The sequence below is a fragment of the Streptomyces sp. WMMC1477 genome, assembly GCF_027460245.1.
Lineage (GTDB): Bacteria > Actinomycetota > Actinomycetes > Streptomycetales > Streptomycetaceae > Streptomyces.
On record NZ_JAPZBD010000003.1, the window covers coordinates 3,076,573 to 3,134,243 of the forward strand.

General features: G+C 73.9%; 35 protein-coding genes and 3 pseudogenes (2 of these 38 only partly in view). 18 read left to right on the forward strand and 20 right to left on the reverse strand.

Annotated features, from left to right (window positions below):
- The 3 genes in view from O7609_RS14190 to O7609_RS14200 are tightly spaced (at most 8 nt apart) and all read right to left on the reverse strand, a layout consistent with a single transcriptional unit that may run on beyond the window.
- Positions 1-297, reverse strand: the beginning of a protein-coding gene (locus O7609_RS14190; protein ID WP_269743656.1) for an ABC transporter permease. 558 nt of this gene lie to the left of the window's left edge; the window shows 297 of its 855 coding nt (coding positions 1-297); the start codon lies at positions 295-297; its stop codon lies off the left edge, out of view.
- Positions 285-1,325, reverse strand: a complete 1,041-nt coding sequence (locus tag O7609_RS14195; RefSeq protein WP_443072124.1) for an ABC transporter permease — start codon at positions 1,323-1,325, stop codon at positions 285-287. Before O7609_RS14195 ends, O7609_RS14190 begins: the two co-directional genes overlap by 13 nt.
- 8 nt (positions 1,326-1,333) lie before the next feature.
- A complete protein-coding gene (locus tag O7609_RS14200) occupies positions 1,334-2,488 on the reverse strand; it encodes an ABC transporter substrate-binding protein (RefSeq protein ID WP_269743657.1) in 1,155 nt (384 codons plus the stop codon).
- 333 nt (positions 2,489-2,821) lie between these two features.
- Here O7609_RS14200 and O7609_RS14205 point away from each other — a divergent pair, with 333 nt between their 5' ends.
- The 7 genes and pseudogenes from O7609_RS14205 to O7609_RS14235 all read left to right on the forward strand — a co-directional run bounded on the left by O7609_RS14205 (position 2,822) and on the right by O7609_RS14235 (position 9,849).
- Positions 2,822-3,577: a GntR family transcriptional regulator gene (locus tag O7609_RS14205; protein WP_269743658.1), complete on the forward strand. Its 756-nt coding sequence runs from the start codon at positions 2,822-2,824 to the stop codon at positions 3,575-3,577.
- 213 nt (positions 3,578-3,790) lie between these two features.
- On the forward strand, positions 3,791-4,075 hold the full coding sequence (locus O7609_RS14210) for a DUF1540 domain-containing protein (protein WP_269736580.1): 285 nt from the start codon (positions 3,791-3,793) through the stop codon (positions 4,073-4,075).
- 182 nt (positions 4,076-4,257) lie between these two features.
- On the forward strand, positions 4,258-6,207 hold the full coding sequence (locus tag O7609_RS14215; protein WP_269736579.1) for an AMP-dependent synthetase/ligase: 1,950 nt from the start codon (positions 4,258-4,260) through the stop codon (positions 6,205-6,207).
- Positions 6,208-6,290: 83 nt separating this feature from the next.
- On the forward strand, positions 6,291-6,590 hold the full coding sequence (locus tag O7609_RS14220; protein WP_269736578.1) for a hypothetical protein: 300 nt from the start codon (positions 6,291-6,293) through the stop codon (positions 6,588-6,590).
- 147 nt (positions 6,591-6,737) lie between these two features.
- A pseudogene (locus O7609_RS14225) lies at positions 6,738-7,517 on the forward strand (cation diffusion facilitator family transporter); the annotation flags it as partial.
- A gap of 1,243 nt (positions 7,518-8,760) precedes the next feature.
- Entirely contained in the window at positions 8,761-9,279 is a 519-nt protein-coding gene (locus O7609_RS14230; protein WP_269736577.1) for a DinB family protein, read from the forward strand.
- A 3-nt stretch (positions 9,280-9,282) separates the two neighbouring features.
- Positions 9,283-9,849 (forward strand): DUF2087 domain-containing protein, encoded by a 567-nt coding sequence (locus O7609_RS14235; protein WP_269736576.1) that lies wholly within the window; start codon positions 9,283-9,285, stop codon positions 9,847-9,849.
- A 180-nt stretch (positions 9,850-10,029) separates the two neighbouring features.
- On the opposite strand, the gene O7609_RS14240 is transcribed toward O7609_RS14235, so the two are convergent.
- Positions 10,030-10,887 carry an alpha/beta fold hydrolase gene (locus O7609_RS14240; RefSeq protein WP_269743659.1) on the reverse strand — a complete coding sequence of 286 codons (858 nt, stop codon included), beginning with the start codon at positions 10,885-10,887 and terminating at the stop codon, positions 10,030-10,032.
- A gap of 85 nt (positions 10,888-10,972) precedes the next feature.
- Here O7609_RS14240 and O7609_RS14245 point away from each other — a divergent pair, with 85 nt between their 5' ends.
- On the forward strand, positions 10,973-11,560 hold the full coding sequence (locus O7609_RS14245; protein ID WP_269736574.1) for a chloramphenicol phosphotransferase CPT family protein: 588 nt from the start codon (positions 10,973-10,975) through the stop codon (positions 11,558-11,560).
- Between the two features lie 91 nt (positions 11,561-11,651).
- Here O7609_RS14245 and O7609_RS14250 read toward each other — a convergent pair whose 3' ends face one another.
- The 4 genes from O7609_RS14250 to O7609_RS14265 form a co-directional block, all read right to left on the reverse strand.
- Entirely contained in the window at positions 11,652-12,167 is a 516-nt protein-coding gene (locus O7609_RS14250; RefSeq protein WP_269736573.1) for an SRPBCC family protein, read from the reverse strand.
- A 304-nt stretch (positions 12,168-12,471) separates the two neighbouring features.
- Positions 12,472-12,858 (reverse strand): GNAT family N-acetyltransferase, encoded by a 387-nt coding sequence (locus O7609_RS14255; RefSeq protein WP_269743660.1) that lies wholly within the window; start codon positions 12,856-12,858, stop codon positions 12,472-12,474.
- 185 nt (positions 12,859-13,043) lie between these two features.
- Positions 13,044-13,256 (reverse strand): DUF397 domain-containing protein, encoded by a 213-nt coding sequence (locus tag O7609_RS14260; protein WP_269743661.1) that lies wholly within the window; start codon positions 13,254-13,256, stop codon positions 13,044-13,046.
- Positions 13,253-14,107 (reverse strand): helix-turn-helix domain-containing protein, encoded by an 855-nt coding sequence (locus O7609_RS14265; protein ID WP_269743662.1) that lies wholly within the window; start codon positions 14,105-14,107, stop codon positions 13,253-13,255. The genes O7609_RS14260 and O7609_RS14265 overlap by 4 nt, the downstream gene beginning before the upstream one ends.
- Before the next feature lie 368 nt (positions 14,108-14,475).
- Between O7609_RS14265 and O7609_RS14270 the strand changes: the two genes are divergently transcribed.
- Entirely contained in the window at positions 14,476-14,808 is a 333-nt protein-coding gene (locus O7609_RS14270) for an ATP-binding protein (protein ID WP_269743663.1), read from the forward strand.
- 49 nt (positions 14,809-14,857) lie between these two features.
- Here the strand turns inward: O7609_RS14270 and O7609_RS14275 are convergent, their stop codons facing one another.
- Positions 14,858-15,412 (reverse strand): peptidase inhibitor family I36 protein, encoded by a 555-nt coding sequence (locus tag O7609_RS14275; protein ID WP_269736568.1) that lies wholly within the window; start codon positions 15,410-15,412, stop codon positions 14,858-14,860.
- 310 nt (positions 15,413-15,722) lie between these two features.
- Here O7609_RS14275 and O7609_RS14280 point away from each other — a divergent pair, with 310 nt between their 5' ends.
- The gene (locus tag O7609_RS14280; protein ID WP_269736567.1) at positions 15,723-16,214 is read left to right on the forward strand and encodes a general stress protein; all 492 of its coding nucleotides are present in this window, start codon (positions 15,723-15,725) and stop codon (positions 16,212-16,214) included.
- Positions 16,215-16,578: 364 nt separating this feature from the next.
- Here O7609_RS14280 and O7609_RS14285 read toward each other — a convergent pair whose 3' ends face one another.
- Entirely contained in the window at positions 16,579-16,782 is a 204-nt protein-coding gene (locus O7609_RS14285) for a cold-shock protein (RefSeq protein WP_219090706.1), read from the reverse strand.
- Between the two features lie 332 nt (positions 16,783-17,114).
- Between O7609_RS14285 and O7609_RS14290 the strand changes: the two genes are divergently transcribed.
- From O7609_RS14290 to O7609_RS14315, 6 genes are all read left to right on the forward strand, one after another.
- Positions 17,115-17,993, forward strand: a complete 879-nt coding sequence (locus O7609_RS14290) for a menaquinone biosynthetic enzyme MqnA/MqnD family protein (RefSeq protein WP_269736566.1) — start codon at positions 17,115-17,117, stop codon at positions 17,991-17,993.
- Between the two features lie 77 nt (positions 17,994-18,070).
- A complete protein-coding gene (locus O7609_RS14295; protein WP_269743664.1) occupies positions 18,071-19,873 on the forward strand; it encodes a serine/threonine-protein kinase in 1,803 nt (600 codons plus the stop codon).
- 117 nt (positions 19,874-19,990) lie between these two features.
- A complete protein-coding gene (gene mqnC / locus O7609_RS14300) occupies positions 19,991-21,187 on the forward strand; it encodes a cyclic dehypoxanthinyl futalosine synthase (RefSeq protein ID WP_269736564.1) in 1,197 nt (398 codons plus the stop codon).
- Positions 21,188-21,210: 23 nt separating this feature from the next.
- Positions 21,211-21,714 carry an imidazolonepropionase-like domain-containing protein gene (locus O7609_RS14305; RefSeq protein WP_269736563.1) on the forward strand — a complete coding sequence of 168 codons (504 nt, stop codon included), beginning with the start codon at positions 21,211-21,213 and terminating at the stop codon, positions 21,712-21,714.
- A gap of 77 nt (positions 21,715-21,791) precedes the next feature.
- A complete protein-coding gene (locus O7609_RS14310; protein WP_269743665.1) occupies positions 21,792-22,484 on the forward strand; it encodes a demethylmenaquinone methyltransferase in 693 nt (230 codons plus the stop codon).
- Between the two features lie 66 nt (positions 22,485-22,550).
- Complete coding sequence (locus O7609_RS14315) at positions 22,551-23,843, forward strand: geranylgeranyl reductase family protein (RefSeq protein ID WP_269736561.1); 1,293 nt, start codon at positions 22,551-22,553, stop codon at positions 23,841-23,843.
- Positions 23,844-24,071: 228 nt separating this feature from the next.
- Here O7609_RS14315 and O7609_RS14320 read toward each other — a convergent pair whose 3' ends face one another.
- Positions 24,072-24,905: a C40 family peptidase gene (locus O7609_RS14320; protein ID WP_269743666.1), complete on the reverse strand. Its 834-nt coding sequence runs from the start codon at positions 24,903-24,905 to the stop codon at positions 24,072-24,074.
- A gap of 390 nt (positions 24,906-25,295) precedes the next feature.
- A pseudogene (locus O7609_RS24755) lies at positions 25,296-25,448 on the reverse strand (LuxR C-terminal-related transcriptional regulator); the annotation flags it as partial.
- A 273-nt stretch (positions 25,449-25,721) separates the two neighbouring features.
- Between O7609_RS24755 and O7609_RS14330 the strand changes: the two are divergent.
- Positions 25,722-26,444, forward strand: coding sequence for a hypothetical protein (locus O7609_RS14330; protein WP_269743667.1), 723 nt, complete (start codon positions 25,722-25,724; stop codon positions 26,442-26,444).
- A gap of 172 nt (positions 26,445-26,616) precedes the next feature.
- Here the strand turns inward: O7609_RS14330 and O7609_RS14335 are convergent, their stop codons facing one another.
- Both O7609_RS14335 and O7609_RS14340 read right to left on the reverse strand, forming a co-directional pair.
- Complete coding sequence (locus O7609_RS14335) at positions 26,617-27,060, reverse strand: PIN domain-containing protein (RefSeq protein ID WP_269744359.1); 444 nt, start codon at positions 27,058-27,060, stop codon at positions 26,617-26,619.
- A complete protein-coding gene (locus O7609_RS14340) occupies positions 27,057-27,317 on the reverse strand; it encodes a CopG family transcriptional regulator (protein ID WP_269736558.1) in 261 nt (86 codons plus the stop codon). The genes O7609_RS14335 and O7609_RS14340 overlap by 4 nt, the downstream gene beginning before the upstream one ends.
- 365 nt (positions 27,318-27,682) lie before the next feature.
- Here O7609_RS14340 and O7609_RS14345 point away from each other — a divergent pair, with 365 nt between their 5' ends.
- Positions 27,683-29,011, forward strand: coding sequence for an NADH-quinone oxidoreductase subunit D (locus O7609_RS14345; protein ID WP_269736557.1), 1,329 nt, complete (start codon positions 27,683-27,685; stop codon positions 29,009-29,011).
- Positions 29,012-29,117: 106 nt separating this feature from the next.
- On the opposite strand, the gene O7609_RS14350 is transcribed toward O7609_RS14345, so the two are convergent.
- From O7609_RS14350 to O7609_RS14380, 6 genes and pseudogenes are all read right to left on the reverse strand, one after another.
- Positions 29,118-30,707, reverse strand: a complete 1,590-nt coding sequence (locus tag O7609_RS14350) for an FAD-dependent oxidoreductase (RefSeq protein ID WP_269743668.1) — start codon at positions 30,705-30,707, stop codon at positions 29,118-29,120.
- Position 30,708: 1 nt separating this feature from the next.
- Positions 30,709-36,342 carry a type I polyketide synthase gene (locus tag O7609_RS14355; protein ID WP_269743669.1) on the reverse strand — a complete coding sequence of 1,878 codons (5,634 nt, stop codon included), beginning with the start codon at positions 36,340-36,342 and terminating at the stop codon, positions 30,709-30,711.
- Positions 36,342-42,791 (reverse strand): type I polyketide synthase, encoded by a 6,450-nt coding sequence (locus O7609_RS14360; RefSeq protein ID WP_269743670.1) that lies wholly within the window; start codon positions 42,789-42,791, stop codon positions 36,342-36,344. Before O7609_RS14360 ends, O7609_RS14355 begins: the two co-directional genes overlap by 1 nt.
- A gap of 135 nt (positions 42,792-42,926) precedes the next feature.
- Positions 42,927-46,494, reverse strand: a pseudogene (locus O7609_RS14370) (type I polyketide synthase); the annotation flags it as partial.
- 57 nt (positions 46,495-46,551) lie between these two features.
- Positions 46,552-53,145, reverse strand: coding sequence for an SDR family NAD(P)-dependent oxidoreductase (locus tag O7609_RS14375; RefSeq protein ID WP_443072251.1), 6,594 nt, complete (start codon positions 53,143-53,145; stop codon positions 46,552-46,554).
- Positions 53,146-53,194: 49 nt separating this feature from the next.
- Positions 53,195-57,671 carry the end of a type I polyketide synthase gene (locus tag O7609_RS14380; protein WP_269736552.1) on the reverse strand. Its footprint extends 6,317 nt past the window's final position, so the window shows 4,477 of its 10,794 coding nt (coding positions 6,318-10,794); its start codon lies off the right edge, out of view; its stop codon occupies positions 53,195-53,197.

Consider the following 57,671-nt stretch of genomic DNA (forward strand, 5'->3'; position numbering starts at 1 on the left):
CAGCCGGGGTGCGCCCAGCCGCAGGGTGACCATGGCGGGCACCATGAGCAGCAGGACGACGGCGATGGTGGCGGCGGCCAGCCGCAGCGAGAGCAGCAGGCTGCCGACGAAGCCGTCGGTGGTGAGGATACGCCCGTAGGCCTCCAGGGTGAGGCCCTGGCCCGGCACGTCGACGGTGAAGAGCACCGACGAGGCCATGGGCAGCAGGAAGTACGCGCCCGCGCAGGCGAGGACGAGTCCTCTCCAGAGGCCGGCCCGGCGGGGTGCCGGGCGGGTGGTCGTCGTCAGTCCAGCCATCGGGCACTCCGTCGTTGCAGCGGGATGTAGACGGCCATCACCAGGCCCGCGATCACCACCATGTCCAGGCTGAGGGCCAGGGCGACGTTCTCCTGGCCGACGAGGACGTTGCCGGAGATGGCGTCGGCGATCTGGAGCGTGACGAGGGGCACGGAGCTGCCCACGATGGCGGCCGCCGTGGCGTGCGCGGCGAAGGAGCTGCCGAACAGCAGGATCAGGCCGCCGAGCAGGGAGGGCGTGAGCACGGGAAGGGCGACGTGCCGCCAGTACTGGGGGCCGGTCGCCCCGTTGTTCTGGGCGGCCTCGCGCCACTGGGTGCGCAGTCCGTCCAGGGCGGGGGTGATGGTGAGCACCATGAGCGGGATGAGGAAGTACAGGTAGGTCAGGGTGAGCCCCCAGAAGCTGTAGAGGCTCCAGCCGTGCTGGTCGAGGCCGAGGTGGCGGGTGAGGACACCGGCGTTGCCGAGGGTGGCGACGAACGCGAACGCGAGGGGGACGCCGCCGAAGTTGGCGAGGACGCCGGAGACGGTGAACACGGCGCTGCGCAGGGCCCGCAGGCGGCTGGACACCACGGCCTGGGCGAGGACGAGCCCGACGACGGCGCCGATGACGGCGGCCGTGGCGGACAGCTTGACGCTGCCGAGCAGGGCGTTGAGGTAGGCGCCCTTGAGCGAGGCGGTGAGGTTGTCGGTGGTGTAGGCGGTGGCTCCGGTGGCCGGGTCCTCGACGGTGAACGCACCGTCGAGCATGGCCAGCGCGGGGACGCCGAAGCTGACGGCGACGAAGAGGAGCAGCGGTGCGACGGCGAGGCCCCCGCCGCCCGTCCGGCGCCGCCGCCGGGTGGCGGATACGCGGGCGGACGCGGTGCGCTCGCCGCGGGCCGCGCCGGCCCCGGCGCCGGGCACCTGCGGGCCCCCGGCGGGCTCGGGGGCCCGGTCCCCGGTGGGCCCGGGCCCGGCCGCGCCCGTGGGGGCGGGGCGGGCCGGGCCGTCACCGGCCGCGGCGGTGGTGGTGGCGATATCGCTCATGGGCGTCGTCACCCGGCGACCGCCGCGGCCCATCCGCCCGCGAGGACCTTCTTCGCCTCGGCCTGCTGGGCCTCGGTCGGGAAGGAGGGGGTGCCCGAGACCTTCGGCAGCTTCGCGGCGGCCCGCTGGTCCACGGTGCCGTCCCGCTCCATGGCGGGGAGCAGGGCGGGGCGGGCGTAGCCGACGAGCCAGAGGTTCTGGCCCTCGGGGCTGTAGAGGTACTCCTGCCAGAGGCGGGCGGCGGCCGGGTGCGGTGCGTCCTTGTTGATGGCCTGGGAGTAGTACTGGGAGAACTTGCCGTCCTCGGGGATCGCCACCTTCCAGTCGACGCCCTTGCTCCTGAACTCCTCGGCGTAGCCGGCGTTGAGGTAGTCCCAGTCGATGGTGATCGGGGTCTCGCCCTTCTCGACGGTGGCCGGGGTGGCCTCCACGGGCGTGTAGTTGCCGTTCTTCCGCAGCTTCTCGAAGAAGTCGAGGCCGGGCTGGATGTCGTCGAAGGAGCCGCCGTTGGCGAGGGACGCCGCGAACACGCCGGCGAAGGCGGAACCGGACTTGGTCGGGTTGCCGTTGAGCGAGACCTGTCCCTCGTAGACGGGCTTGAGCAGGTCCTCGAAGGTCTCGGGGCAGGTCGTGACGCGGTTGGCGTCGCAGCCGATGGAGACGTAGCCGCCGTAGTCGTTGTACCAGCGGGCCTCGGCGTCCTTCTGGGTGTCGGGGATCTCGTCGTAGGCCGCGACCCGGTACGGGGCGAGCAGGCCCTGCTCGGCGGCGCTGATGGCGAACGAGCTGCCGAGGTCGAGGACGTCGGGAGCGCGGTCCTGGCCCTTGCGGGAGGTGACGGCGTTGATCTCGTCCTGGCTGCTGCCGTCCGGGTTCTCGACCTTGACCTCGATGCCGTACTTCTCGGTGAACCCGTCGATGACGGCGCCGTAGTTGGCCCAGTCGCGGGGGAGGGCGATGGCGTTGAGCGTGCCCTCCTTGCGGGCGGCCTCGACGAGAGCCTCCATGCCGCCGAAGTCCTCGGCGGAGGTGGCGATGGCGGCGCTCCTGCCGTCGGCGGTGGTCGTCTGCGCGCTGGGGGCGGAGCCGCAGGCGGTGAGGACGAGTGCCGTGGCGGCGAGGCCGCTGAGCAGCGCGGCGGCTCTGGGGACGGACGAGGTCACGATCTCTCCTGAGGTGGGGCGATCCGGGGCGGGCCGGACTGTGGGACGGGGGAACCCGGGGACGGGGGTGGGGAGGCCGGCGGCGGTGATCCGTGTTCCGACGGCAACTTGTTTGAACAAGTCGGCCTCAGTACGCCCGGTCCAGCTGTCCGGGAGGTGAACGCGGGCCGAACCCCGGCGCCTTGTCGGTGAACACTCGGAACGCTTGCGAACAGCGACGACATCGTGATGCGCGGTCTTCGGAAGGGTGGCTCCGGTGCGGGGGCCGGTTCGTCTAGGCTGGTTGGGCAGAGGCGCTCGTGCGCACAGCAGATACCCGAGTGGAGGGCCGGCGTGGCGGCACGGCACGAACAGATAGCCGACGAGCTGCGCCGGGCGATCGACGCCCAGGAGTACACGATCGGCGCGCGGCTGCCCTCCGAGGCCGAACTCGCCGCGCGCTACGGCGTGTCGCGGGGAACGGTGCGGCAGGCGGTCGCGAGTCTGACGGCCGAGGGGCTGATCGGCTCCCGGCAGGGCGCCCGCCGCGTGGTCCTGGCCAGCCGGCGGAGCCAGAGCTTCGCCGAGCTGCGCAGCTTCGCCCAGTGGGCACGGGCGATGGGCCGCACCGCGACCGGCCGGGTCGTGGCCACCGAGTACCGCCCGGCGACGGACCAGGAGGCCGCCCGGCTCCATCTGCGGACCGGTACACGGGTGTTGCACGTGCTCCGGGTGCGCGGGCTGGACGGCGAGCGGGTCCTCGTCGAACGCACGGTGTACGCGGACTGGATCGCCGAGGCCGTCGAGCGCGTCGAGCCGGACTGCCCCTCCGTCACCCAGCGGCTGTACGAGGACACGGGCCTCGTCTTCGCCTACGGCGAGCACACCATCGACGCGACGGCGGCGGGGGTCCGGGACGCCGAACTGCTCGGCGTGCGCCGCGGCAGCCCGCTGCTGCGGGTCCGCCGGGTGACGACCACCCACGAGGGGCGTCCCGTCGAGTGGTCCGAGGACCGCTACCGCGCGGACGCGGTGAGCTTCGCGATCCACAACTCCATCGGCTCCAACCCCCTCGCCCGCCGCACGACGGACACCGCCCCCGAGGGCTGACGTCCCGTCGCGCGCCCGCCTCGGCGCGGTGCGGGCATCCGCTCCGGCGGGCGCCCGAGCGGCGCAGCCGCGTTGGCCCGTTCGCGGGACACCGGCCCCCGAACGCCCTCGTCCGCCGCGCCGCTCGCCGACCGCGGACCTACGGTGCCGTCGAGGAGGGCCGCGTGTGGTCCTCCTCGACCACTCCGCCGCCCCACGAGGAGGACCCCACCCATGGACATGCCGGTCATCAACGAGTGCGCCGTCGAGGACTGCGCCTACAACCGGGAGCGTGCCTGCCACGCCCTCGCCATCACCGTCGGCGACATGCGGCACCCGCACTGCGACACCTACCTGGGCGCCCCCACCAAGGGCGGCGACCCCAACACCACCGGACGGGTGGGCGCCTGCAAGGTCGCGGCCTGCCAGCACAACACCAACTTCGAGTGCCGTGCCCCCGGCATCACCGTCGGCTACCAGCAGAGCGAGATCGACTGCCTCACCTTCGCCCCGAACTGAGCCCGCCCGGCTCCCGCCGAGCCCTCCCGCTCCCCGGTCGCGTCGTGCCGCGGGCGTGAAGGAGTGGGTCACGGTGTGTGGCGGCCGTGTACGACCTCTGGCCGGAAGGCGCCGCCATGCGGCAACCTACGACTGGGTAAGTTCTGTCGAATCCCAGTCAACGGCTGGTGGTGGAGGGCCGCATGTCCGTACAGCACGGTGCCGCCCCGCAGTCTTCCGGGCGGCCGGGGGCGGAGCAGGGGCGGCCCGGACTCGTGCCGCCGCTGCTCCGCCGCTCCCGGGACGGCGTCGTCCGGCAGGCCGAGGTGCCGCCGCTCGTGCCGTTCCCGCGGCGGGGTTCGCTCGCCGACATCCCGTTCACCAACGCCGCCGAGGCGCCCGGGGACGTCGTGCTGGCCCGGCGGCGCCCCGACGGCGAGTGGGACGACGTCACCTGCGCCGCGTTCGCCGAGGAGGTGCAGGCCGTCGCGCGCGGGCTGATCGCGGCCGGCATGCGGCCGGGCGACCGGTTCGCCATCATGGCGCCCACCTGCTACGCGTGGACGCTGCTGGACTTCGCCGCCTGGGCCGTCGGCCTGATCACGGTGCCGGTGTACCCGACGTCGTCCGCCGCCCAGGTGCGCTGGATTCTCCAGGACGCGGGGGTCACCGGCATCGCCGTCTACGACGTCGCCGGGGCGCGGCTCGTCAGCGGCATCCGCGGCTCGGTGCCGTGGCTGCGCCATCTGTGGCAGATCGACAACGGCGCCGTCGAGCAGCTCGGCGCCGCCGGGCGGGCCGTTCCCGACGCGCTCGTGAACGAGCGCCGCGCCGCCCTCGGCCCGGACAACGTCGCCACGCTCATCTACACCTCGGGCACGACCGGCACCCCCAAGGGCTGCGTGATCACACACGGCAACTTCCTGTGCGAGGTGGACAACGCCGTCGACCTGCTGCGCCCCGTCTTCCAGGACGTCAGCGACCTGCAGGCCGCCACGCTGCTCTTCCTGCCGCTCGCGCACGTCTTCGGGCGGATGATCGCCATCGGCTGTCTGCGGGCCCGCACCCGGCTCGGGCACGCGCCCAGCACCGAGACGGACGCCCTGATCTCCGACCTCCGGTCGTTCCGGCCGACGTTCCTCCTGGCCGTCCCCTACGTGCTGGAGAAGATCTTCAACCGGTCCCGGGCGACGGCCGAGGAAATGCGCCGCGCCTCCTCGTTCGACAGGGCGGAGCGGGTCGCCGTCCGGTACGGGGAGACGTCCACCGCCGCCGTGTCCGGGGGCGGGCGCGGCCCCGGCCTCGGCCTGCGGGCGGCCCGCGGTCTGTACGACGCGCTGGTCTACCGGCGGATCAGGGCCGCGCTCGGCGGGCAGGTCCGGTACGTCATCTCCGGGGGCTCGCCGCTCGGCCGCCGGCTGTCCGCCTTCTTCGCCGGCGCGGGCATCGAGGTCTACGAGGGCTACGGGCTGACGGAGACGACGGCCGCCGCCACCTGCACGCCCCCGCTGAAGCCCAGGTTCGGCACGGTGGGCTGGCCGATGCCGGGCACGGCCGTCCGTATCGCGCGGGACGGGGAGGTGCTGATCAGGGGCGGCAGCGTCTTCGGCGGGTACTGGGAGGCCGAGCAGCAGGCCGTGGTGCCCGCGACCGACGCGCAGGGCTGGTTCGCCACCGGCGACCTCGGCGCCCTCGACGACGAGGGCTATCTGACGATCACCGGCCGCAAGAAGGACCTCATCATCACCTCGGGCGGCAAGAACATCGCCCCCGCGCCGCTGGAGGAGTGGCTGACCGGGCACCCCCTCATCGGCCACTGCCTGGTCATCGGCGACAACCGCGAGTACCTCACCGCGATCGTCACCCTCGAACCCGAGGGCATCGCGCACTGGCGCCGCATGCACCGCAAGGAGCACCTGTCGGCGCGGGAGCTCGCGGTGGACCCGGACCTGCGGCACAACATCCAGCAGGCCGTGGACGAGGCCAACCGCCTGGTGTCCCGGGCCGAGGCCATCCGCCGGTTCACGGTGCTGCCCGTCGACTTCACCGAGCAGGCCGGGCACGTCACGCCGTCGCTCAAGCTGCGCCGGACGCAGATCGTCCGCGACTTCCACCGGGAGATCGCGGCGATGTACGCCCCCGGGGACGACTGAGGCGGGACGAAACCGGCGAACAGCAAGCAATGCGACATGAGGGTCCGTATCGCTAGCCTGGGAGGAGACCCAGGGAGCGACTCATGACGACAGCCACGCACCGCCCGCACGAGGCCCACTCCCACGAGCACGGCGCCACCTGCGGCCACCAGAGCGTCGAGCACGGCGACCACGTCGACTACGTGCACGACGGCCATCTGCACCGCGCCCACGGCGGCCACTGGGACGAGTGTGAACCCGGCCGCCACGTCGAGCACACCGGGCACGAGCACCGGCACGGCGAGATGTGCGGCCACGAGGCCGTGCCGCACGGGGACCACGTGGACTACCTGCACGACGGTCACCGGCACGCCGCGCACGGCGACCACTGGGACGACCACTGAGCGGGGGCCTCAGCCCCTCGGCGTCCGCGTCGCCACGGCGCCGAGGACGCCGCCGAGCCCGAGCCGGACGTGCACGACGTCGTTGGCCAGGATTCGGCCCGCCTCCGCTCAGACGGCCACGGCGGTGATCCCGGCGCCGGAGAGGGTGCCGCCGACGCGCTGACCGCCGTCCCGCTCGGCATCGCGTTCGTGCTCGGGCGGCGGGCGGCCAACCGCCGCTACACCTACGGGTACGGGCGGGCCGAGGACCTGGCCGGGGTGCTGATCGTCGCCACCATCGCGGCCTCGGCCGCCCTGGCCGCGTGGGCCGCGGTGGACCGGTTGCTGGACCCGCGGGACGTCAGCCACCTGTGGGCCGTCTCGGCGGCGGCGCTGACCGGGTTCGCGGGCAACGAGTGGGTGGCCCGCTACCGCATCCGCACCGGCCGGAAGATCGGCTCGGCCGCGCTCGTCGCCGACGGCCTGCACGCCCGCACCGACGGCTTCACCTCGCTCGCCGTCCTGCTCGGGGCCGCGGGCGCGGGGGTCGACTGGCGCTGGGCGGACCCGATCGTGGGCCTGCTGAACACCGCAGCGATCCTGGTGGTCCTGAAGGACGCCGCGCGCGAGGTGCTCCGGCGGCTGATGGACTCGGTCGACCCGGAGCTGGTCGACCTCGCCGAGCGGGCGCTGCACGGGGTGGACGGCGTGCGCGACGTCGGCCGGGTGCGCATGCGCTGGATCGGCCACGCTCTGCGGGCCGAGGCCGACATCGTGGTCGACGCGCGGCTGACGGTCGTCGGGGCCCACGAGCTGGCGGTCGCCGCCGAGCACGCCCTGATCCACGCCGTGCCGCGGCTGACCGCGGCGACGGTGCACACCGACCACGCCCCCACCGGCCCGACCGACCCCCACGCCCCCCTGGCCCACCACGGCCACCCGCGGTAGGGCGCCGGCGGGCGGTCCACCACGCGCTCCCGCCGCACAGCCAGCCCCTGCTGGGCCTGCTCGCGGCCGACCCGGAGCAGTCATCCGAGGAACTCGGCGCCACCCTGGGCCTGCCCCGCCGACCGTGGGTTCGGCGCGCACCCCCTGCCTGGGCGACCTGCGCCGCACCCTGGAGCCCCACGCCCCGGCCGGTCCCCGGCCCAACCGTCCGCACGCCCGCTGACGCGGCGACGCGGGGCGCCGCGACCCCGGTACCGCCGAGGACGAGCGCGGCCGAGACGTACAGCGCCAGCGCACGCGGCCGGGAGAGCCCGGGGATCGCGTACGTGAGCCGGTCGCTCAGGTGGTGCGGGGCGACCGGCCTGCCCCGGCTCCGGTAGTAGAGGCGCCTCAGCCGTGCGTGATACTCCTCCTCCGGGTTCGCCGGGCGCGGCACCGGTGCAGCGAACCCCGGCGCCCCACGCCCGGCGGGCCCGGGAAACGCGGCGCCGGGCGCCCAGCCCGGGCCAGTGGCGCCGGGTGCCCGGCCCGGGGAAGCCTCGACGGTGCCGGGGAGGTACCCGCCCGCGCCGTACCCGTGGGCGTATCCCGGCGCACCCCGGAACGTGCGCAGCGCCTTGACCGCCCTGACCGTGCCCGTCGACAGCAACAGCGCCCCCCACGCCAGCAGCGCCCCGTACACGGCATCCTCCGGCGCGCCGGAGGATGCCCCCGCGGCCCCGGTCAGCCCGGCCCCCAGCGTCAGCAGTCCGCCGAGCAGCGCCAGCCCCGAGACGACGCCCCACGCGGCGCGCAGCCCGCCCACGCCGGTCGGCGCCGGCTGGCTGCGCAGCATCGCCAGCAGCAGCCGCCGCCGTAGGAGACTGACGCGGGCCAGCGCCGTCAACGCGACCAGCGCCCCGGCCACCAGGGCCAGCCCGACGCCGGTGAGCCCGCCCCCGGAGCCGTCGGACCGGTCAGCGCCCGCCCCGACGAGGCCCACCCCGGCACCGGCCCCCGACACCAGCAGAACCCGCAGTGAGAGCTGGCCGAAACCGAGATCGCGCCGCAGCAGCGTCTCCGGCAGGGGCGCCCCGCCCCTGGCGGGCGATCCGGCCCCGGCGTAGCCGCTTGGTGTGGTCTGACGCATGCTCTACCCCCCGTGCCGTCCGACCGGCGGCCCCGACCGTAGCACCGCGCCACGGCCCCGCCGGTGGCCGAAAACCGTTCGACGCCCGGACGGTACTTGGCCAGGATGTCGCCCATGACGAACACCACCCCGTCCCGCACGGACCGCCCCACGACCTGGGACGAACGCGCCACGCTGACGACCATGCTGGACTACGCTCGCGCCACGGCCATCGCCAAGTGCGCGGACGCCTCCCAGGCCACCGTGTCGGCGGCCCCGCTGCCCGGCTCGCCGCTGATGTCCCTCGGCGGCATCCTGAGCCATCTGCGCTGGGTCGAGTACTGGTGGCTCCAGGTCGTCTTCCTCGGCGAGCCCGACGAGGCACCGTGGACGGAGGAGGACCCGGACCGGGAGATGCGTATCGGCGCCGGGATTCCGCTGGCCGAGCTCATCGCCGACTACGAGCAGCAGGCCGCCCGCTACCGCGACCTCGTCGACGCGCACGACCTGGACGCCACCGCCCGCCGCACCGGTCGTGACGGAAACGCCGTCACCCTGCGCTGGATTCTGCTCCACCTCATCGAGGAGACGGCCCGCCACAACGGCCATCTCGACATCCTGCGCGAACTCGCCGACGGCACCACCGGAGTCTGACCCGTGACCGTGACCGCGACCCCGGACCCGGCACCCCCCGCCGCCCTCGTCGGCCTCCTCGCCGAACCGGTACGCCTGCGCGTGTTCTCCGCCGTCGTCCTCGGCGCCGACTCCGTCCCCGAGGCCGCCCGGGCCGCCGACGTCACCCCTCAGGCCGCCTCCGCCGCCCTCCAACGCCTCAACCGCGGCGGGCTCGTCGAGGCCACCGGCGGCCGGCTCCGGGCCACCGCCGACCCCTTCAAGGCCGCCGCCCGCCGCGCCGCGCCACCCGGCCCCGCCCAGGACCACGGCACCGGCGACACAGAGCTGGACACCCTCCTGCGCACCTTCACCCGAGGCGAGCGCCTGCTCAAGCTCCCCGCCCAGTTCAGCCGCCGCGCCACGCTCCTGCGCCACCTGGCTGCCCGCACTTTCGAGCCCGGCGAACGGTACGCCGAGCGCGAGGTCAACGCCCGGTTGCGCGCCTGGTGCGAGGGTTCGACGACGGACCACGTCACCGTCCGCCGCCACCTCGTCGACCACTGCGTCCTCACCCGCGCCGAGGGCCACTACTGGCTCACCGGCTCCTGACGGCGCCCATGTGTCGAACCCCGGCCGTGTGTCACGGGTCAGCAGCGCTGGCGGCCGAACGGAAGACGGACAGCGAGGAGTCTCCGGTCCAGCACCACACCCCCGTTGCCGCAGGGCGGGGAAGCAGCACCGCCCCGGTGACCTCCCACTCTTACGGCGCCGGAGGCCGACGCGCGCGGGCTAGGGCCGCTCCAGGATGTCCACCACGTCCGCCGGGCGCAGGAGGAAGCCGGTGTGGCTGGTGTCCAGGCTGTGCACGGCGTAGGGGTTCTGGGGGGTCAGCGCGTCGGCCTCGGCGATCAGGCGGTCCTGCATCGCCACGGGAAGCGTGCGGTCCTCGGTGAGCCGGACGTACGTGCGCGCGATCGTTCCCCAGGTGTCGGCCTGCCCGCGGGCGTCGGCCGTCATCACGGCGAGGGACTCGTCGGGCTGCAGGATGTTGAGGAAGGCGCGGAACTGCTCCTCGGTGCCGTCCGCCATGACGGCCGCTCGGAGGGCGGCGAGCAGGTCGGGGTCGGACGTGCGGTAGTTGGCCCGCCCCACGCCGAGTGCGGCCGGATCGCCCACGTTCAACGCCGCCAGCGGGGCCAGCAGGTTGTCGGCGAACTCGGGCTCCTGCATGTACGCGACCGGGCTGGGCCGCTGGACGCACGACCACGCGGATATGTAGACGAGCCTGTCCACGTGTTCGGGGATCGCGTTGCCGACCTGCGTGATGGTGGTCCCGCCGAGGCTGGCGCCCACCAGGATCACGGGCCCGTGCCGGGCCACCCGGCGGACGACGTCGACCACCATGTCCACGTTGTCCTGGAGGGTGACCTCGGCCAGCGTCGAGGGTTCGGCCGCCCAGGCGTCGAGGTCCTGCGGGGCCTGGTAGGCCACCGGGTACTGGGCGTCGAAGCCGTGGCCCGGCAGGTCGACGGCGAAGCTGCGGTGGCCGCGCAGTGCCAGCTCCCGCTGGACGGGCGCCCACATGAACGAGCTGGACCCGGATCCGTGGACCAGGACGAACGTGGGGCCGGCGTCGTGAGTACTCATGGTCGGGATCGTAGTGATCACGAAGCGTCCCGGCCTCCGGTTTTCGGCCGGGCGCCTGCCGGAAGGCCGCGGCTATCGTGCGGTGGTGAGCGATACCTCCGTGGCCCCCGCCGGCCGGATCATCCTGCTCAACGGCGCGTCGAGCTCCGGGAAGTCGAGCATCGCGGCCGAGCTCGTGCTCCTGCTCGACGAGCCGCACCTGCTGATGAGCGTCGACCGCTTCTACGCCATGCTGCCGAGCGCCGGGGCGGCACTGTCCGGCCCGGTGCCGGAGGAGGAGGCCGTGCGCAGGACGCAGGCCGGGTTCCACCGGGCGGTCGCGGGCATGGCGGCGGCGGGCAACCACCTCGTCGTCGACCAGGTCCTCAGCAGTCCGTGGCGGCTGCCCGACCTGCTCGCCGTCCTGGACGGCTTCGACGTGACGTTCGTCGGCGTGCACTGCCCGCCGGACGAGCTCGCCCGCAGGGAGCGGGCCAGGGGCGACCGTGCGATCGGGCAGGCCGCCGCCCAGCTGCCCGTCGTCCACGCGCACGGTGTCTACGACGTCGAGTGCGACACGTCCCGGCTGACTCCGCGTGCGTGCGCGGAACACGTCAGGCGGCGGCTGGACGTCCACCCCGCGGGCCGCGCCTTCGCCGCGCTGCGCGCGCGGTCCGGGCCCGGCGCGGACTGAGCGGAGCGCGGCCGGACACGGAGGCGGCCGGCGTCGCGAGCAGCGGTCCACGGACTGCCCGGCCGTGTCCGCGGAGAACCGGGGCCGGGCGTCACGTCGCGGTGGAGGACTCCATGGCGTCTTTGAGACGACGCAGCGTCGTGCGGATGTTGCGGACGTGGAAGACGTCGAAGGTCTTCCCTCCGGTGACCGCCTTGTCGAAGACGGTGGCGATCGCGTCCGGCCACCTGCGGTCGTCGGTCCAGGTCTCCGTGACCTTGGTGCCGTCGGCGACGGTTTCCAGACGGTACCGCCAGGTTGCGATGGCCGCGGGAACGACGGGACGGCGCAGGCCGATCGCCGTCACCCGGAAGGCGAACCGTTCCCCCGGGGTGGCCTCGGTCACCGTGCAGCGCGTCGTCCAGCGGAAGGGGCCGCGCTTGTTGTGGCCGTCGAAGACGGTTCCGACGGCGACGGGACCGGCACCGTCGGTACCGGGGCGCAGGGTGGCGCCGGTGTTCTCCGGGCTCCAGCGGCCCATCTGTGTGGGGTCGCTGAGCCGGTCGTAGACGGCGCGGGCGTCAGCGTGGACGACGACGCTCTCCGAAACGGTGAACCTGCGGGCCACGGGGTGCTCCTCGGCTGGGTCCTGCTCGTACCTGGCGAGGCACCGTCTCGCGGCGGGCCCGCGGGCTGCAAGGGCGCAGGCCACGTTCGCGTCGGCGGTCGACGGCGGAGGGACGTGGACGAGAGCGGACGGGCTGGGACAGACGGGCGGCCGGAGAGGGGCACCGCTACGGCCCCGGCGTCCAGGGCGCGGTGCGGAAGAGGTGGTGCAGGGTCGCGCGGAGCCGCTCCTCGTGCGTCGCCGTGGCGAGCCGGCGCCCGTCGCGGCCGGGCGCCGCCGTATCGGGTGCGAACGGTGAGCGCGTTCACCGAACCACCGCCCGGGTCCGGGCACGGCCGGAGGTGCGGGGCGGTGCCCGCCGCCCTCGCGAGGCCCGTCCCCGCGCGTTCCGGGAGGTGCCAGGTGAACGGTGTGAAGGGAGCAGGGACGCGACCCCGCTCCGCTTGCGGGCCGGTGCCGTGCGCATCGACTTCAGCTCCGCGTGCCCCGTGTCCAGCCGCTTGATCGCGCCGCAGCCGGCGAGGGTTCCTCCGTCCCGCACCGACCAGAACGTGATCTCCGGCTCGCGCAGGGCGTCGAGGTCGAGCGCGTGCTTGCTCTCCAGGGGCGTGATGGCCAGCATCTGCCCGACGTGCTCCGCCAGGAACCCGGCGATCTCCGGCCCGGAGAGGTCGTCCACCTCGATCTTCACGCTGCCGCTCCTCCGTCGTCCGGCCGGGGGAGCCCGGCGGCCCCCACCGATCATGCCCGCCGCTCACGGAGTCGTGGGGGCCGCCTCGGGAGAACGTCTCCACCCCGGCCCCCGCCCGTCCCGCCGCGACGGTGCTCAGCGGCTCGTCGACGGGCTTGGGCGGAACCGGGGCCTCCGCGGTGCGGCTACCGGGCGGCCTGATCCAACCGTCCCGCCTTGACGGCGGCGAGGAGCACGCCCAAGCGCCCGGGTGGCGTGGCCACCGTGACGGCGGGGGCGTCGCTTTCACCGAGGTGGACGAATCCGTCGGACTCCAGGCGCAGTTCGACACAGGCGCTGCCTTCCCCGCAGAAGGAGGACTTCTGCCAGCCGACGGTGGTCGTAGCGTCTCGCCTCATAGCGTCTCCTTGATGATGCCGTGTACCAGCTCGCGCGAGCGGTCAGGGAGCAGGGATACCGCACCCATACGCTCAATGATGGTCCGATACTTGACCAGTTGGGACTCAGATCCGACCAGTTCCGAGCCGTGAGCGGTGTCGAGCTGGACAGTGTCCAGTGCTGGTACCTGGCCCATGGCGAAGCCGATGGACTGCCCTGCGCCGGGATAGGCGCCCGCGGAGAAGGGCACGATCCGGACCGTTATATGAGGCCGCTCGCTCATGTCGATCAGGTGGTGCAGTTGGCGTCGCATCGTTGCCCGGCCCCCGAAGAGCATCCGCAGTGCGGCCTCGTGGATGAACGCCGTGTAGGTCACCGGATCCGAACGGAAGATGACGTCCTGTCGCTTGAGCCGATGAGAGACGCGGTGTTCGAGCTGTGGAGGCGTGAGCGGGGGCACGACCTGGTCGAACACCGCATGGGCGTACTCGCGGGTCTGGAGTAGCCCCGGGATGTGCATGGCATGGGCGACGCGGAGTTCGGTTGCGTGGTGTTCCAGCTCCGCCAGGTCGAGAAAGCCCGCGGGGAGGATGCCGCGGTACTCCTCCCACCAGTTCCGGGAGCGCTCGCCGGTCATCGCGGCCAGCGCGTTGACCAGGGCGGAGTCGGAGCACTCGTAGACGCAGGCCATGGCGCGCAGCCGCTCCGCGCTGATGCCTGCCCTGCCCGTCTCGATGTTACTGACCTTGGTGCGCTCGATCCCCAGGAGCTCGCTGGCTTCGGTGGCCGAAACCCCGATCTTCTCCCGGAGCTTGCGTAGTTCGGCCCCAAGTCGCCGTTGCCGTGCGGTTGGTGCGCTCCTCAGCGGCATCTGCCTCCCCTTCGGTTCAAGGTCAGTCTGCCGTTGCGCGCGTTCCTGATTCCAATCACACAGAAATCCCGCCGATTGGGCTACTAGTAACCCAAGAATCCCCTACGCTGAGACGCGGGTCGCTTACCGCCTGTGGCGGGGAGCGGGAAGTGCACCGCCCTGCCCGCGTGCGGGACGGGCGGCAGAGCCACCGACTCGGCGGTCCGAACCGACCGTGAGCAGAGGGGAATTGCTGTGGTGGATACGCGTGTCCTCGGTGAACCGTGGACGTACAGCGTGAACTTGCCGGGGGAGCGGCGGGCGCCGCGTGTGGCGCGGTGCATGGTGCGGACCGTGCTGGCGCTGTACGGGCCTGTCCAACTCGGGACGTGGCCGAGCTGGTCGTCTCGGAGCTGGTGACCAACGCGGTCGTGCACACCGAGGGGCCTTCGCGGCTTCAGGTGGAGGGCGGGGAGGGGCGGGTCAGGATCGCGGTGTGGGACACGAGCCCGAGGATTCCGCCGCCGTTGGGCGGGCCGCCCGCCGCGTCCGTGCGGCCCGTTCCGGACGAGCAGCCCGGTGGGCGGGGCCTGGGGCTGGTCGGGGTGTGGGCGCGGGACTGGGGCGCGTACACCGTGGGGGAGGACGGGTTCGGGGCCGTCGGCAAGGTGGTGTGGGTCGAGCTGGCCTGGGGGCGGGGGGACTTCGCCGTCGCGGCGTAGGGGCAGGTGTGGGTGGGCCGCGCTGGGGCGCGGCCCACCCGGGCCCGGGTCAGCCGTGGACCATGTAGGCGCGGTCGTTGTAGTTGCCCAGGTAGGCCACGTAGCCGGGGGCGTCGAGCCAGATCTGCCGGTTGTTGCCGGACATCCGCAGGCCGCCGGAGTCGCCGTCGCCCTGGTTGTTGCGCCAGGAGCTGGTCTCGTTCTGGAAGCCGTAGTCGTAGAGGTTGTGCCAGCGCTCGTCGTTGAAGATCAGGCGGCGGCCCTTGCCGTTGGCGTGCTGGTAGAGGCACAGCCAGCCGTTGGCGCAGGCGGGGACGGCCGCGCCGCGGAGGGCGGCCGTGTCGGTGGCGCGGTCGTAGCCGAGCGCGCTGTCGGCCTCGGCGCCGTCGCGGTAGCAGTCGACGGCGTCGGGCGTGTGGACGACGCAGGTGTGGGCGTCGCGCCAGCCGTCCTGGGCGAGGTTGATCCGCTGGCCCTCGTAGTTCGCCACCGCCCCCGTGTCGGTGGGTTCGGCCGCCGTGGCGGTGGGGCCGGCAGTGAGGAGGCCGGCGGCGAGGGCGGCGGCGCCGAGGGCGCGGACGGCGCGCTGGTGTGTGGTACGCATCGGTGATCCTTCTGTTGATCCCCTGGCCGGGGACGATGTGGTCGCAGCCATCGTGCCGAATGTGACCCTTTGTGCACAGCGTGTCGCTGGCATATGCACTCGTGTGGGTGTCTCCTCGGCCGGGGAGGGCCTGGCGAGGCAGGGCGTGAGCACGTACGCGCGGTTGAGCGCCCGCCGGGCGTTTCGCGTCCTGCCGGGCGACGTCTGACGTCGGAGGGCTGGGCGGTGCGCGACCACGGCCCGTCGTTCATGTCGCCGGATGCGGGGCACTCGGGGCGGTGACGTCGCCGTCGACGAAAGGTGATCACCCATGTCGGAGACGGACCCGGGCGCTCCGAGCCCGGTGAGCATGGCCTGGAACACCGTGGCGAGCTTCGACACCTACGGGGAGGCGCAGGCGGCCGTGGATCGCCTCTCGGACGCGAAGTTCCCCGTGGAGCACCTGGACATCATCGGCACGGACCTGCGCACGGTCGAGCGGGTCACCGGCCGGTTCACCAAGGGGAGCGCGGCCGCGGCGGGGGCGGCGACCGGCGCCTGGTTCGGCCTGTTCATCGGCCTGCTCGTGGGTCTGTTCACCACGGGCCCGGTCTGGCTCGGCCTGATCCTCGGCGGCGTGCTGATCGGGGCCGTGTGGGGCGCGGTCTTCGGCTTCGCCTCGCACGCCGCGACCGGTGGGCGCCGGGACTTCGCGTCCGAGCAGAGCCTGGTCGCCTCCCGCTACGACCTCGTCGCCCGGGGCGGGCACGCCGAGGAGGCCCGGCGCGCGCTCCAGCGGCTGGAACAGGGCGAGCCGGGATAGGGCACGGGCGGCCCGGGTGCGTGGCCACCGGAGGTGGACGTCAAGCGCGCGGCGCTGGGGTCCCTCTGGCAGGCGGCGGTACTGTCGTTCGCGGGACCACCCGCTCCCGGCCCTACTACCGGCGGGTCGAGCGGGGGACGGACGACCTGCCGGAGGTTCACGCGTACTGGCTGCACCGTGGAATGGGCGCGTACGTGCCGGCGCCGGAGCACCCGGTGCACCGGGGGAAGCTGCTGGCGCAGGTGCCGTTCGGGGTGGAGGTGGACTTGGAGGCGCTCGTCGACCTCTGACCCCGGGAACGGGGGGGGAAAAGGGCAGGAGCCCCCGCCGTGGCGGGGGCTCCTTGGGTGTTACTTCTTGCGAATCAGGCAGGCGAGACGTTCTCCGCCTGCGGGCCCTTCGGGCCCTGCGTGACGTCGAACGTCACGGCCTGGTTCTCCTCAAGCGAGCGGAAGCCGCTCGCGTTGATGGCGGTGTAGTGGACGAAGACGTCGGGGCCGCCGCCCTCCTGGGCGATGAAGCCGAAGCCCTTCTCGGCGTTAAACCACTTGACGGTTCCGGTAGCCATAAGCCCTCCTTGGGCCTACAAGGGTCGCCCTGCTCCAGAACCTGCAAGAAGTCTTGAAGTCTGAATACGACAAAAGCCCGCGGTCACATGCTCCGCAGGCTTTGTACTGCAAGGAAACCAAACTGCAACTCGCTTTGAGCGTAGCACGCTCCGTGCAGGACCGGTAGTGGTTCAAGATCCGTCGTGCCGCGGCCGGGGCGGAGCGCCTGGTCCGGCGCCGACGTGCGTCGATGCCGGTCGCGACGTCGGCCGGGACGCCGGTCGGGAGCCCGCCGCCGGGCCCGTGAGAGGCCCGTGGGAGCGCGCCGGGGCCCAGGCGTACGCTCCGGAGTGTGCGTGCGCAGAAGAGCTTTTCACGGGCCCGGCCCCGGGTCGGTCACATCCAGTTTCTGAACTGCCTGCCCCTCTACTGGGGTCTCGCCCGGACGGGGAGCCTGCTCGACCTCGAGTTGACCAAGGACACACCCGAAAGGCTGAGTGAACAACTCGTGAACGGTGGCTTGGATATCGGCCCCGTCACCTTGGTGGAATTCCTCCGGCACAGCGACCAGCTCACCGCGCTCTCCGATATCGCGGTGGGCTGCGACGGTCCGGTGATGTCCTGCGTGATCGTCTCCCAGGGCGAACTGGAGGCCCTGCACGGCGAGCGGGTGGCCCTGGGCTCGACGTCGCGGACGTCCGTGCGGCTCGCGCAGCTGCTGCTGGCCGAGCGGTACGGCATCCGCCCCGAGTACTACACCTGCCCGCCCGATCTGGGGCTGATGATGCAGGAGGCCCAGGCGGCGGTGCTGATCGGCGACACGGCGCTGCGCGCCTCCCTCCAGGACGCGCCGCGGCTCGGGCTGCGCGTCCACGACCTCGGGCAGCTGTGGAAGGAGTGGACGGGCCTGCCGTTCGTCTTCGCGGTGTGGGCCGCCCGGCGCGACTACCTGGACCGCGAACCGGAGACGGTCCGGGAGGTGCACCGGGCCTTCCTGGCCTCGCGGGACCTGTCGCTGGAGGAGGTCGAGAAGGTCGCCGAGCAAGCCGCCCGCTGGGAGACGTTCGACGCGGAGCTGCTGGCCCGCTACTTCCGGACGCTCGACTTCCGGCTGGGCCCGGAGCAGATGGCCGGAATCGCCGAGTTCGCCCGGCGCACGGGCCCGGACACGGGCTACCCGGCCGACGTCGCCGTGGAGCTGCTGCCCGCACCCGGTGGCCACGCGGACTGACGGCAGCCTGGACTGAGTCGGCGTCCCCCTGTGTCCTACGCTGAGCCGCTCAGCGTAGGACACAGGGGGGACGAGACATGGAGCCGCTCGGCGCGGAGGACCCGCGGGTCATCGGGGGCTACCGGCTGCTGCGCCGCCTCGGCGCCGGCGGCATGGGCCGGGTGTACCTGGGCCGCAGCGGCGGTGGCCGCACGGTGGCGGTCAAGGTGGTGCACGCGCACTTCGCGGCCGACGAGCAGTTCCGGGCCCGGTTCCGCCGGGAGATCGAGGCCGCCCGGCTGGTCGGCGGCGACTGGACGGCGCCCGTGCTGGACGCCGACCCCGACGCCGCCACGCCCTGGGTGGCGACGGGCTACGTGGCCGGGCCGGACCTCCAGCAGGCGGTGGAGCAGCACCATCCGCTGCCCGAGCCCGCGGTCCGCGCCCTCGGCGCCGGGCTGGCGGAGGCGCTGACGACCGTCCACGAGCGGGGCCTCCTCCACCGCGACGTCAAGCCGTCCAACGTGCTGCTGACCCTGGACGGGCCCCGGCTGATCGACTTCGGCATCGCCCGCGCCACCGACGTCACCGCCTCCCTGACCGCGACGGGCGTCTCCGTCGGCTCGCCCGGCTACATGTCCCCGGAGCAGGTGCAGGGGCACGACGTCGGCGGCCCGACGGACGTCTTCTCGCTCGGGGCCGTGCTCGCGTTCGCGGCGACGGGGCGTCCGCCGTTCTCCGGGGACGGGGCCGCCGTGCTGCTCTACAAGGTGGTGCACGAGGAGCCGCGGCTGACCGGGCTGGAGGGCGAGCTGCTCGACGTCGTCGCGGCCTGTCTGGCCAAGGAGCCCGCCGCGCGGCCCCCGGTGGCCGAGGTCGCCCGGCGCCTGGCCGGGGAGGCGGGCGCGGGCGGGGCCGCGGAGCTGATCGCCGGGGGCTGGCTGCCGGGGCCGGTCGTGGAGGGCGTCAGCCGCCGCGCGGTGGCGCTGCTGGGGCTGGAGGCGGAGACGCCCGGGGGGAGCGACCCCGCCGCCGAGCACCCGGGCGGCTCCGGGAACGCCGGGAGTCCGCAGGGCTCTTTCGGCCCGGCGCCCTCGGCCTACGGCCCCACCGCGCCGTCCCGCCCCACCCCGCCGCCGTCCCGACACACTCCCCCGCCGTCGTACGGGCCGCCCACGCCGCCGCCCTCGGCGTACGGGCCCACCCCGGCGGCCGGGCAGGCGCATCTGCCGACGGCCTCGGCGGGCTTCGGGCCCGCGGGGCGGCCCGGCCCGGCCCCCGCCACCGGCGCGTACCACCCGTACGGCCCACACGCCGCGCACGGCGGGACGGGCCCGCACGGCTTCCGCCCACCGCCGCCGCGGCCGACCTGGCGCGACCGGCTGCCGGTCTGGGTCGGCGCGGGCGTGGCCGTGGTGCTCCTCGTGCTCGGCTTCCTCGTGCCCCTGCCCTGGGAAGGCGACGGCGGCGGCGGGACCTCGGGCGGCACGCACGCGGGCACGACGGGGAACCCGGGCGAGGACCGCGGAACGGCGATCCCGAAGGGGTTCGTCGGCACCTGGTCGGGCGAGGTCACCACGGACAGCGGGCTGAGCGGCGGGGTCCTCACCGTGACGGTCGAGGAGGGCGGCGTCGGCGGTGAGGCCCTGGAGCTGAGCACCCTCTTCGCGGGCGAGACGTGCCGCGGCGTCGGCACGGTGAAGAGCGTCACCGACACCGAGCTGACGTTCACCGAGGAGCTCGTGGGCGAGAACCCGACGGTGTTCGGCGTCCCCCTGTGCTCGACGGCGGGTGAGAGCTCCACTCTCAGGCTCGGGGACGGCGGCCGGACGCTGCACTTCTCCGCCCGCGACCAGGCCGCGGGCAACCCGACGGGCGAGCTCACCCGCGCCGGAGGCTGACCGGAGCCGGCCGGCCCGCGGCGCCGCCCCCCTCGACCCCTCCCGCCCGGCCCCCGGGGCGGCGCCGGGCTCGCGTACGCTGGGGCGCGTCGTACAGCCTGCGGAAGGGGCCGCCCGGTGACCGAGAACGCCGACCTGACGTCCGTGCTCGACCGCGCCGCGCAGGGCGGCCGGATCACCGCGGAGGAGGCGCTGGAGCTCTACCGGCACGCGCCGCTGCACGAGCTGGGCCGGGCCGCCGACACCGTCCGCCGGCGCCGCTACGCGGGTACCGAGCACATCGCGACGTACATCATCGAGCGGAACATCAACTACACCAACGCCTGTGTGACGGCGTGCAAGTTCTGCGCCTTCTTCGCCGCGCCGAAGAGCGACGACGTGTGGACGCGGAGCCTGGACGACATCCTGCGCCGCTGCGCCGAGACGGTGGAGCTGGGCGGCACCCAGATCATGTTCCAGGGCGGGCACCACCCGGACTACGGCGTCGAGTACTACGAGGAGCACTTCTCCGCGATCAAGAAGGAGTTCCCGCAGCTCGTCATCCACTCCCTCGGGGCCTCCGAGGTCGAGCACATGGCGCGGATCTCCAAGGTGACGCCCGAGGAGGCCATCCGCCGCATCCACGCGGCCGGTCTGGACTCGTTCGCGGGAGCCGGCGCCGAACTGCTGCCGGAGCGGCCCCGGAAGGCCATCGCCCCGCTGAAGGAGTCCGGCGAGCGCTGGTTGGAGATCATGGAGATCGCCCACAAGCTCGGCGTGGAGTCGACGTCCACGATGCTGATGGGGACGGGCGAGACGAACGCCGAGCGGATCGAGCACCTGCGCATGATCCGGGACGTGCAGGACCGCACGGGCGGCTTCCGCGCGTTCATCCCGTACACCTACCAGCCGCAGAACAACGCGCTGAAGGGCCGCACGCAGGCCACGCTCTTCGAGTACCTGCGCATCATCGCCGTGGCCCGGCTCTTCCTGGACAACGTGGCCCACATCCAGGGCTCGTGGCTGACGGTCGGCAAGGACGTCGGCCAGCTCTCGCTGCACTACGGCGCCGACGACCTGGGCTCGGTCATGCTGGAGGAGAACGTCGTCTCCTCGGCCGGGGCCAAGCACCGCTCCAACCTCACCGAGCTGCTGCACCTGATCCGGGCGGCGGGCCGGGTGCCCGCACAGCGCTCGACGACCTACGAGCACCTGACCGTCAACGACGACCCGGCGAACGACCCGGTGGACGGCCGCGTGGTCTCCCACCTGTCCTCCACGGCGATCGCGGGCGGCACCGCGCACCCGGAGCTGAAGCTCGTCGACGCGGGCTGAGCCGGGCGGGGCGGGGGTTCGTCGTGCTGACGCTGCACGTGCCGTCCGAGGGTGACGCCGTCCTCGTGGCGGACGCCCGGGTCGCCGCGCTCGGCCCGGCCGCCGAGCTGGCCGCCGCGTACCCGGCGGCACGGGAACGCCGCTGGGCCGGCGTCATCGGGCCGGGGCGGTGCCGCGCGGACGCAGCAGCATGGCTGGAGTCCGCCTACCACCCGGACCCCCGGGAGGAACTCGGCTCCGGGCCGCTGGACCCGGCGGTCGTCGGGCCGCTGGACGACGCCCGCTGGGGCGGCAGCGCCCGCCGCGGCCTCCAACGCCTCCTGGCCGACGGGGTGACGGCGCTCGTCGGCCCGTTCACGCGTCCGCCCGTGCGGACCGCGGTACAGCGCTCGGGGCTGCCGGTCCTCGCCGGACCCCGCGACCCGGTGCTCGCCGTGGGCGGCCCCGCGCACTTCACCGTGACCGCACCCGACGGCACCTGCCTCGCCACGGTCGTCTCCGGCCGCATCGTCCACCGCCGCCGTTAGACCTCCCCGCGCCCGCGCCGGGGCGGCTCGCGCACCCCGGCGCGGGTCCGGGGCGGCGGAGGGTGAACAATGGCGGGGTGACGCGCGCCAGCCTGGACAAGCAGCCCCACGACGTCGCCGCGATGTTCGACCAGGTCGCGGCCAAGTACGACCTGACCAACGACGTGATCTCGCTGGGGCAGGCCCGGCTGTGGCGCCGTGCCGTGGCGCAGGCCGTGGCCGTCCGGCCGGGGGAGCGGGTCCTGGACCTCGCCGCCGGCACCGGCACCTCGTCCCTGCCGTTCTCCGACGCGGGCGCCTACACCGTCCCGTGCGACTTCTCCACCGGCATGCTGGGCGAGGGCAAGCAGCGGCGGCCGTTCCTGCCCTTCACGGCCGGGGACGCCACCCGGCTGCCCTTCCGCGACGACGCCTTCGACGCGGTCACGATCTCCTTCGGGCTGCGGAACGTGCAGGACACCCAGGCGGCCCTGGGCGAGATGCTGCGGGTGACGAGGCCGGGCGGCCGGATCGTCGTCTGCGAGTTCAGCCACCCCGTGCTGCCGCCGCTGCGCACCGTCTACACCGAGTACCTGATGAAGGCCCTCCCGCCGATCGCCCGGACGGTCTGCTCCAACCCGGAGGCCTACGTCTACCTCGCCGAGTCCATCCGCTCCTGGCCGGACCAGCCGCGGCTCGCCCGGCGGTTGCAGCGGGCCGGGTGGGACGCGGTGGCGTGGCGCAACCTGACCGGCGGCATCGTCGCCCTCCACCGGGGCACCAAGCCCTGACCCCCGCGCGGGCACGCGCCCCGCATAGACTTCGAGCACCCAACGCCTCACCCCTCGGGAGTCCTCGTGGCGGAATCGCCGTCGAAGCCGGCCTCGGAGCACCAGGCCGACGTGATCGTCGTCGGGGCGGGGCCCGCAGGGTCCACCACGGCGTACCACCTGGCCCGCTCCGGCCTTGACGTCCTCCTGCTGGAGAAGACCGCGTTCCCGCGCGAGAAGGTGTGCGGCGACGGTCTGACGCCGCGCGCGGTCAAGCAGCTCGTCGGCATGGGCATCGACATCTCGGAGGAGGCCGGCTGGCTGCGCAACAAGGGGTTGCGCATCATCGGCGGCGGCCACCGCCTCCAGCTCGACTGGCCGGAGCTGGCCAGCTACCCCGACTACGGACTCGTGCGCAAGCGCGACGACTTCGACGAGCAGCTCGCCCGGCAGGCCGAGAAGGCCGGTGCCCGTCTCCACGAGCGCTGCAACGTGGGCGACCCGATCCTGGACGCCTCCGGGCGCATCGTCGGCGTCGAGGCCAAGCTGGGCGAGGACCGGCAGCCGGCCGTCTTCAAGGCTCCTGTCGTCGTCGCGGCCGACGGCAACTCCACGCGCCTGTCGCTCAAGATGGGCCTGCACCGGCGCGAGGACCGGCCCATGGGCGTCGCGGTCCGCACCTACTTCACCTCGCCCCGCCACGACGACGACTACCTGGAGTCCTGGCTCGAGCTGTGGGACCGGCGCGGCCCGGAGGACCGCCTGCTGCCCGGCTACGGCTGGATCTTCGGCATGGGCGACGGCACCTCCAACGTCGGCCTCGGCATCCTCAACAGCTCCAGCGCCTTCCGCGAGCTGGACTGGCGCGAGGTGCTCAAGGCGTGGTGCGCCTCCATGCCCGAGGAGTGGGGCTACACCCCGGACAACATGACGACGCCGATCCGCGGCGCCGCGCTGCCCATGGCCTTCAACCGCAAGCCGCACTACACGCGCGGCCTGCTGCTCGTCGGCGACGCGGGCGGCATGGTGAACCCCTTCAACGGCGAGGGCATCGCCTACGCCATGGAGTCCGGCGCGATGGCGGCCGACGTCATCGTGCAGGCCCAGTCCCGGCAGACGGCCGCCCAGCGCGAACTGGCGCTGCGCCGCTACCCGAAGGTCCTGTCCGACACCTACGGCGGCTACTACACGATGGGCCGCGCCTTCGTGAAGCTCATCGGCAACCCGAAGGTCATGAAGCTCGCCACCGAGCGCGGCCTGACCCACCCGCTGCTGATGCGTTTCACCCTCAAGATGCTGGCCAACCTCACCGACCCGACGGGCGGCGACGCCATGGACCGCATCATCAACGGCCTCACCCGGGTCAGCCCGCGCGCGTAGCCCCGTCCGGCGGTTCAGCCGGCCGCGCCGGGGAGGTCCGCGCTGCGGCGCGGGTCCGGCCAGCGCGGGCCGGCCTGGCCCGGACGGGGCCGGGACAGGCCCGCCCCGGTCCGCGGACCGGGGCGCTGTGGTCGTTCGCGCGGTTCGCCGTGCCCCTTCGGGACACAGGCGAAGGCGGCCGCCCCCTCCAGGGGACGGCCGCCTTCGTCGCGTTGGGCCGGGGTGGCGTCAGAGCACGCGCACCGCGCCGGTCGGCGGGTCCCAGCTCATGTCGCGCTCGACGACGCCCGTCGAGGAGTTCTGCGCGCCGACGAACTTGCCGTCGCCGACGTAGATCGCGACGTGGTACGCGCTGCCCGCGCTGCCCCAGTACAGGATGTCCCCGGGCTGCACCTGGCTGAGCGGCACCTGCGTGCCCGTCACGGACTGCTGCTGCGAGGTCCGGGGCAGGCCGACGCCCACCTGGCGGAACGCGGCCGTGGTCAGGCCGGAGCAGTCGTAGGCGTTCGGGCCCGTGGAGCCCATGACGTACGCCTTGCCGACCTGCGCCCGGGCGAAGTCCACGACGGCGGCGGCGCTTCCGGTCGCGGTGGACGGCGCCGGGGTGGTGCTCGTCGTCGCGGGGGCCTCGGGGCGCTCGGCGCTCCGGGAGGCCGTCACGCGCTCCCGCTCCTGCTCGGCCCGCTCGGCGGCCCGTGCACGGGCCTCAGCGGCCTCCTCGGCCTTCCTCTCGGCCTCGGCCTCGTCGGCTTTCTTCTTGGCCTCAGCGGCGGCCTTCTTGGCCTTCGCCGCGGCGCTCTCCTTGGCCGCCTCGACGTTGTACTGGATGGCGAGCGTGCGCGTCGCCTCGGCGGCCTCCGTGGTGCTGGCGGTCAGGAGACCGTCCAGCGTCGGCATCTCGACCGTGGCGTCGGTCGCCTCTGCCTGGCCCGCGGCCGAGGACGGGGAGGCCGCACCCGTCACCGCGAGGGTCGTGAAGACGCCACCGGCAACACCCGAGCGGATGAGCGTGTTACCGCGCCGGGGCTTCCGGTGGCTTCGTATGTGAGCTTTCGAGGACATGTGCAAAGGGCTACCAGGCGCCGGACGTTCCACTCAAGCGTCGTGTTCTCCACCACAGGCGCGGACACGGTGTCCGCTTCGGGGCTTTTGAACCCGCGTCACGTCGCTCCGGAGGAGTTGATCAATGTCCGACTACGCGTTCACGACCATGCGGTTGTCCGCTTTGTCGGCGGCTCCGGCGGGCCTAGCATGTCTCGGCCCGATAACGCCAATGTGACGGTTGGTGTCGCGCGGGTTTAGTGACCCAGATCACACACTGTCCCACCCTTCCCGGTGGCCTCAAACGCTTCAACCAGACAACTCGCCCTGATCGTGCCAACATGGGCAAACGCCGCGGAATCCCACGCTCCCTGGCGAACCGTCAGCTCGCCGAGCTCGGGACGTGGACACGGCGTCGTGGACGAGCGGCGCGCTCTGCACCCGGTTGTTCGGATCCAGCTTCGCGAGAAGCCGGGACACATGCGCCTTCACCGTCGGCACGCCCATGAACAGCGCGGCGGCGATCTCCGCGTTCGACGTGTGCCGGCTCCCACGGCCGCAGGCTCGGCCCGGAGGGCAGTCCCGGTCGTTCCCCCATCCGCCGCATGCTTCCCGCGTCCCCGTCCGTCCGCCACCGGGTTCGCGGGAGCTCGGTGAAACCCGGGCGTATGCGGCTGCATCAACCACACCAGAGGGCCGCGTCGCCGGACGCGGCCGTGACCGGAGGAGTGTGGATGCGGGACGTGGGAACAGGGCGGACCGAGGGCCGGGAGCGGGCGACGGGACGCGGCGGTCGGCTGGGACGGTTCGGCCGCCGACGGCTCGACCAGCCCCCTGGTGGTGCACTGGGACGGCACGACGTGGACGGAGATCCCGAGCCCGGCCGAAATCGGCGCGTTCGACGACGTCGTGGTCGACGCGCGGGGCACGGTGTGGGTGACCGGCTGGGCGCGGATCGGCTCCGCCGAACCCGCCGTCGTGTACCAGTACGCCGACGGCGCGTGGACCGAGCACGCCGACGGCCTTGAGGGCGCGATCAACGGCAACAGCCTGACGGTGCTGGCGCCCGACGACGCGTGGTTGGCGCTCAACCCGGGGCTGGCGCACTTCGACGGCACGTCCTGGACCGTGATGGAGGAGTTCCCCGCCGACGGTTCGCAGATCCTGACCGGCCTCGCGGCCGTCGACGCCACCGACGTCTGGGCGGCGGGGATCGAAATCGCCGGCCCCGGCCCGGCCCGGCCGGTCGCCTGGCACTACGACGGCTCCGCGTGGAGCCGGGTGCCGACGCCGAAGGTGTCGGCCCAGGTCTACGACGTGACCATCGTCGACGGGCGCCCCGTCGTCGTCGGAGAGGGGTTCGACGGCGACTGGGCCTCCACTCCGCTGGTGCTCACGACCGAGGCCGGTACCGGGCGCCCGGGCCTGGTCCAGGTGGCGGGCCCGACGACGCAGGCCGTCGTGCTGACGAGCGTCGACGCCGATGCCGGACGACTGTGGGTCGGCGGCGGGGACATCGACGTGTTCACCGGCTTCGCCGCCTACGCGGAGCTTCCGTGACGTGAGCGGGCGTCCCCGCCCCGGCCGTGAGGTCCGCCGGACGGATCTCGCCCCGGCCGGGGCGGGGGCGCTCGGTGTCGCCCGGATCGCGACCGGCAGACACCGAGTGCGGTACCGACGAGTGGCACGCCCACGGTGGCGCCCGTGGGGACCCCGGAGTTCGGCTCCCGCTTCAGAGCGGCAGATCGTCCGGCAGCACGCGGAACGCCTTGTGGCGGCCGAGTGGGCGCACCGTGCGGAAGTCACGGCGGTCGAGCGTCAGTACGGCGTCGGTGTCGTATTCGGCGGCGATGGCCACGTTCACAGCATCGGCGAGGTCCAGATCGAGGCCGCGGTAGCGGGCGCGTACGGACTGGGCGGTGCCCAGGTGCTCTTCGGTGACGGACGGCATGACGACGCGGCCGCGACGCAGCCAGTGTCGAATATCGTCGACGGCGCTCGCCGCCGCATCACGCCCGAGGCGACGTGTGGCCACGTGGTCGAGCTCCGCCAGCAGCAGGGGTGACATGACGAGCAGCCCGGCGCTCATGATCGCCTCGCCCGCGGCGGCGTTCTCCGGATGCCCTGAGTCCAGCGCGGCGAGCAGGCCGGAGGTGTCGGCGACGACGATGATCACGAAGCCCCGCACGTATCGGTCCGTCGTTCGACGGCATCGGCGACGACGTCGCGCACCTCGGCCTTGTCCGGAGTCGTGCCGGGACCCTCGAAGGTACGGGAGAACAGGGGCTCGTCCCAGACACGGTTCGCCATGGCGGCGAGGTGGATGCCCTCCCGGATGATCTCTGCCTCGCTTACGCCGCGCCGCAGTGCGGCTTCTTTGATGATGGTGAGGTCTTCCGCGTCGGCGTAGACGTTGGTCCGCTTCATGGGCATGTGTCGATGCTAGTACATGTGTCGGGGTTGGTGTATCCCCTGGCGGCTAGCATGCCGCGTTGTCCATCGCGAATTTGGCCGGGCATGGCGGTGTGCGCTATCAGGGGTGGCTCGCGACTTGGGTCAGTGCCTGCCGGGTCGTGACGAATGGTGAAGGCTCGGGGTCGGTGCGTGGATGTGGGGAGTCGTAGGCTCGGAGTAGCCGGTCTTCGGGTGTTGAGGATCACAGGATCGACGTTCCGGCCCGTGTCGCATGTCACAGAGGCGGGGCATAGGATGCACGCACGTCTTGTGAACTGCCTCACAATCTCACGAGCGGACAGGCAAGCCATCCCGGACCCTGATCAGCGGAGGTCGGAAAGCTGATGAGCACCTCAACGTCACACGCACCCGGCCGCGAGACCACCGAGGGCACGGTCTACACCGTCACCGGCGGGGACTGGGACGAGGTCGTCCAGGCCGTTCAGAAGAGCGACGACGAACGCATCATCGTCAACATGGGGCCGCAGCACCCCTCCACCCACGGCGTGATCCGGCTGATCCTGGAGATCGACGGCGAGACCGTCACCGAGGCCCGCTGCGGCGTCGGCTACCTGCACACCGGCATCGAGAAGAACCTCGAGTACCGCACGTGGACGCAGGGTTCGACGTTCGTGACGCGCATGGACTACCTGACCTCGTTCCACAACGAGGCCGCGTACTGCATGTCCGTGGAGAAGCTGCTCGGCATCGAGGACCAGATCCCCGACCGCGCGACGATCATCCGGGTGCTCCTGATGGAGCTGAACCGGATCAGCTCCCACCTCGTGGCCATCGCCACCGGCGGCATGGAACTGGGCGCCACCACGGTGATGGTGTACGGCTTCCGGGACCGCGAGATGGTCCTCGACCTGTTCGAGATGATCACCGGCCTGCGGATGAACCACGCCTACATCCGCCCCGGCGGCCTCGCCCAGGACCTGCCGCCCGGCGCCGTCGACGCGATGCGCGAGACGGTGAAGACGCTGCGCAAGAACTTCGGCGAGTACGAGACCCTCGCGTCGAACAACCCGATCTTCAAGGCCCGGCTCCAGGACATCGCCTACCTCGACCTCACCGGCTGCATGGCCCTCGGCCTGACCGGGCCGATCCTGCGCTCCGCCGGGCTGCCGCAGGACCTGCGCAAGACGGCCCCCTACTGCGGCTACGAGACGTACGACTTCGACGTCCCGACCACCGACACCTGTGACGCGTACGGCCGCTTCCTCATCCGGGTCGAGGAGATGCGGCAGTCGCTGCGCATCGTCGAGCAGTGCCTCGACCGGCTGGAGCCGGGCCCGGTGATGGTCGGCGACAAGAAGATCGCCTGGCCCGCGCAGCTCGCGCTCGGCCCCGACGGCCTGGGCAACTCCCTGGACCACATCCGCAACATCATGGGCACCTCCATGGAGGCCCTGATCCACCACTTCAAGCTGGTCACCGAGGGCTTCCGGGTCCCGCCCGGCCAGGCGTACGTGGCGGTGGAGTCGCCCAAGGGCGAGCTGGGCGTGCACGCGGTGAGCGACGGCGGCACCCGCCCCTACCGGGTCCACTTCCGTGACCCGTCCTTCGCCAACATGCAGGCCATCGCGGCGATGTGCGAGGGCGGCCAGGTCGCGGACGTGATCGTGGTGATCGCCTCCATCGACCCGGTGCTGGGCGGCGTCGACCGCTGACGGTGTCGCCGTCGGCCGCTGACGGTTCGGCGGCGATCCGGGGGTTCGGGCGGCGCGGGGGAGCCGGTGGGCTTCCCCGCGCCGCCCCGCACGTGGCGGGCACCGGTCAGCGGCGGGCGACGCGCTCCAGGAGTTCGCCCGTCTCGGCCAGCCGGGCGTCGGTGTTCCCGGACGCCGCGACGAAGCCGTCCGGCCGCAGGAGCAGCCAGCCCGCCCTGCGCCGGTCGACGTGGTCGTGCGCGACGAGACCGGGGAAGCGGGCGGCGAGGCTGCGGGCCGAGGAGGCCAGCTGCCCTTCCTCGGGCCCGAGCGTCACCAGCCGGAAGACGGAATCCGCCGGCGCGGCCGGCGCCGGGACCCACACCGGCGTCCGGCTGCCCGGGGCCGGCAGCCCGCGCGGCGGCTTCGGGGCGGGCCGGCCGAAGAGCACGTCCGGCTGGCGGGTGAGACGCCCGGCGAGCATCGCCGCGTACCACCGGTGCAGGACGCCGGTGAGCTGCATCAGCGCCCACGCGACGTTGCGCAGCCGGGCCGCCGCCGGTCCGGCTGCGGCCATCCGCACCATCTTGCCGGTGCTCTGCACCACCTGCTCGGCCACCGCGCGGCGCTCGGTGCTGTAGCTGTCCAGCACCCCGGGGGCCAGCCGGTCCCCGATGACTCCGGCGAGCTTCCAGGCGAGGTTGCGGCCGTCCTGGATGCCCAGGTTGAGCCCCTGGCCGCCGACGACCGAGTGGACGTGCGCGGCGTCGCCGACGAGGAACACCCGTCCGCTGCGCAGGGTTTCGGCGATGCGCTCCTGGCTGGTGAACGTGCCGATGGCGGACGGGGAGACGAACCGCAGCCCGCCCGGACCGCGTTCGTCCAGGATGCGCTGCACTCCCTCCTGGGTGCAGGGGAACTCCGGCGGGACCGGCCCCGAGACGCGGACCTTCCCGCCGGGGAGGGGGGACAGCAGGATGACACCGGCCGGGCGGAGGAAGTAGTGCACCTCCTCGCGCGGGAACTCGCCCTCCACCTCGCCCTCGGCCAGCAGGAACGTCATCGGCACCCCGCCGCCGGTGAACGGCGTCCCGAGCCGTTGCCGCACCGTGCTGCCGACCCCGTCGGCGCCGATCAGCCACGGGGTGGTGACGGTCGCGGAGCCGCCGTCCCCGTCCGCCCCGTCCGCCCCGGGCTCCCCGGCCGTCGCCGACGTGCCGGGCTGCCCGGGCTTCCCGGCGCGCTCCGGCTCCTCCGTGCGGCCGGGCTTCCCGACGGTGAGGGTGACGGCGTCGGCGGAAGCGGCCACGTCGGTGACGCGGGTGCCGTACTCGACCGCGCCGCCGAGCTTCTCCAGCGCGCCGCGCAGCAGCCGGTCCGTCTCCTCCTGCGGTATCAGCAGCGGCTGGTTCGCGGCGCCGAGGGGGACGCGCAACGTCTTCCCGTCGCCCATGTGGTAGGCGAGCGCCTTGGCCCGGATGCCGCACGCCTCCGCCTCCTGGAGCAGCCCGAGCCCGTCCAGGACCTCCAGGGTCGGCGGCCACAGCAGGATCGCCCGCGAGCCCCTGGGCGGTGCCTTCGCGGCCTCCAGGACGCGGACGGGCACGCCGTGCCGCAGCAGTTCGCAGGCCGTCACCAGGCCGCAGGGCCCGGCGCCGACGACCACGACCGGATCGGCGGAGCCGCCCGTCGGCTCGGAGGTGGGGTTCTCGCTCATTTCACGTGCCTTTCGCAGGGTTTTCCGTGTCCCGGGGTGCGGGGCGGGTCTCGTCCGGCCGGTCCAGCCGGTCCAGCCAGGCGGTGACGGCCTCCGCCGCCGCTCCGGCGTGCTGCTCGATGAGGGTGAAGTGGTCGCCGGGGGCGGTCACCTCGGTGTGGGGGAGCGGCCAGGCGACGGTGCGGCCGGGGCGCTGCTCGGCGGCCTTGACGAGGAGCGTGGGCAGCTGCTCGCCGCCCTCCTCGGCGTCCTCGGTGCCCTCGCCGGCTACCTGCGGCACCGCCTCCAGCAGCCGCAGGTAGCCGCCCATGGCCGTGAGCCGGTCGTCGCCGACGGCGTCCATCCGGTCGGCCATGCCCGCCAGCAGCCACGCGTGGTCGGCCGGGGAGTAGCCGTCCAGCGGCGTGCTGTCGAGCAGCACCACGCCCCGGGCGCCGGTACGGGCGGCGACGGTGTGCGCCAGCAGGCCACCGGACGAGTAGCCGACCAGCACGAACGGCTCGCCCTCCGCCGAAGCCTGACGTACCGCCGCGACCAGGGCCTCGCTCAGCGCCTCCCGGCTCGCGGGCAGCGGCTCACCGGGCAGGAAGCCCGGCAGCGGCAGCGCCGTCACGGGGTGCACGTCGCGCACGGCGGCGGCGAACCGGGCGAACTGGTGCGGCCCGGAGGCCAGGAGTGCACTGGGCAGGCAGAGCAGGTGCGGGCCGGTGCCGCCGTGGGCGAGACGTACCGGGGCCGGGACGGCGCCGGGTTCCCCGGCCCCGGCGAAGGCGGGGCGGAACGCGGCGGCGTCGCCGAGCAGCCGGAGGAAGGCGGCCGACTCGCCACGGTCCAGGGCACGCCGGAACAGGGTGGCGAGCGTGCCGCCGCCCGTGGCCGTGGCACCCCCGCCGCCCGTGGCCGGTTCGACGGCGGCATCCGACGTGCCCGAACCGGTGACGCGGGCGGGGAGTTCGGCGAGCAGCAGGTCGGCCAGCCCGGCCGGGGCCGGGTTGCTCATGAAGGCCGCCGTCGGCAGGGTCACGCCCGTCGCTCCGTTGAGCCGGTTGCGGAGTTCCACGCTGGTCAGCGAGTCGAACCCGAGCTCCAGCAGGCCGCCCTCGGGGAGCGAGGAGGGGTCCGGGTGGCCCAGCACCGCCGCGGCCTCCGCCCGGACGAACTCCGCGACCGTCCGCCGCCGTTCGTCCTCCGAACCGGCTACCGTCAGTCGGCGGGACAGCTCCGCGCCCCGCCCGGATCCGCCGCCGGCCATCTTCCCCGACACCCCGTGGCCGCCCGCCCCGTGGCCGCCCGCCTCGGGCAGTTCGGCGAGCAGCGCGGGCGGGCGCGTCGCCGCGTAGGCGGGGCCGAACCGCGACCACTCGATGTCGGCGACGACGAGACCGCCCTCGGCGCCGTTCAGCGCGGCCCGGGCCGCGTCCAGGGCCCGGGCGGGGTCGAGGAGGGCCAGGCCCCGGCTGTGGAAGCGTTCCCGGCGTACCCGTGCCGCCGCCTCGGCCGTCTCCTCCGTTCCGGCCGCCGCGCCTTCGGGGCCGTCCGGCTGCTCGGCCTGCCCGGCTCCGGGCCGGTCCGGGTCGGTCCACGGGCCCCACGCGAGCGCGGCACCCGGCAGACCGCCCGCCCGGCGCCGGTCGGCCGTCGCGTCCAGATAGGCGCAGGCGGCGGCGTAGGCGCCCTGGCCGACCCCGCCGAACGTCGCCGCGATCGAGGAGAAGAGGAGGAACCCGGCCGGTGAGTGCTCCGCCGTGGCCTCGTGCAGGGCCCGTACCTCGGCGGCCGAGCAGGTGAACGTCTCCGCCAGCCGCCCCGGCGTCAACTGGTCCAGCGGCGCCTCGTCCAGCGGCGCGCCGGTGTGGACGACCGCGGTGAGCGGGGCCCCGTCCGGCAGGGCGTCCAGCAGCGCCGTGAGCGCCGAGCGGTCGGTGAGGTCGACGCCGACGGCCGTCGCCGGGGTGCCGGCTGCCGTCAGCTCCGCGGCGAGGTCGCGTACGCCGTCCTCCTTCCCCGCCGCCAGCAGCAGGTGCCCCGCGCCGCGTCCGGCCAGCCAGCGCGCCACCGCCGCGCCCGTGGCCCCGGCGGCGCCGGCCACGAGCACGGTGCCGCCGGTGACGTCCGCCGTCCCGCCGCCGTCCGCTGTGCCGGGCCCGTCGCCGTCCGCCGGTGCGCCGACCGGTGCGGGGGCGCGGACGAGCCGTCGCACGAAGGAGCCGTCCCGGCGTACGGCCACGGCGTCCTCCCCGCAGGACAGCGCTGCGACGAGGCCGTCCCAGCCGCCGTCGGCCGGCAGGTCCACGAGCCCGCCCCACAGCGCCGGGTGCTCGTGGGCCGCCGCCTGGCCCAGGCCCCAGACCGCCGCCTGGTCCGGGGAGGGCGCGGCGTCGTGCGCGTCCACCGCGACCGCGCCCCGCGTCACCGTCCACAGCCGGGCGTCCGGCTCCGCGTCGGCCATCGCCTGCACCAGGGCGAGGGTGCCCGCCAGGCCGCCCGGCACCACGGCGGCGCCCGGATGCGGTGCCTCGTCCGCGCCGAGCAGCGACAGCACGCCGCGCACGCCCTCGTCCGCGGCCTCCCGCAGCCGCCGCGCCGCCTCGGAGCGCTCGACGCCCCCCGCCGCGACGTCCCACCGCACGCAGCGGGCCCCCGCCTCCTCCAGGGCCCCTACGACGTCCTCGGCCCGGGGGCCGCCGTCCCCGCGCGGTGCCTCGTCGGCGACGACCAGCCAGGTGCCGTCCAGCCGCGGCGTGGTCCCCGCGCCGGCCGGGCGCCAGGCGATGCGGTACCGCATCGCGTCCAGCGGCGACACCGGCCCGGCGGGGAGGGCGGGCGCGGCCGGGGCGAGCCAGTAGCGCTCCCGCTGGAAGGCGTAGGTCGGCAGCTCGCACACCCGCGCACCGCTGCCCGCGAACAGCGCGGCCCAGTCCACCGGGAGCCCGGCCGCGCTCGCCTCGCCGAGCGCGGTGAGGAAGCGGGCCGGCCCGCCGTCGTCCCGCCGCAGCGAGGCCAGCACCGCCCCCGGCGTCCCGTCCGGCCTTGACTCCGACTCCAGGATCTCGCCGACGTTCAGGCCCAGCACCGGCGTCGCCCCGATCTCGACGAACGCCCGGTGCCCCCGCCCCACCAGCTCCCGCACCGCGGCCTCGAAGCGCACGGGGCTGCGCACGTTGCGCCACCAGTAGTCGGCGTCCAGCTCGGCGGTGTCCACGGGGCCACCGGTCACCGTCGAGACGAAGGGGACGCCCCCGCTCACCGGGACGACCGGCCGCCAGCCGGCCAGCAACTCGGCACGGAACGGGTCGAGCTGGGGCGAGTGCGAGGCGAAGTCCACCTTCACCCGGCGGGCCTCCACACCCCGCGCCGCCAGCTCGGCCAGCAGCTCCGTGAGCGCCTCCCCGTCCCCGGAGACGACGACGGCCGAGGCGCTGTTGACCGCCGCCACCACCAGCCGTCCCCCGAACCGCGCCAGCGCCTCGGCCGCCTCCTCCTCCGGCAGCGGCACCACCGCCATACCGCCCTTCCCGGCCAGCGAGTTGAGCACTCTGCCGCGGTGCGCGACCAGCGCCGCGCCGTCGGCGAGGCCGAGCCCGCCCGCCACCACGGCCGCCGCCACCTCGCCCTGCGAGTGGCCGACGACCGCGGCCGGGCGCACCCCGCAGGCCCGCCACAACTCCGCCAGCGCCACCCCCAGGGCCCACTGCACCGGCTGCACCACCCCCGCCGACTCCAGCGAGGGCGCGCCCGCCTCCTCCCGCAGCACCGCGGTCAACGACCAGTCCACGTGCGGCCGCAGCGCGTCCTCGCAGGCCGCGATCCACCGGGCGAACACCGGCGAGAAGTCGAGGAGTTCGCGGCCCATCCCGGCCCAGTGCGCCCCGCCGCCGGAGAACACGAACACGGGGCCCGGCCCGTCGCCCCCGTCGCCGTCCGCCGCGGAACCGGGAACCATCCCGGGCGCGGCACCGGGCGCGGCGCCGGGATCGCCCGTCGCCAGCGCGTCCAACGCCCGGCCGAACGCGTCCCGGTCCCCGGCCGCCAGCACGGCCCGGTGCGGGAACCGGCGCCGCGTGGCCGCCAGCGAGAACGCCACATCCAGGAGGTCCGCCTCCGGGTGGGCGTCCAGATGGGCACGCAGACGGGCCGCCTGCGCCCGCAGCCCGTCCCCGCTCCGCGACGACAGCACCCACGGCACCGGCGTCCCCGCGCCCAACGTCAGCGGGGCCTCCCCGTCCGGCGCCCGTCCGGCACCCTCCGCCCCCGGCGGCGCCTCCTCGACGATGACGTGCGCGTTCGTGCCGCTCACCCCGAACGCCGACACCCCCGCGCGCCGCGGCCGTTCCCCACGCGGCCAGGCCCGCTCCTCGGTCAGCAGTCCCACGGCGCCCGAGGACCAGTCGACGTGCGGGGTCGGCGCGTCCACGTGCAGCGTCCTCGGCAGCCTCTCGTGCCGCAGCGCCTGCACCGTCTTGATGATCCCGGCCACCCCGGCGGCCGCCCCCGTGTGGCCGACGTTGGACTTCATCGAGCCCAGCCACAGCGGCCGGTCCGTCGCCCGCTTGCCGTAGGTGGCCAGGAGGGCCTGGGCCTCGATGGGGTCCCCGAGGGTGGTGCCGGTGCCGTGCGCCTCGACGGCGTCCACGTCGGAAGGCTCCAGCCCGGCCGCCGCCAGCGCCGCCCGGATCACCCGCTGCTGCGCCGGGCCGTTGGGCGCCGTCAACCCGTTGCTGGCCCCGTCCTGGTTGACCGCGCTCCCGCGGATGACCGCCAGCACCGGGTGCCCCCGGCGCCGCGCGTCGGACAGCCGCTCCAGCAGCAGCACCCCGACGCCCTCGCCCCAGCCCGTGCCGTCCGCCCCTGCCGCGAACGACTTGCAGCGCCCGTCCGGGGCCAGCCCCCGCTGGCGGCTGAACTCCACGAACCCGGCCGGGGTGGAGAGCACCGTCACCCCGCCGGCCAGCGCCATGCCGCAACGGCCCGAGCGCAGCGACTCCACCGCCAGATGCGTCGCCACCAGCGACGACGAGCAGGCCGTGTCCACCGACACGGCGGGCCCGTCCAACCCGAGCGTGTAGGAGAGCCGGCCCGACAGGACACTGGCCATGTTGCCCGTCAGCACGTACCCCTCGACCGGGTCCGACGTCGACAGTGTCAGCGAGCCGTAGTCCTGACCGCTCGTTCCGACGAACACCCCCGTCTCCGCCTCCGACAGCTCCGCGACGTCCAGCCCCGCCCGTTCCACCGCCTCCCAGGCGGTTTCGAGCAGGATGCGCTGCTGCGGGTCCATGGCGAGGGCCTCGCGCGGCGAGATGCCGAAGAACTCGGCGTCGAAGTCCGCCACGTCGTGGACGAAACCGCCGTGCCGCGTGTAACTCGTGCCGGGATGGCCGGGATCCGGATCGTAGAGCGCGTCCAGGTCCCAGCCGCGGTCGGTGGGGAAGCCCCCGATCGCGTCCCGGCCCGCCGCCAGCAGCTCCCACAGCTCCTCGGGGGACGCCGCGCCCCCGGGGAAGCGGCACGCCATCCCGACGACGGCCACCGGCTCCCGCTGTCGCGCCTCGGCGCGGTGCAGCCGCCGCAGCGCCTCGTGCAGGTCCACCGTCACGCGCTTCAGGTAGTCCCTCAGCTGTGCCTCGTTCGCCATCAGGCGCTCCCCCGGGCGGTGTTGTGGTCAGTGGTCGGGGCCTCGAAGGTGCCCAGTCGGTCGTTGATGAACGCGAACAGCTCGTCGTCCGTGAACCCCTCGACGGCCGACGCGACCTCCGCCGGTCCCAGGTCGTCCGACGCGTACGACGGGTCCGAGGCCGAGGTCAGCGGGCCCCCGACGAGCTCCGGCGCAGCTCCGGCCGCCGGCCGGCCGCCGTCTCCCGCGGCGGATCGTTCTCCGGCTCGCCCCGGTGCCGAGGCCGCGTCCAGCTCCGCGAGGACCAGCTCGGCCACGGCCGTCGGCGTCGGATGGTCGAACACCAGCGTCGCGGGCAGCCGCAGGCCCGTCGTCGTGTTGAGCTGGTTCCGCAGTGACATCGCCGCCAGCGAGTCGAAACCCAGCTCCTTGAACGGCCTCGACGCCTCCACCGACTCCGCGCCCTCGTGCCCGAGCACCGCCGCGGCCGCCGACCGGACCACGGCCAGCACCGCCGACCGCCGCTCCTCGGCCGGAAGCCCCGCCAACCGGGCCGACCACGCCGAGCCGTCCCCACCCCCGTCTCCGTCGGCGTCCTCCGACTCGCCGCCGGGCGCCAACGCCTCTGCCACCTCGGGCAGTTCCGCGAGCATCGGGCTCGGCCGGGACGCGGTGAACAGGGGTGCGAACCTCGCCCAGTCCACGTCTGCGACCACCACGTTCGTCTCGTCGTGGTCCAGCGCCTGCTGGAGCGCCGCCAGGGCCGCCTCCGTCGTCAGCCCCGTCAACCCGCGACGTTCCAGCTGAAGCCTGCGCTCACCCTCGGCCGCCGCGTCCTCCACTCCGATCGGCGCCTCCGCCCACAGGCCCCAAGCGATCGACGTCGCATGCTCTCCGGCCGCCCGGCGTGCCTGCGCCACCGCGTCCACCGACGCGACGGCCGCGGCATGAGCCCCCTGCCCCGCCGCACCCCACACCCCGGCGACGGAGGAGAAGACGACGAAGGCGTCCAGGCCGCTGGTGTAGCCCCCTGCGTCGTCCTCTGCGTCGGCCTCTGCGTCGTCCACGGAAGTGTTTGCGGCGGCGTTCCCGGAGGCGTTCTCGGCGGGGGCGACGGGGCGTGTCAGCTCATCCAGCAGCCGAGCGCCGGTCACCCGCACGGACGTCCCCTCGGCCAGCGTCTCCGGCGTCAGCTCCGCCATCGGCATCCACGTGTCGGCCTCGGCGGTGTGGAAGACGGCGGACAACGGCAGGCCCTCCGGCACGCCGGACAGCAGAGCGCGGACGGCGTCCCGGTCGGTGAGATCACAGGGCACGACGGTCACCTCTCCCGCGCCCAGCTCCCGCAACTCCGCGACCAGCGGCCCGCCCGTGCCCGCCCCGTCCGGCCCCGCCCCGCGCGCAGGGCACGTCAGGATCAGGTGCGGCGTACCCGCCCGGGCAAGCCAACGTGCCACCAGGGCACCCGTCCCCGTCATGCCACCGGTGACGAGTACGGTGCCCCTCGGCCGCCATGCCTCCCGCGCCCCGGCGGGGTGCGGCGCGCGGCGGAGACGGGGCACGCGGACGCCGTCGTCGCGGACCGCGAGCTGGTCCTCCTGGCCGGTCAGGTGTCGCGTGAGGAGGGCGTAGTGCTGCGGTTGGGGCTGTGCCGGCAGGTCGACGAGGCCGCCCCACCGGGTGGGGTGTTCCAGGGCCGCGACCCGTCCGAGCCCCCAGATCTGCGCCTGCTCGGGGCTGGGCGCCGCCTCGTCGTGGCGGACGCGGACCGCGTTCGTCGTCACCTGCCACAACGGCACGGGCGCTCCGCCCGCCGCCTCGTGAGCGTTCACGAGGTCCACCACGTCGGCCGCCTCGGGCAGCAGGCTCAGCACACCCGACAGGCCAGGGTGCTCCTTGCGGAGAGCGGCCAGCTCAGCGGGTCCCTCGCACGGCACCACGACCGCACCGGCCGCCTCGAACGCGGCCGTCAACGCCGTCGGCACGCCGGCGGTCGCGACCACGGCCCAGGTGGCCCCGCTGCCATCCGCCGGTTCGGCGACGTCCAGCGGACGCCAGTCCACCCGGTACCGCCAACTCCCGAGATGCCGTGTGCTCCGCCGCCACGCCGCCAGGGCCGGAAGGACGGCACCGAGGGCGTCGGGGTCCAGCCCCAGGTCGCCCGCGAGCCTGCGGGGGTCCGCCTTCTCCAGCTCGGTCCAGGAGGAGTCCTCCGAAGTGGGCTCGGTCGGGTCGGGGTTCAGCCAGTAGTTCCTGTGTTGGAAGGGGTAGGTGGGGAGTGGTGTGGGTGGGGTGTTGTGGTGGTTGGTGGTGTTGGGGTGTGTGGGGGTGAGTCCGTGGGTGTGGGTGTGGGCGAGTGCGTGGGTGAGTTGGGTGGTGGTGGGTTGGTGGCGTTTGAGGGTGTGGTGGGTGGTGGTGTGGGGGTGGGTTTGGGTGATGTGGGTGGTGAGGGTGGGGTGGGGGCTGGGTTCGAGGTAGTGGGTGTGTCCGGTGGTGGTGAGGTTGGTGAGGGTGGTGTGGAAGCGGACGGGGTGGCGGAGGTTTTGGTACCAGTAGTCGGGGTTGAGGGGTGTGGTGGTGTCGATGGGTTGGGTGGTGAGGGTGGAGTGGAAGGGGATGGTGGGTGGGGTGGGGTTGATGGGGGCGAGTTGTTGGAGGAGTTGGTTGCGGAGGGTGGTGATGTGGGGGGTGTGGGAGGCGTAGGTGACGGGGATGCGGTGGTGTCGGATGTCGTGTTGGGTGCAGTGGTGTTGGAGGGTGTCGAGTTGGTGGGGGTTGCCGGCGATGATGGTGGTGGTGGGGGAGTTGTGGGCGGCGATGTGGAGGTCGTCGTAGGGGTGGATGAGGTGTTGGGTGTCGTTGGGGTTGAGGTTGAGGGAGAGCATGCCGCCGGGTGGGGCGTGGTGGTGGAGGGTGTGGGAGCGGAGGGCGATGATGCGGGCGGAGTCGTGGAGGGTGAGGGCTCCGGCGATGTGGGCGGCGGTGATTTCGCCTTGGGAGTGGCCGATGACGGCGTGGGGGTGGATGCCGTGGTGCTGCCAGGTGCGGGTGAGGGCGATCATCATGGCCCAGAGGGCGGGTTGGACGATGTCGGTGCGTTGGAGTAGTTCGGGGTCTTGGCTGGTGAGGACGTGGCGGAGGTTCCAGTCGGTGTGGGGGGCGAGGGCTTCGGCGCAGGCGTCGATGGCTGTGGTGAAGGCGGGGTGGGTGTCGAGGAGTCCGGTGGCCATGCCGGGCCATTGGGAGCCTTGTCCGGGGTAGACGAAGACGATCTTTCCGTCGGTGGCCGTGCCCTCGATCACGGTCGGGTGTGGCACGCCCTCGGCCAGAGCCTCCAACCCGGCGAGGAGTTCCTCGCGTCCGGTGCCGGTGACGGCGGCGCGTTCGGTGAACCGGGCCCGGGCACGCAACGAACGACCCACCGCCGAGGGATTCTTGGCCGGGTGTCGTGCGAGGTGTGCGTGCAGCCTTCGGGCCTGGTCCCGGACGGCGCCTCGGGTGTGACCGCTGAGCGGCCAGTACACGGGGTTCGGCTCTTCCTCAGGCGGCTCTGGGGTGGTGTCGCCTTGTTCGAGGATGACGTGGGCGTTGGTGCCGCTGATGCCGAAGGAGGAGACGGCGGCGCGGCGGGGTCGTCCGGTGTCGGGCCAGGGTCGTTGTTCGGTGAGGAGTTGGATGGTTCCGTCGGACCAGTCGATGTGGGGTGTGGGTTGGTCGATGTGGAGGGTTTGGGGGAGTTGGCCGTGGCGCATGGCCTGGATCATTTTGATGAGGCCTGCGGCGCCTGCGGCGGCTTGGGTGTGGCCGATGTTGGACTTGATCGAGCCGAGCCACAGGGGTTGGTCGGTGTTGCGGTTGGTGCCGTAGGTGGCTTGGAGGGCTTGGGCTTCGATGGGGTCGCCGAGGGTGGTGCCGGTGCCGTGGGCTTCGACGGCGTCCACGTCGTCGGTCGTCAGTCCGGCGTTGGTCAGGGCGGTGGTGATGACGCGTTGTTGGGAGGGGCCGTTGGGGGCGGTGAGTCCGTTGCTGGCGCCGTCCTGGTTGGTGGCGGTGCCGCGGACGACGGCGAGGACGGTGTGGTGGTTGCGGCGGGCGTCGGAGAGGCGTTCGAGGAGGAGGAGTCCGGCGCCTTCGGCCCAGCCGGTGCCGTCGGCGGCTGCTGCGAAGGGTTTGCAGCGGCCGTCGGGGGCGAGGCCGCGTTGGCGGCTGAACTCGATGAAGGTGCCGGGGCTGGCCATGATGGTGACGCCGCCGGCCAGGGCGAGGTCGCTTTCGCCGGAGCGTAGGGACTGTGCGGCGAGGTGGACGGCGACGAGGGAGGAGGAGCAGGCGGTGTCCACGGTCACCGCCGGGCCCTCGAACCCGAACGTGTAGGACAGCCGGCCGGAGGCGATGCTCCCGGTGTTGCCCGTGCCGAAGTAGCCCCCGAGATCGTCCGGGAGGTTCGGCAGGCGTGATGCGTACTCGTGGTACATGAGGCCGGTGAAGACGCCGGTGCGGGTTCCACGTTGGGTGGTGGGGTCGAGTCCGGCGTTCTCCAGTGCTTCCCAGGCGGTTTCGAGGAGGATGCGTTGTTGGGGGTCCATGGCGAGGGCTTCGCGGGGTGAGATGCCGAAGAGGTCGGCGTCGAAGTGGCCCGCGGTGTGGAGGAAGCCGCCGTGTCGGGTGTAGGTGGTGCCGGGGTGGTCGGGGTCGGGGTGGTGGAGGGTGGTCAGGTCCCAGCCGCGGTTGGTGGGGAAGGGGGTGATCGCGTCGCGGCCCTGGGCGACCAGGTCCCACAGCTCGTCCGGTGAGGTGACGTCACCGGCGTAGCGGCAGGCCATACCCACCACCACGATCGGATCGTCGGTGAGAGGTGTGCCGTCGCGGGGAGCGGGGGCCGCGGACGTGCCCGTGGCGGCGCCGAGCAACCGCTCGATCAGGTGGTCGACGAGGGCTTCCGGGTTGGGGTGGTCGAAGAGGAGCGTGGCCGGGAGGCGCAGCCCGGTCGCGTCGGCCAGCCGGTTGCGGAGCTGGACCGTGGTGAGTGAGTCGAAGCCCAGGTCCTTGAAGCCACGGGTGGGTTCCAGGGCCGTGGTTCCGGAGTGGCCGAGGACGGCGCTCACCTCGGCGGCCAGGAGTTCCTGGACGGCCTGCGTCCGTTCGGCGGGGGTGAGTCGGTCGAGCCGTCCGGCCAGCGGGGCCGTGTTCCGTCGCCGGGAGGCGACGCGCTCGGCGGGTGCACGGAACAGCTCGCGGAGCGGGGCGGGCAGATCACCGGCGGCGGCGCGGCGGCGCAGGGCAGCGGGCTCTAGCCGTACGACCGCGGTGAACGGGTTGTCCGAGCGGGCGGTTGCCACGTCGAAGAGGCGGAGGCCCTGCTCGGGGTCGAGCGGAACCATGCCGCCGTCGGCGATGCGGGCCTTCTCCGCGTCGGAGAGGTGGCCGCTCATGCCGGTGGGCTGGTTCCACAGGCCCCAGGCGAGGGCGTGGGCGGGTTGGTTCTGTGCGGCGCGGTGACGGGTGAGGGCGGTGAGGTGGGCGTTGGCGGCGGCGTAGTGGGCCTGACCGGGGTTGGGCAGGGCGGCGGTGATGGACGAGAAGAGGACGAAGTGGGTCAGGCGGAGGTCTTGGGTCTGGTGGTGGAGGTTGAGCGCGGCGTCGACCTTGGGGTCGAGCACGCTGTGGAGTTGCCGGTCGGTGAGGTTGGCCGTCAGGGCGTCGTCGAGGTGGCCCGCGCAGTGGACGACGGCGGTGAGGGGGTGGCCCGGCCGGGTGGAGTGGGTGAGGGCGTGGACGCTGTCGGGGTCGGTGAGGTCGCAGGCCGTGATGGTGACGGCGGCACCGAGCGAGGTGAGTTCGGCGTGGAGCCGCTCGGCGGTGGGGGTGTGGGGGCCTTGCCGGTTGGTGAGGACGAGGTGGCGGATGCCGTGCCGCTCCACGAGGTGGCGGGCGATGAGGGAGCCGAGCCCACCGGTGCCGCCGGTGATCAGGACGGTGCCGTCCGCGTCCCAGGCCGGGTCGGCGGCGTCGCCCGCCGGAGGGAGGGACGTGAGGCGGGGTGCGCTGATCCGGCCGGCCGTGAGGACGAGTCGGGGTTCGGCGGTGTTCAGCGCGGCGGGGAGGGCGGTGAGGGTTGCGGGGTGGTCGTCCACGTCCAGGACGGCGAGGCGGCCGGGGTTCTCGGCCGCGGCGACCTGGACGAGCGCGTGGAGGGGTTCGCGCAGCAGGTCGGAGGTGGTGGAGTGGGTGAGGGCCACGAGACGGGAGGCGTCCTGGGCGTGGTGGGCGAGCCAGTCCCGGACGAGGTGGAGGGTGTCCTCGCAGGCGTGGTGGATGTCGGCCGCGTCGGGATCGGTGCCGGTGGGCAGGAAGGCGAACACCGCCTCGGGGGAGGGCAGACGTCCGGCGGTCACGGCCTCGCGCAGCGCGGCCAGGTCGGGGAAGGCCGGGCAGTCGGGGTAGGGGCGCCAGTCGGTCGGGCCGACCACCGCCCAAGGGCCCGGCTCCGCACGTTCCCCGGAGGTCAACTCCACCCATTCCAGGCCGTACAGCGGCTCCTGGCCGGTGTCCGCCGGGCGCAGGGCGAGGCGCTCGACGGAGACGACGGCATTGCCGTGCTCGTCGGTGGCGTGCAGGGAGACCCCGTCCCCGCTCTCGGCCGGGGTGAGGCGGACGCGGAGCGACGAGGCCGAGGCGGCCCTCGCGTGCAGGCGTACGCCGGTCCAGCTGAACGGCAGGCGCGGGCGCCCGGTGGCGTCGGCGGTGTCGGCGGTGTCGGCGGCGTCGGTGGTGTCGGCGGTGGGACCGAGGGCGAGGGCGTGGAGGGCGGCGTCGAGGAGCGCGGGGTGCAGGGCGAAGCCGCCCGGGCCGCTTGCCGTCTCCGACGGGGGGAGGGCGACTTCGGCGTGGACGACGTCGCCGTCGCGCCATGCCGCGTGCAGGCCCTGGAAGGTGGGCCCGTAGGGCAGTCCGGCGGCGGCCAGGTCGTCGTAGAGCCCCTCGACCGGTACCGGGATGGCGTCGTCCGGCGGCCAGGTGTCGGCGGCGGGCGGGGGGCGTCGTGTCGGGTGGCCCGGCGGTGGTCGTCCCGTCGGCGTGGTGGGTCCATGCGGCGTCGGTGCCGACGGGGCGGGAGTGAACGCCGATCCGGTGTTCGCCCGCCGGTCCGGCTTCGCGGACGGTGACCTGAAGCTGTACCGCCTGCCCCGGCTGGAGGACGAGGGGCGCCTGCAGGGTGAGTTCGGACAGTCCGGTGTCGCCGGTGCGCTCGGCGGCGTGGAGGGCGAGTTCGAGGAGTGCGGTGCCGGGGACGACGACGGTCGAGCCCACCCGGTGGTCGGCCAGCCAGGGGTGGGTGTCGAGGCTCAGCCTGCCGGTGAGCACGAACCCTTCGGCGTCGGCGAGTTCCACCGAGGCGCCGAGGAGCGGGTGGTCGGCGGAGCCGAGCCCGAATCCGGTCGCGTCACCGTGTGCGGGCGCGGAGGGCAGCCAGTAGGTCTCGCGCTGGAAGGGATAGGTGGGCAGCTCGGGTTGGCCGCCTCGGGGCTCGGGGAGGACCCGGTCCCAGCGGATGTCGGCACCGCTCTCGTGGAGGGTGGCGAGGGTGGTGAGGTAGGTGTGTGTTGGGGGGTGTTTGGGGTTTTGGGTGGGGAGGTGGGTGTGGTGGGGGTTGTTGAGGGTGTTGGTGGTGAGGGTGGTGAGGGTGGTGTCGGGGCCGAGTTCGAGGGTGGTGGTGATGTTGTGGTGGGTGAGGGTGGTGAGGTGGTCGGTGAAGCGGACGGTGTCGCGGACGTGGTGGGCCCAGTGTTGGGGGTTGGTGAGGTGTTCGGTGGGGGTGGTGAGGGGGGTGGTGGGTTGGTGGTAGGTGAGGGTGGCGGCGACGGTGTGGAGGTCGTCGAGCATGCCGTCCATGTGGTGGGAGTGGAAGGCGTGGGAGACGCGGAGTTGGGTGGTTTTGCGGCCTTGGTGGTGGAAGTGCTGGGCGATGGTGCGGACGGCGTCGGTGTCGCCGGAGATGACGGTGTCGTGGGGGCTGTTGAGGGCGGCGATGGAGACGCGGTCGTTGAGGTGGGGTTGTATCTCCTGTTCGGTGGCGTGGATGGCGGTCATGGTGCCGCCGGTGGGCATGGTTTGCATGAGGTGGGCGCGGGTGGTGACGAGGTGGGCGGCGTCGGTGAGGGTGAGGATGCCGGCGCAGTGGGTGGCGGTGAGGTCGCCCAGGGAGTGGCCGGTGAGGAGGTCGGGGGTGATGCCGTGGTGGGTGAGGAGGTGGTGGAGGGCGGTTTGGTGGGCGAAGAGGGCGGGTTGGGCGTAGCGGGTCTGGTCCAGGAGGGCGGCTTGCTCGGTGCCGGGTTCGGCGAACATGAGGTCGCGCAGGGGCCGGTCCAGGTGGGGGTCGAGGGCCTCGCAGGCCTCGTCCAGGGCGCGGGCGAAGACGGGGAAGGCGGTGTAGAGCTCGCGTCCCATGCCCGGACGCTGACTCCCCTGACCCGAGAAGAGAAAGGCCGTACGGCGGCGTCCCGTTACCTTCGGCGCGGCGTGCTCGGTGCGGCCCTGAGCCAGGGCGTCGAGCCCCGCCAGCAGGGCGTCGCGGCCGTCCGCCAGCACCACCGCGCGGTGGTCGAGGGCGGCGCGGGTGGTGGCCAGGGCGTGCGCGAGGCTCGGGAGGTCCACGTCCGGGTGGGCGCGGACGAGGTCCCCGACACGGTCGGCGTGGGCGCGCAGGGCGGGAAGGGTGCGGCCCGACAGCAGTACCGGAGTCCACGACGGCGCGGCACCGGCCGACGACGCCTCGGGGTCCGGCGCCGGGGCGGCGGGTCCGGGCTCCGGCGCCTCCTCCAGCAGGACGTGGGCGTTGGTTCCGCTGACGCCGAAGGAGGAGACGGCGGCCCGGCGCGGACGGCCTTCGCTCGCCGGCCACGCGCGGGCCTCGGTCAGCAGCCGGACGCCGCCCGCCTCCCAGTCCACGTGGGGCGTCGGCGTGTCCACGTGCAGGGTCCTGGGCAGCCGCCGGTGCCGCATGGCCTGCACCGTCTTGACGATCCCGGCGATGCCCGCCGCGGCCTGGGTGTGCCCGATGTTGGACTTGACCGACCCCAGCCACAGCGGCCGGTCCGGGGCACGGTCCCGCCCGTACGTGGCGAGCAGTGCCTCGGCCTCGATGGGGTCGCCGAGGGCGGTGCCGGTGCCGTGGGCCTCCACGGCGTCCACGTCGGACGTCGTCAGCCCGGCGCCGGCCAGCGCCGCCCTGATGACCCGTTCCTGGGACGGCCCGTTGGGCGCGGTGAGGCCGTTGCTGGCGCCGTCCTGGTTGACGGCCGTGCCCCGGACGACGGCCAGGACCCGGTGCCCCTTGCGGCGCGCGTCGGAGAGCCGTTCCAGCAGCAGGACGCCCACGCCCTCGGCCCAGTTGGTGCCGTCGGCGGTGGCGGAGAACGCCTTGCAGCGGCCGTCGGCGGCGAGTCCGCGCTGTCGGCTGAAGTCGAGGAACGTGCCGGGGCTGGCCATGATCGTCGCGCCGCAGGCGAGCGCCATGGAGCACTCGCCCGAGCGGAGGGCGCCGGTGGCGAGGTGGAGGGCGACCAGAGCCGACGAGCAGGCGGTGTCGACCGTCGCCGAGGGCCCCTCCAGGCCGAGCACGTACGACAGCCGTCCCGACATGACGCTCGCGGCGATGCCGGTCAGCCGGTGCCCTTCGACGGCCGGGGCCGACAGGGCGGACTGGTGGAGGGCGGGGCCGTAGTCCTGGCGCATCGCGCCGACGTAGACGCCGGTGTCGCTGCCGCGCAGGGACATCGGGTCGAGCCCGGCCCGTTCGACGGCCTCCCAGGAGGTCTCCAGCAGGAGCCGCTGCTGCGGGTCCATGGCCAGGGCCTCGCGAGGCGAGATCCCGAAGAGGCCGGCGTCGAAGTCCCCGGCGTCGTGCAGGAAGCCGCCTTCGCGCACGTAGCAGGTGCCGGGCGTCTCGGGGTCCGGGTCGTAGAGGGCGTCGAGGTCCCAGCCCCGGTTCGCCGGGAACGGGGACATGGCGTCCCGCTCCGCCGCGACCAGGTCCCACAGCTCCTCCGGCGAGGTCACCCCACCGGGGAAGCGGCACGCCATACCGACGACGGCGATCGGCTCGCGCGCCGCCTCCGTCAGCGCGCGGTTCTGCTGCCGCAGCCGTTCGCCCTCGCGCAGCGAGCGGCGCAGGGCCTCGACGAGCTTCTCCGTCGACATGTCACTCATCGCGAAACCACACCCGCCAGGTCAGAAGTTCGAGTCGGAGTCGGGGCCGGGGCCGGAGCCCGTGCCGGAGTCGGGGCCGGGGCCGGTGTCGGAGCCCGGTCCGGAGCCGGGCTCGTTGAACGCCAGGTCGATGAGGCTCTGGGCGTCCAGGGCGTCGAAGTCGATCTCCGACGTGGGGCCCGTCTCGTCCTCGCGTCCCGCCTCGCGCCCCGGCTCCGGTGACGGCGCCTCGGCCTGTTCCGGCCCACCGGAGGAGCCGCCGTCGGGCGTTCCGGGCGCGGAAGGCGCCTGCGGTGCTTCGTGCGCGAGCAGGGCGGACAGCCGGTCCGCGAGGGCGCGCGGCGTCGGACGGTCGAAGAGCAGCCCGGCGGGCAGCCGCAGGCCCGTCGCCCTGGCGAGCCGGTTGCGCAGCTCGACCGAGGTCAGCGAGTCGAAGCCGAGGTCCTTGAACGCCTCGTCCGGCGCCAGGGCGTCCGCGTCCCCGTGGCCGAGCACCGAGGCGGCGTGCTCGCAGACGAGGTCGAGGAGCATCCCCTCCCGTTCCGCGGCGGTTCCGGCGGCGGCGAGACGCCGGGCGAGGGACCGTCCGCCGTCCCGCTCACCGGCGGCACCGGATCGGTGGGCGGAGGAGCCGGTGGCGTCCGGGGCGCCGGGACCGCGGACGGCGGTGCCGTGGCCGCCCCGCGCCAGGTCGCGCAGGAGCGCGGGGACCTCGGAGCCGCCGGCCCGTAGCGCGGCGACGTCGAGCGCGACCGGAACCAGCACGGCGTCGTCCAGTCCCAGGGCGGCGTCGAACAACCGCAGGCCCTCGCGTGCCGAGAGCACGCCGGAACCGGAGCGGGCCATGCGGCGGCGGTCGGCCTCCGCGAGCCCGGCGTTCATGCCGCCGGGCTCGTCCCACAGCCCCCAGGCGAGGGACAGGGCAGGGAGGCCGAGGGCGCGGCGGTGCTGGGCGAGGGCGTCGAGGAACGCGTTCGCCGCGGCGTAGTTGGCCTGCCCGGGGCCGCCCGTCGTCCCTGCGGCGGAGGAGAAGACGGCGAACAGGGCGAGGTCGGCGTCGCGCGTGGCCTCGTGGAGCAGCCAGGCGGCGTCCACCTTGGGCGTGAAGACGGCGCGCAGCCGCTCCGGCGTCATCGAGGGCAGCACGCCGTCGTCCAGGACGCCGGCCGTGTGGACCACTCCGGTCAGCGGGTGGGCCTCGGGCACGCGGGCGAGCAGCCGGGTCAGCTCGGCGCGGTCGGCGACGTCGCAGCGGGCCACCGTGACCTGTGCGCCACGGGTCTCCAGCTCGGCGACCAGCTCGGCCATGCCGGGCGCTTCCGCCCCGCGCCGTCCGGCCAGCAGCAGCCGCCGCACGCCGTGCTCGGCGACGAGGTGCCGGGCGATGAGGCCGCCCAGGGCGCCGGTGGCCCCGGTGACCAGCACGGTGCCGTCCTCGTCCAGCGGACGCGGCACCGTCAGCACGACCTTGCCGCGGTGCCGGGCCCGGCTCAGGTGCCGCAGGGCCTCGCCCGCGGAGCGCACGTCCCACGCGGTCACCGGAGGCAGGGCGAGGGCGCCGGAACGGAACAGGGCCAGTACCTCGGCCAGCATGCCGGCGATGCGCTCGGGGCCCGCCTCCACCAAGTCGAACGCCGTGTACTCGACGCCGTGTTCGGCTTGAACGGCGGCGGGCTCGCGCACGTCCGTCTTGCCCATCTCCAGGAAGCGTCCCCCGGGGCGGACGAGCCGCAGCGAGGCGTCCAGGAACTCCCGCGTCAGCGAGTTCAGGACGACGTCGACCCCGGCGCCGTCCGGCGACGCGGCCCGGAAGGCGTCCGCGAAGTCGAGCGTGCGGGAGGAGGCGATGCGCTCCCCGGGCAGGCCGAGCGCCCGCAGGGCGGGCCACTTGCCGGGGCTCGCCGTGCCGTACACCTCGGCGCCCAGATGCCGCGCCACCTGCACGGCCGCCGTTCCCACGCCGCCCGCGGCCGAGTGCACCAGCACGGACTGACCCGGCTTGACGCCCGCCAGGTCCACCAGCCCGTAGTAGGCGGTCAGATACACCACGGGGACGGCCGCGGCCTGCGCGAACGACCACTCCTCGGGCATCGGGGCCAGCAGCCGCCGGTCGGTCGTGCCCAGCGGCCCGGCGCTTCCCGACACCATGCCGAACACCCGGTCGCCGGGGGCCAGATCGGTGACGTCCGGGGCGGTCTCCAGCACGACGCCGGCGGCCTCGGCCCCGATCGTCACCCCGCCCGGATACATGCCCAGCGCGCCCAGCGCGTCACGGAAGTTGAGTCCGGACGCCCGCACCGACAGCCGTACCTGCCCCGGCGCCAGCGGCGCGACGGCCTCCGGCGCGGGGACGAGGGCCAGGTTGTCCAGCGAGCCCGCCTCCGTGACGTCCAGGCGCCAGGCGCCCGAGGACGGCGGAGCCAGCTCCGGCGGCTGTGCGGTGGCGAGCCGCGGTACCAGGATCTCGCCGTCGCGCACGGCCAGTTGGGGTTCGGACAGCGCCAGGGCCGCAGGCAGCGCGCGCACCGAGTCCGGGGCGTCGTCGACGTCCACGACCACGATCCGGCCCGGGTTCTCCGCCTGGGCCGAGCGCAGCAGCCCCCACACCGGCGCCGCGGCGAGGTCGGGCGTCTCGGCCTCCCCGGCGGCGACGGCTCCGCGGGTGACCACGACCAGGCGGCTGTCCGCCCACCCGTCCTCCGCCAGCCAGCCCTGCACCGCTTCCAGCACGCGGCAGGCCAGGGCGTGCGCGGCGGCCGGTACGTCCTCGGGGTTGTCCCCGGGGCCGGACCCGACGGGCAGGACGACGACCTCGGGTACCGCCTCGCCGCCGCCGGGCGTGCCCGTCCCGGGCAGGCGGAGGACGGCGCCGGGCAGCGCGTCGGCGTACGCGTCCACGAGCTCGCCGGACACGCCGCCGTCACCCCGCACGGCCCAGCTCACCGGCGGAGTGCGCGGGGCGGGCGGCGCGTCCGGCGGCGCCCAGCGCAGCCGGTACAGCGAGTCGACGGCGGCACGCCGCCGGGCGGGCCGGACGGCGGACAGCGGCCGGAGCAGCAGCCCTTCGACGTCGAGAAGCGTGCCGCCCTCGCCTCCGCCCTCGGCGTCGACGGCGATGGCGAGCAGCGTGACCGAGTTCGGCTCCGCGCCCGGCGCGATGCGCACCCGCAGGCCGCCCGCACCGGAAGCGGTCAGCTGGACCCCGGACCAGTGGAACGGCAGGTGGGCCGAGTCCGACGTCGTGTAGGAGCCGAGGGCGATGGCGTGCAACGCGGCGTCGAGCAGGGCCGGATGGAGCGAGAAGCCGGCCGCGGACGTCACCGTCTCCCCGGGCCACTCGACCTCGGCGTAGACGGTCTCCCCGTCCCGCCAGACACCGCACAGCCCCCGGAAGGCGGGACCGTGGCTCAAACCTCCCGCGGAGAGCCGCTCGTAGAGGCGGTCCAGTTCCTCCTGCCCGACGGGCTCGGCGCCCGGCGGCGGCCACGCGGCCAGGGCCTCCGCGGTCGTGGGCTCGGCGGTGGTGGCCTCGGGGGGCGGAGTCGTGTCCGTTCCGGGGTCCGGGGCGAGCCTGCCCGAGGCATGACGCGTCCAGGCCGACCGGGGTCCGGCGTCCGCGGCCCGTGAGTAGACGCTCAGCGCGGCGCCCCCGGCCTCGTCGACCGCGCCCACGCTGACCTGGAGGTCGACGGTCTGGGCGGGGTCGAGGGTGAGGGGGGTTTCGAGGGTGAGCTCGTCGAGCGTGGTGTGGCCGGTGCGCTCGGCGGCGTGGAGGGCGAGTTCGAGGAGCGCCGTGCCGGGGACGAGGACGGCCCCCTCCACGGCGTGGTCGGCGAGCCAGGGGTGGGTGTCGAGGCTCAGCCGGCCCGTGAACAGCACGCCGTCGTCGGCGGCCAGATCCACCTCGGCGGTGAGGAACGGATGCCGACCGCGGCTGCCTTGGCGCGGCGCGGCGTCCAACCAGAGCCGCTGGCGCTGGAAGGGGTAGGTGGGGAGGTCCGTCGTGTGGGTGCCGGAGGTGAGGTGCTGCCAGTTGAGCTTCGCCGCGCCCCGGCTGTGGAGGGTGGCGAGGGTGGTGAGGTAGGTGTGTGTTGGGGGGTGTTTGGGGTTTTGGGTGGGGAGGTGGGTGTGGTGGGGGTTGTTGAGGGTGTTGGTGGTGAGGGTGGTGAGGGTGGTGTCGGGGCCGAGTTCGAGGGTGGTGGTGATGTTGTGGTGGGTGAGGGTGGTGAGGTGGTCGGTGAAGCGGACGGTGTCGCGGACGTGGTGGGCCCAGTGTTGGGGGTTGGTGAGGTGTTCGGTGGGGGTGGTGAGGGGGGTGGTGGGTTGGTGGTAGGTGAGGGTGGCGGCGACGGTGTGGAGGTCGTCGAGCATGCCGTCCATGTGGTGGGAGTGGAAGGCGTGGGAGACGCGGAGTTGGGTGGTTTTGCGGCCTTGGTGGTGGAAGTGTTGGGCGATGGTGTGGACGGCGTCGGTGTCGCCGGAGATGACGGTGTCGTGGGGGCTGTTGAGGGCGGCGATGGAGACGCGGTCGTTGAGGTGGGGTTGTATCTCCTGTTCGGTGGCGTGGATGGCGGTCATGGTGCCGCCGGTGGGCATGGTTTGCATGAGGTGGGCGCGGGTGGTGACGAGGTGGGCGGCGTCGGTGAGGGTGAGGATGCCGGCGCAGTGGGTGGCGGTGAGGTCGCCCAGGGAGTGGCCGGTGAGGAGGTCGGGGGTGATGCCGTGGTGGGTGAGGAGGTGGTGGAGGGCGGTTTGGTGGGCGAAGAGGGCGGGTTGGGCGTAGCGGGTCTGGTCCAGGAGGGCGGCTTGCTCGGTGCCGGGTTCGGCGAACATGAGGTCGCGCAGGGGGCGGTCCAGGTGGGGGTCGAGGGCCTCGCAGGCCTCGTCCAGGGCGTGGGCGAAGACGGGGAAGGCGGTGTAGAGCTCGCGTCCCATGCCCGGACGCTGACTCCCCTGACCCGAGAACAGGAACGCCGTCTTACCCGTCGTGACGGTGCCGGGTTCCGGACCGGTGACGAGGTTCGGGTGTGGGGTCCCGGTCGCGAGTGCCGTGAGCGCCTCCCGATCGGCGCCGAGGACGACCGCGCGCTCGGCCAGCGTGGCCCGACCGGTGGCCAGCGTGTGCGCGACGTCGCCTGGTGCCAGTTCGGGGTGGGTGTCGAGGTGCCGGGTGAGGCGTGCGGCTTGGTCGGTCAGGGCTTCGGGTGTCTTGGCGGAGAGGGGCCAGAGGGTGGGTGCTGTGATGGGTGAGGTGGTGTGGGGGTGGTCGGTTGGTGGGGTGTGTTCGAGGATGACGTGGGCGTTGGTGCCGCTGACGCCGAAGGAGGAGACGGCGGCGCGGCGCGGACGGTCGTCGGTGGTTGGCCAGGGTGTGGCTTCGGTCAGGAGGTTGACGGGTGCGGTGTGCCAGTCGACGCGGGGGTTGGGTTGGTCGATGTGGAGGGTTTGGGGGAGCCGTGCGTGGTGCATGGCGTGGACCATCTTGATGACGCCCGCGACGCCCGCTGCTGCCTGGGTGTGGCCGATGTTGGACTTGACCGAGCCCAGCCACAGGGGCCGGTCCTCCGGTCGCTTGCCGTAGGTGGCCAGGAGGGCCTGGGCCTCGATGGGGTCGCCGAGGGTGGTTCCGGTGCCGTGGGCCTCGACGGCGTCCACGTCCGCCTCCGTCAGCCGCGCGTTGACCAGCGCATCGAGGATGACGCGCTGCTGCGAGGGGCCGTTGGGCGCGGTGAGGCCACTGCTGGCGCCGTCCTGGTTGACGGCCGTGCCCCGGACGACGGCGAGGACGCGGTGGCCGTTGCGGCGGGCGTCGGAGAGCCGTTCGACGAGGAGGAGTCCGGCGCCCTCGGCCCAGCCGGTGCCGTCGGCGCTCGCGGAGAAGGACTTGCAGCGTCCGTCGGCCGCCAGCCCCCGCTGGCGGCTGAACTCCACGAAGGTGTCGGGGGTGGACATGACGGTGACGCCGCCCGCCAGGGCGAGGTCGCACTCGCCCGAGCGCAGGGAGCGGGCGGCCAGGTGGAGGGCGACGAGGGAGGAGGAGCAGGCGGTGTCCACGGTGACGGCCGGCCCCTCCAGCCCGAAGGTGTAGGCGACGCGGCCGGTGGCGATGGATCCGGCGCTGCCACTGCCGACGTACCCCTCCAGGTCCGGCGGGAGCTCGGGCAGCCGTGAGGAGTAGTCGTGGTACATCAGTCCCGCGAAGACGCCGGTGCGGCTTCCGCGCAGGCTGGTGGGGTCGATGCCCGCGCGTTCGAAGGACTCCCAGGCGGTCTCCAGCAGGAGCCGCTGCTGCGGATCCATCGCGAGGGCCTCGCGCGGGGAGAGGCCGAAGAACGCGGGGTCGAAGTCGGCGGCGTCGTGGAGGAAGCCGCCCCGGGTGCAGTAGGTCGTACCCGTGCGCTCGGGGTCGGCGTCGTACAGCCCCTCGGTGTCCCAGCCGCGGTCGGTGGGGAAGTCGGAGATCGCGTCGACGCCCCGGTCGACGAGCTCCCACAGCTCCTCGGGCGAGCTGACGCCGCCGGGATAGCGGCACGCCATGCCGACGATCGCGATCGGCTCGGCCGCCTGCTCCTCAAGGTCGCGGAGTCGTTGCCTGGCCTCCTGCGCGTCGGCGATGGCCCGCTTGAGGTAGTCGCGGAGCTTGGTCTCGTTCGCATCAGCCATGTCAGGGGTTCCCCAGGTTTTCCACGAGGTTGAACAGGTCGTCGTCCGTGGCGCTGTCGAGGTCGGGGCGGCCGTCGCCGTCGGCGGTCCCGCCGGTCGTGTCGCCGGCGGTCGCGCTTCCGTCGGCTCCGGCGCTTCCCGCGCTGCCGGTCGCGGTCGTGGTCGCGTCGTCCGTCCAGTCGGCCAGGAGTCTGCGCAGCCGGATGGCGATGCGCGAGCGGTCGGCGCTCTCGGTGCCGGGCCGTCGTGCGAGTTCGGTCAGGTCGCCCGCCAGCCGGTCGAGGGCGTTCAGCACGCCGCGCGCCGAGTCCGGGCCGGTCAACTCCAGCTCGTCCCGGAGGTGCCGGGCGACGGCGCCCGGGTCGGGGAAGTCGAACGCGAGCGTGGCCGGGAGGCGTACGCCCGTGGCCTTCTGCAACCGGTTGCGCAGTTCCATCGCCGTCAGCGAGTCGAAGCCCAGGTCCTGGAAGCCACGGTCCGCCTCGATGCGGGCGGTGTCGGAGTGGCCGAGCACCTCGGCGACCTGGCGTTGGACGAACCGCAGCAGCTCCGCCGCCTGTTCGGCCTCGGACAGGGCGGACAGCCGGGCGACGAGCGCCTCCGGTGTGCCGTCCGCCCGCGCGGCCGCGGATCCGCCTGCGGCTGGCCGGGCGGCGGCCCCCGGGAGGACGAGGCGCCGGAGCAACGGGGGCAGTTCGCCCGCCGCCGCCCTCGCGCGCAGGACGTGCGGTTCGGCCAGGCGCACGGGGACGAGCACGGGCCGTGTGGTGCCGAGGGCCGCGTCGAGCAGCGCCAGCGCGTCCCGCGTCGGCAGGGGCGCGACGCCGCTGCGGGCGATGCGGGCCCGGTCGGCGGCGTCCAGCCGGGCCGTGATCCCGCTCGTCGCCTCCCACAGGCCCCAGGCGAGCGAGGTGGCGGGGAGCCCGAGGGCGTGGCGGTGCCGGGCGAGGGCGTCGAGGAACGCGTTGGCCGCCGCGTACGCCCCCTGGCCCGCGGACCCCGCGGTGCCCGCGAACGAGGAGAAGAGGACGAAGGCGCGCAGCGGCAGCTCCCGGGTCAGCTCGTGCAGGGCCCAGGCGGCCGTGGCCTTGGGTGCCATCACCCGCTCGACGGCCTCCGGGGTGAGGGTGCCGAACAGCCCGTCGTCCAGCACACCGGCGGTGTGGACGACGGCGGTCAGCGGATGCTCGTCCGGCACGGCTTCCAGCAGCCGGGAGAGCGCCTTGCGGTCGGCCACATCGCAGGCGGCCACGGTCACCCGGGCCCCGAGCGCGGTCAGTTCGGCCGTCAGCTCGTCGGCTCCCGGGGCGTCGGGGCCGCGTCGGCCGACGAGCAGCAGGTTCCGGGCGCCGTGCTCGCCGACCAGGTGACGGGCCACCGCGGCACCGAGCGTTCCGGTGCCGCCGGTCACCAGCACGGTGCCCTCGTCGAGCCCCGGCAGCGGCGGTTCGGGGTCGTCGGGCACCTCGACGCGGGTGAGCCGCGGCACCCGCAGTTCCCCGGCCCGCACGGCGATCTGCGGCTCGCCCGAGGCGACGGCGGCCGAGAGCGCTTCCGCGGCGTCGTCGCGGTCGAGGCCACCGTCCGCATCCGCGTCCAGGTCCACGAGGACGAAACGGTCCGGGTGCTCGACCTGCGCCGAACGCAGCAGGCCCCACACCGGCGCCTGCGCGAGACCGCTCTCACCCGTTCCCCGGTCGCCGTCGGCGGCGCTGCCAGTCGCGCCGTCGGCGGCGAGTGCGTTCCGGGTGACGACGACGAGCCGCTGGCCGGAGTTCTCCTCGTCGGCCAGCCAGGCCCGGGCGCGGTCCAGAACCGTGTGGAGCGTCGCGACGCCCGCCACCGCCACGTCGTCCCCGCCCGCGCCACCGGTCTCGTCCGTGTCGGCGACCCGGAGCACGCTCCAGTCCGCGGAGCCGGGCCGCCGGGCGGGGCCGGTCAGCGGCACCCACTCGGTCACGTACAGGGGGCCCGCCCCGGAACTCCGCGGCAGCTCGGCGGCGGCCAGCGGGCGCAGGAGGAGACCGTCGGCCGTGAGGACGGGCCGTCCGGTGGCGTCGGCGGCGAGCAGCGTGACGGTGTCCCGGTCGGCGCCGGGCGCCAGGCGGACGCGCAGGGAGGTGGCCCCGGTGGCGTGCAGGCGGACGCCGGACCAGAGGAACGGCAGGTGGGCACCCTCCTCCGTCGTCCAGCCGCCCAGGGCGATCGGGTGCAGGGCGGCGTCCAGCAGCGCGGGGTGCAGGGCGAAGCCCTCGGCGCCGTGGGCGACGGGCTCCGGGAGCTCGACGTCCGCGAACACCGCGTCCCCGAGCCGCCACGCAGCCCGGAGCCCCTGGAAGGCGGGGCCGTAGCCCGTTCCGGCCAGGGCGAGCTGCTCGTGCAGGCCCTCCACCGGGACGGCGACGGCGCCCTCGGGCGGCCAGACCTCCAAGGGCTCGACGGGCGGCCCTTCGGCCGGTGACACCTCCGTGGGCCCGGCCAGGGTCGCCGCGGCGTGCCGGGTCCAGGACTGCTCCGGAGCGGCCGAGCGGGGGCGGGAGTAGATCCGGACGGTGCCGGACTCGCCGCTGACCTGGAGGTCGACGGTCTGGGCGGGGTCGAGGGTGAGGGGGGTTTCGAGGGTGAGCTCGTCGAGCGTGGTGTGGCCGGTGCGCTCGGCGGCGTGGAGGGCGAGTTCGAGGAGCGCGGTGCCGGGGACGAGGACGGTACCGCCGACGGTGTGGTCCCCGAGCCACGGGTGCGTGCGCAGGGAGAGGGCGCCGGTGAGCAGCACGCCGTCGCCGGCCGCGAGGTCCACCTCTGCGTCGAGGAACGGGTGCGGGTGCCCGGCGGCCGTCTGCGGCTGTGCGTCGAGCCAGAGCCGCTGCCGTTGGAAGGGGTAGGTGGGGAGGGGGGTGGTGTGGGTGGTGGGGGTGAGGTGGTTCCAGTTGGGGGTGTGGGTGCCGTGGGTGTGGAGGTGGGCGAGGGTGGTGAGGAGTGAGTGGGGTTCGGGTTGGTTGGTGTGGAGGGTGGGGTGGTGTGTGCCGGGGTGGTGTTGGGCGTGGGTGGTGAGGGTGTGGCCGGGGCCGAGTTCGAGGGTGGTGGTGATGTGGTGTTGGTGGTGGAGGGTGTGGAGTCCTTGGTGGAAGCGGACGGTGTTGCGGATGTGGTGGGTCCAGTAGGTGGGGGTGGTGGGGTCGCCGGTGGTGTTGGTGACGAGGGGCACCGTCGCTTGGTGGTAGGTGAGGGTGGCGGCGACGGTGTGGAAGTCGTCGAGCATGCCGTCCATGTGGTGGGAGTGGAAGGCGTGGGAGACGCGGAGTTGGGTGGTTTTGCGGCCTTGGTGGTGGAAGTGTTGGGCGATGGTGTGGACGGCGTCGGTGTCGCCGGAGATGACGGTGTCGTGGGGGCTGTTGAGGGCGGCGATGGAGACGCGGTCGTTGAGGTGGGGTTGTATCTCCTGTTCGGTGGCGTGGATGGCGGTCATGGTGCCGCCGGTGGGCATGGTTTGCATGAGGCGGGCGCGGGTGGTGACGAGGTGGGCGGCGTCGGTGAGGGTGAGGATGCCGGCGCGGTGGGCGGCGGTGAGTTCGCCCAGGGAGTGGCCCAGGAGGGCGTCGGGGTGGATGTTCCAGTGGGTGAGGAGGTGGTGGAGGGCGGTTTGGTGGGCGAAGAGGGCGGGTTGGGCGTAGCGGGTCTGGTCCAGGAGGGCGGCTTGCTCGGTGCCGGGTTCGGCGAACATGAGGTCGCGCAGGGGGCGGTCCAGGTGGGGGTCGAGGGCCTCGCAGGCCTCGTCCAGGGCGTGGGCGAAGACGGGGAAGGCGGTGTAGAGCTCGCGTCCCATGCCCGGACGCTGACTCCCCTGACCCGAGAACAGGAACGCCGTCCTCCCACCCGACGATGCGGCACGCGTGGCGCGTCCCAGCACGACACGGCCCGACGGGGTGCCGTCGGCCAGTGCCGCCAGGCCGCTGAGCAGATCGTTCCGCCCCTCGCCCACGATCACGGCGCGGTGCTCGAAGGTCGCGCGCGTCGTGGCCAGCGTGTGCGCGACGTCGCCTGGTGCCAGTTCGGGGTGGGTGTCGAGGTGCCGGGTGAGGCGTGCGGCTTGGTCGGTCAGGGCTTCGGGTGTCTTGGCGGAGAGGGGCCAGAGGGTGGGTGCTGTGGTGGGTGAGGTGGTGTGGGGGTGGTCGGTTGGTGGGGTGTGTTCGAGGATGACGTGGGCGTTGGTGCCGCTGACGCCGAAGGAGGAGACGGCGGCGCGGCGCGGACGGTCGTCGGTGGTTGGCCAGGGTGTGGCTTCGGTCAGGAGGTTGACGGGTGCGGTGTGCCAGTCGACGCGGGGGTTGGGTTGGTCGATGTGGAGGGTTTGGGGGAGCCGTGCGTGGTGCATGGCGTGGACCATCTTGATGACGCCCGCGACGCCCGCTGCTGCCTGGGTGTGGCCGATGTTGGACTTGACCGAGCCCAGCCACAGGGGCCGGTCCTCCGGTCGCTTG

Excerpts from the sequence above, each read along its gene's own strand:
- O7609_RS14195 (WP_443072124.1), bottom strand. The coding sequence starts at position 1,325 with ATGAGCGATATCGCCACCACCACCGCCGCGGCCGGTGACGGCCCGGCC.
- O7609_RS14210 (WP_269736580.1), top strand. The coding sequence starts at position 3,791 with ATGGACATGCCGGTCATCAACGAGTGCGCCGTCGAGGACTGCGCCTAC.
- O7609_RS14215 (WP_269736579.1), top strand. The coding sequence starts at position 4,258 with ATGTCCGTACAGCACGGTGCCGCCCCGCAGTCTTCCGGGCGGCCGGGG.
- O7609_RS14220 (WP_269736578.1), top strand. The coding sequence starts at position 6,291 with ATGACGACAGCCACGCACCGCCCGCACGAGGCCCACTCCCACGAGCAC.
- O7609_RS14230 (WP_269736577.1), top strand. The coding sequence starts at position 8,761 with ATGACGAACACCACCCCGTCCCGCACGGACCGCCCCACGACCTGGGAC.
- O7609_RS14240 (WP_269743659.1), bottom strand. The coding sequence starts at position 10,887 with ATGAGTACTCACGACGCCGGCCCCACGTTCGTCCTGGTCCACGGATCC.
- O7609_RS14260 (WP_269743661.1), bottom strand. The coding sequence starts at position 13,256 with ATGAGGCGAGACGCTACGACCACCGTCGGCTGGCAGAAGTCCTCCTTC.
- O7609_RS14265 (WP_269743662.1), bottom strand. The coding sequence starts at position 14,107 with ATGCCGCTGAGGAGCGCACCAACCGCACGGCAACGGCGACTTGGGGCC.
- O7609_RS14275 (WP_269736568.1), bottom strand. The coding sequence starts at position 15,412 with ATGCGTACCACACACCAGCGCGCCGTCCGCGCCCTCGGCGCCGCCGCC.
- O7609_RS14280 (WP_269736567.1), top strand. The coding sequence starts at position 15,723 with ATGTCGGAGACGGACCCGGGCGCTCCGAGCCCGGTGAGCATGGCCTGG.
- O7609_RS14285 (WP_219090706.1), bottom strand. The coding sequence starts at position 16,782 with ATGGCTACCGGAACCGTCAAGTGGTTTAACGCCGAGAAGGGCTTCGGC.
- O7609_RS14295 (WP_269743664.1), top strand. The coding sequence starts at position 18,071 with ATGGAGCCGCTCGGCGCGGAGGACCCGCGGGTCATCGGGGGCTACCGG.
- O7609_RS14320 (WP_269743666.1), bottom strand. The coding sequence starts at position 24,905 with ATGTCCTCGAAAGCTCACATACGAAGCCACCGGAAGCCCCGGCGCGGT.
- O7609_RS14340 (WP_269736558.1), bottom strand. The coding sequence starts at position 27,317 with ATGCCCATGAAGCGGACCAACGTCTACGCCGACGCGGAAGACCTCACC.
- O7609_RS14345 (WP_269736557.1), top strand. The coding sequence starts at position 27,683 with ATGAGCACCTCAACGTCACACGCACCCGGCCGCGAGACCACCGAGGGC.
- O7609_RS14350 (WP_269743668.1), bottom strand. The coding sequence starts at position 30,707 with ATGAGCGAGAACCCCACCTCCGAGCCGACGGGCGGCTCCGCCGATCCG.
- O7609_RS14355 (WP_269743669.1), bottom strand. The coding sequence starts at position 36,342 with ATGGCGAACGAGGCACAGCTGAGGGACTACCTGAAGCGCGTGACGGTG.